42 protein-coding genes and 3 pseudogenes (1 of these 45 running past the window's edge) are annotated in these 57671 nt (G+C 69.2%); 23 read left to right on the top strand and 22 right to left on the bottom strand.

Annotation, left to right across the window (positions count from 1 at the left end; all coding sequences use genetic code 11):
• The 6 genes from allE to H7965_RS17255 form a co-directional block, all read right to left on the bottom strand.
• A protein-coding gene (allE, locus tag H7965_RS17280) for a (S)-ureidoglycine aminohydrolase (protein WP_186771835.1) crosses the window boundary here: on the bottom strand, window positions 1-702 show its 5' portion. 66 nt of this gene lie to the left of the window's left edge; the window shows 702 of its 768 coding nt (coding positions 1-702); the start codon lies at window positions 700-702; the stop codon falls past the left edge of the window.
• 227 nt (window positions 703-929) lie between these two features.
• Complete coding sequence (locus H7965_RS17275) at window positions 930-2126, bottom strand: phosphoglycerate kinase (RefSeq protein ID WP_186771834.1); 1197 nt, start codon at window positions 2124-2126, stop codon at window positions 930-932.
• A gap of 110 nt (window positions 2127-2236) precedes the next feature.
• Window positions 2237-3253 carry a type I glyceraldehyde-3-phosphate dehydrogenase gene (gene gap / locus H7965_RS17270; RefSeq protein ID WP_186771833.1) on the bottom strand — a complete coding sequence of 339 codons (1017 nt, stop codon included), beginning with the start codon at window positions 3251-3253 and terminating at the stop codon, window positions 2237-2239.
• Between the two features lie 31 nt (window positions 3254-3284).
• Window positions 3285-5324 carry a transketolase gene (gene tkt, locus H7965_RS17265; protein WP_261394267.1) on the bottom strand — a complete coding sequence of 680 codons (2040 nt, stop codon included), beginning with the start codon at window positions 5322-5324 and terminating at the stop codon, window positions 3285-3287.
• A gap of 402 nt (window positions 5325-5726) precedes the next feature.
• Window positions 5727-6086, bottom strand: coding sequence for a response regulator (locus H7965_RS17260; protein WP_186771831.1), 360 nt, complete (start codon window positions 6084-6086; stop codon window positions 5727-5729).
• Window positions 6087-6585: 499 nt separating this feature from the next.
• Window positions 6586-7023 carry a PaaI family thioesterase gene (locus H7965_RS17255; protein WP_222440670.1) on the bottom strand — a complete coding sequence of 146 codons (438 nt, stop codon included), beginning with the start codon at window positions 7021-7023 and terminating at the stop codon, window positions 6586-6588.
• A 264-nt stretch (window positions 7024-7287) separates the two neighbouring features.
• Between H7965_RS17255 and H7965_RS17250 the strand changes: the two genes are divergently transcribed.
• From H7965_RS17250 to H7965_RS17230, 5 genes are read left to right on the top strand one after another with little or no spacing between them, the layout of a single operon-like run.
• Complete coding sequence (locus tag H7965_RS17250; RefSeq protein ID WP_186771830.1) at window positions 7288-8589, top strand: glycosyltransferase family 4 protein; 1302 nt, start codon at window positions 7288-7290, stop codon at window positions 8587-8589.
• Window positions 8586-15935, top strand: coding sequence for a type I polyketide synthase (locus H7965_RS17245; RefSeq protein ID WP_186771829.1), 7350 nt, complete (start codon window positions 8586-8588; stop codon window positions 15933-15935). Before H7965_RS17250 ends, H7965_RS17245 begins: the two co-directional genes overlap by 4 nt.
• On the top strand, window positions 15932-17254 hold the full coding sequence (locus tag H7965_RS17240; protein WP_186771828.1) for an aminotransferase class I/II-fold pyridoxal phosphate-dependent enzyme: 1323 nt from the start codon (window positions 15932-15934) through the stop codon (window positions 17252-17254). The genes H7965_RS17245 and H7965_RS17240 overlap by 4 nt, the downstream gene beginning before the upstream one ends.
• Window positions 17255-17258: 4 nt before the next feature.
• Complete coding sequence (locus tag H7965_RS17235) at window positions 17259-18065, top strand: formyltransferase family protein (RefSeq protein ID WP_186771827.1); 807 nt, start codon at window positions 17259-17261, stop codon at window positions 18063-18065.
• Window positions 18062-19363 (top strand): capsular polysaccharide export protein, LipB/KpsS family, encoded by a 1302-nt coding sequence (locus H7965_RS17230; RefSeq protein WP_186771826.1) that lies wholly within the window; start codon window positions 18062-18064, stop codon window positions 19361-19363. Before H7965_RS17235 ends, H7965_RS17230 begins: the two co-directional genes overlap by 4 nt.
• 31 nt (window positions 19364-19394) lie before the next feature.
• Here H7965_RS17230 and metF read toward each other — a convergent pair whose 3' ends face one another.
• Entirely contained in the window at window positions 19395-20345 is a 951-nt protein-coding gene (gene metF / locus H7965_RS17225; RefSeq protein WP_186771825.1) for a methylenetetrahydrofolate reductase [NAD(P)H], read from the bottom strand.
• A gap of 396 nt (window positions 20346-20741) precedes the next feature.
• Here metF and H7965_RS17220 point away from each other — a divergent pair, with 396 nt between their 5' ends.
• Window positions 20742-21542: an MlaA family lipoprotein gene (locus tag H7965_RS17220; RefSeq protein WP_186771824.1), complete on the top strand. Its 801-nt coding sequence runs from the start codon at window positions 20742-20744 to the stop codon at window positions 21540-21542.
• A gap of 60 nt (window positions 21543-21602) precedes the next feature.
• Window positions 21603-22232 carry an MlaC/ttg2D family ABC transporter substrate-binding protein gene (locus tag H7965_RS17215; RefSeq protein ID WP_186771823.1) on the top strand — a complete coding sequence of 210 codons (630 nt, stop codon included), beginning with the start codon at window positions 21603-21605 and terminating at the stop codon, window positions 22230-22232.
• A gap of 639 nt (window positions 22233-22871) precedes the next feature.
• Here the strand turns inward: H7965_RS17215 and H7965_RS17210 are convergent.
• Both H7965_RS17210 and H7965_RS17205 read right to left on the bottom strand, forming a co-directional pair.
• Window positions 22872-24524 carry a PAS domain-containing hybrid sensor histidine kinase/response regulator gene (locus H7965_RS17210; protein WP_186771822.1) on the bottom strand — a complete coding sequence of 551 codons (1653 nt, stop codon included), beginning with the start codon at window positions 24522-24524 and terminating at the stop codon, window positions 22872-22874.
• Between the two features lie 34 nt (window positions 24525-24558).
• The gene (locus tag H7965_RS17205; protein ID WP_229682677.1) at window positions 24559-25437 is read right to left on the bottom strand and encodes an alpha/beta fold hydrolase; all 879 of its coding nucleotides are present in this window, start codon (window positions 25435-25437) and stop codon (window positions 24559-24561) included.
• 874 nt (window positions 25438-26311) lie between these two features.
• Between H7965_RS17205 and H7965_RS17200 the strand changes: the two genes are divergently transcribed.
• The gene (locus tag H7965_RS17200; protein WP_186771821.1) at window positions 26312-26602 is read left to right on the top strand and encodes a hypothetical protein; all 291 of its coding nucleotides are present in this window, start codon (window positions 26312-26314) and stop codon (window positions 26600-26602) included.
• Window positions 26603-27059: 457 nt separating this feature from the next.
• On the opposite strand, the gene H7965_RS17195 is transcribed toward H7965_RS17200, so the two are convergent.
• The gene (locus tag H7965_RS17195; RefSeq protein ID WP_186771820.1) at window positions 27060-28292 is read right to left on the bottom strand and encodes an ABC transporter substrate-binding protein; all 1233 of its coding nucleotides are present in this window, start codon (window positions 28290-28292) and stop codon (window positions 27060-27062) included.
• A 558-nt stretch (window positions 28293-28850) separates the two neighbouring features.
• Between H7965_RS17195 and H7965_RS31020 the strand changes: the two are divergent.
• Window positions 28851-29756: pseudogene (locus tag H7965_RS31020) on the top strand (integrase core domain-containing protein); the annotation flags it as partial.
• Here H7965_RS31020 and H7965_RS17185 read toward each other — a convergent pair.
• The 4 genes from H7965_RS17185 to H7965_RS17170 all read right to left on the bottom strand — a co-directional run bounded on the left by H7965_RS17185 (window position 29742) and on the right by H7965_RS17170 (window position 32470).
• The gene (locus tag H7965_RS17185; protein WP_186771818.1) at window positions 29742-29975 is read right to left on the bottom strand and encodes a septal ring lytic transglycosylase RlpA family protein; all 234 of its coding nucleotides are present in this window, start codon (window positions 29973-29975) and stop codon (window positions 29742-29744) included. The pseudogene H7965_RS31020 and the gene H7965_RS17185 overlap by 15 nt on opposite strands.
• Window positions 29976-30342: 367 nt before the next feature.
• The gene (locus tag H7965_RS17180; RefSeq protein ID WP_186771817.1) at window positions 30343-30768 is read right to left on the bottom strand and encodes a cupin domain-containing protein; all 426 of its coding nucleotides are present in this window, start codon (window positions 30766-30768) and stop codon (window positions 30343-30345) included.
• 943 nt (window positions 30769-31711) lie between these two features.
• Window positions 31712-31888, bottom strand: a complete 177-nt coding sequence (locus H7965_RS17175) for a DUF2934 domain-containing protein (protein ID WP_186771816.1) — start codon at window positions 31886-31888, stop codon at window positions 31712-31714.
• A gap of 375 nt (window positions 31889-32263) precedes the next feature.
• Entirely contained in the window at window positions 32264-32470 is a 207-nt protein-coding gene (locus H7965_RS17170) for a hypothetical protein (protein WP_186771815.1), read from the bottom strand.
• A 91-nt stretch (window positions 32471-32561) separates the two neighbouring features.
• Between H7965_RS17170 and H7965_RS31015 the strand changes: the two genes are divergently transcribed.
• From H7965_RS31015 to H7965_RS17150, 5 genes are all read left to right on the top strand, one after another.
• The gene (locus H7965_RS31015) at window positions 32562-32882 is read left to right on the top strand and encodes a cyclic nucleotide-binding domain-containing protein (RefSeq protein ID WP_229682678.1); all 321 of its coding nucleotides are present in this window, start codon (window positions 32562-32564) and stop codon (window positions 32880-32882) included.
• Entirely contained in the window at window positions 32855-33307 is a 453-nt protein-coding gene (locus H7965_RS31010; RefSeq protein ID WP_229682679.1) for a Crp/Fnr family transcriptional regulator, read from the top strand. The genes H7965_RS31015 and H7965_RS31010 overlap by 28 nt, the downstream gene beginning before the upstream one ends.
• Before the next feature lie 143 nt (window positions 33308-33450).
• Window positions 33451-33858, top strand: coding sequence for a response regulator (locus tag H7965_RS17160; protein ID WP_186771814.1), 408 nt, complete (start codon window positions 33451-33453; stop codon window positions 33856-33858).
• A 589-nt stretch (window positions 33859-34447) separates the two neighbouring features.
• Window positions 34448-34771: a manganese catalase family protein gene (locus H7965_RS31995; RefSeq protein WP_186771813.1), complete on the top strand. Its 324-nt coding sequence runs from the start codon at window positions 34448-34450 to the stop codon at window positions 34769-34771.
• Window positions 34765-38043 (top strand): DEAD/DEAH box helicase, encoded by a 3279-nt coding sequence (locus H7965_RS17150; RefSeq protein WP_186771812.1) that lies wholly within the window; start codon window positions 34765-34767, stop codon window positions 38041-38043. The genes H7965_RS31995 and H7965_RS17150 overlap by 7 nt, the downstream gene beginning before the upstream one ends.
• Window positions 38044-38164: 121 nt before the next feature.
• On the opposite strand, the pseudogene H7965_RS17145 reads toward H7965_RS17150, so the two are convergent.
• Window positions 38165-38242: pseudogene (locus H7965_RS17145) on the bottom strand (transposase); the annotation flags it as partial.
• A complete protein-coding gene (locus tag H7965_RS31770) occupies window positions 38223-38525 on the bottom strand; it encodes a hypothetical protein (protein WP_186771811.1) in 303 nt (100 codons plus the stop codon). The pseudogene H7965_RS17145 and the gene H7965_RS31770, both read right to left, overlap by 20 nt.
• Window positions 38526-38640: 115 nt before the next feature.
• Between H7965_RS31770 and H7965_RS17135 the strand changes: the two genes are divergently transcribed.
• Genes H7965_RS17135 through H7965_RS17125 form a run of 3 tightly spaced genes read left to right on the top strand, consistent with a single transcriptional unit; the run spans window position 38641 to window position 43161 of the window.
• On the top strand, window positions 38641-42369 hold the full coding sequence (locus tag H7965_RS17135; RefSeq protein WP_186771810.1) for a PAS domain S-box protein: 3729 nt from the start codon (window positions 38641-38643) through the stop codon (window positions 42367-42369).
• Complete coding sequence (locus H7965_RS17130) at window positions 42338-42727, top strand: response regulator (RefSeq protein WP_186771809.1); 390 nt, start codon at window positions 42338-42340, stop codon at window positions 42725-42727. Before H7965_RS17135 ends, H7965_RS17130 begins: the two co-directional genes overlap by 32 nt.
• 8 nt (window positions 42728-42735) lie before the next feature.
• Complete coding sequence (locus H7965_RS17125) at window positions 42736-43161, top strand: CBS domain-containing protein (protein ID WP_229682680.1); 426 nt, start codon at window positions 42736-42738, stop codon at window positions 43159-43161.
• Window positions 43162-43170: 9 nt separating this feature from the next.
• Here H7965_RS17125 and H7965_RS17120 read toward each other — a convergent pair whose 3' ends face one another.
• Window positions 43171-43608 carry a DUF533 domain-containing protein gene (locus H7965_RS17120; protein WP_186771808.1) on the bottom strand — a complete coding sequence of 146 codons (438 nt, stop codon included), beginning with the start codon at window positions 43606-43608 and terminating at the stop codon, window positions 43171-43173.
• A 429-nt stretch (window positions 43609-44037) separates the two neighbouring features.
• On the opposite strand from H7965_RS17120, the gene H7965_RS17115 reads away from it, so the two are divergent.
• Window positions 44038-45819 (top strand): SLC13 family permease, encoded by a 1782-nt coding sequence (locus tag H7965_RS17115; protein ID WP_186771807.1) that lies wholly within the window; start codon window positions 44038-44040, stop codon window positions 45817-45819.
• A gap of 423 nt (window positions 45820-46242) precedes the next feature.
• On the opposite strand, the gene H7965_RS17110 is transcribed toward H7965_RS17115, so the two are convergent.
• Window positions 46243-47841, bottom strand: a complete 1599-nt coding sequence (locus tag H7965_RS17110; RefSeq protein WP_229682681.1) for an alpha-amylase family glycosyl hydrolase — start codon at window positions 47839-47841, stop codon at window positions 46243-46245.
• Window positions 47842-47879: 38 nt separating this feature from the next.
• Entirely contained in the window at window positions 47880-48416 is a 537-nt protein-coding gene (locus H7965_RS17105; RefSeq protein WP_186771805.1) for an HAD family hydrolase, read from the bottom strand.
• A gap of 89 nt (window positions 48417-48505) precedes the next feature.
• Between H7965_RS17105 and H7965_RS17100 the strand changes: the two genes are divergently transcribed.
• From H7965_RS17100 to H7965_RS17085, 4 genes are all read left to right on the top strand, one after another.
• Complete coding sequence (locus H7965_RS17100; RefSeq protein WP_186771804.1) at window positions 48506-49474, top strand: TIGR03885 family FMN-dependent LLM class oxidoreductase; 969 nt, start codon at window positions 48506-48508, stop codon at window positions 49472-49474.
• Entirely contained in the window at window positions 49474-50412 is a 939-nt protein-coding gene (locus tag H7965_RS17095; RefSeq protein ID WP_186771803.1) for an SMP-30/gluconolactonase/LRE family protein, read from the top strand. The genes H7965_RS17100 and H7965_RS17095 overlap by 1 nt, the downstream gene beginning before the upstream one ends.
• Window positions 50413-50744: 332 nt before the next feature.
• Window positions 50745-51794, top strand: coding sequence for an SDR family oxidoreductase (locus H7965_RS17090; RefSeq protein WP_186771802.1), 1050 nt, complete (start codon window positions 50745-50747; stop codon window positions 51792-51794).
• A 5-nt stretch (window positions 51795-51799) separates the two neighbouring features.
• On the top strand, window positions 51800-52972 hold the full coding sequence (locus H7965_RS17085; protein WP_186771801.1) for a patatin-like phospholipase family protein: 1173 nt from the start codon (window positions 51800-51802) through the stop codon (window positions 52970-52972).
• Window positions 52973-53069: 97 nt separating this feature from the next.
• Here the strand turns inward: H7965_RS17085 and H7965_RS17080 are convergent, their stop codons facing one another.
• The gene (locus H7965_RS17080; RefSeq protein ID WP_186771800.1) at window positions 53070-53657 is read right to left on the bottom strand and encodes an ankyrin repeat domain-containing protein; all 588 of its coding nucleotides are present in this window, start codon (window positions 53655-53657) and stop codon (window positions 53070-53072) included.
• Window positions 53658-53739: 82 nt separating this feature from the next.
• Window positions 53740-55359: a catalase gene (locus tag H7965_RS17075; protein ID WP_186771799.1), complete on the bottom strand. Its 1620-nt coding sequence runs from the start codon at window positions 55357-55359 to the stop codon at window positions 53740-53742.
• Window positions 55360-56022: 663 nt separating this feature from the next.
• Between H7965_RS17075 and H7965_RS17070 the strand changes: the two genes are divergently transcribed.
• Window positions 56023-57489, top strand: a complete 1467-nt coding sequence (locus H7965_RS17070) for a cation:proton antiporter domain-containing protein (RefSeq protein WP_186771798.1) — start codon at window positions 56023-56025, stop codon at window positions 57487-57489.
• Between the two features lie 70 nt (window positions 57490-57559).
• Here the strand turns inward: H7965_RS17070 and H7965_RS31000 are convergent.
• Window positions 57560-57671: pseudogene (locus H7965_RS31000) on the bottom strand (IS630 family transposase); the annotation flags it as partial.

Genomic DNA, 57671 nt, shown 5'->3' with positions numbered 1-57671 from the left:
GTAGAATTGCTGCGGCACGAAGCTGCCCATCCAGACAAAATCGCCGGTCCAGAGCTCGTGCCAGTCGCGGTTCAGCAGCTGCAGCCCCTGCCCTTCCAGCATGACCAGCCCGTGCTCGAAGACATGGGTCTCGACGCAATGGAAATGCGTGCCCGGCCCGAAGCCCATGATGTTCATCTCGAAATCCATCGAGAGATCGGCAGTGCCGAGCAGGTACTGCCGCCAGCGTCCGCTATCATCGACGCGGCTGACCGGCGTCTCCACCCGGCTGCCGAAGCGGGGCTTCGGCGCGGCGATGCCGGGGGCGACGACGTAGCGGCGCTTCAGCCAGCTCGCCCGCGCAGGGGCGGCGCCGGCGTTGCGGAAGCCATAGGCGGTGCCGCCAGGGATATAGGCGAAGCCGCCGGCCTCCAGCCGCTGGGTGGTGCCACCGGCGGCGACCTCCAGCGTGCCGTCCAGGACGTAGAAGAAGTGCTCCAGCCCGTCGTCCCGCGGCGTGGTGGTGCCGCCACCGGGCGCCACCTCCAACCGGCCTTGCGCGAAGCGGGCGCCCATCAGCGGCGTCGCCTGGAAGAACACCGTGGCATCACGCAGGCCGGGCAGCAGGCTCGGGAACATCCCGTCGGGCGGCAGCACGGCGTAATGCGGGGTGACGATGGTGCGGTTGTGGCCGATGACGCCGGGAGGCACGAAGGCGGGCATGGTCAGGTCGCTCCGGACAGGACACGGGACGACATCTGTTCCACAGCGGCGGCGGCGGCGCAAAGCCATCCCGCCCCGGCTAGCCGGTGAAGCACCCAATCGTCGCCCATGCGCCATCCTCAAGGCTGGAGGCCCTGCAGCGCGATGGCGGCTGCCCGGTCAGTATTGCGGCGAGAGTGGCAGCCGTGCTCCGGCCAAGTCAAACCCCGGCACCGGAGCGGCCGGTTTCAGGCGGTCTCCAGCGCCGCCACGCCGGGCAGGGTCTTGCCTTCCAGCCATTCAAGGAAGGCTCCCCCGGCGGCCGAGACATAGGTCATCCGCTCCGCCACCCCGGCATGCTTCAGCGCCGCGACGGTATCGCCGCCGCCACCGATCGACACCAGCCCGGCGGATTGGGTGAGACCGGCCACCGATGCGGCGATCTCGACCGTCGCCGCATCGAAGGGAGGGGTCTCGAAGGCGCCGACCGGACCGTTCCAGACCAATGTCGCAGCCTGGCGCAGCCGCGCCTCGATCGCCGCCACCGTATCCGGGCCGATGTCGAGCGCCATCATGTCGGACGGCACCGCATCGACCCCGACGGTACGGGTTGGCGCATGCTCGGCGAAGGTGGCGGCGACGACGAGGTCGGACGGCAGCAGGATCTCGCAACGGCCGGACTTCGCCTGCTCCAGGATCTGCCGGGCGGTGTCATGCATCTCGGCTTCCTGCAGCGACTTGCCCATCTTATGGCCCTGCGCCGCAAGGAAGGTATTCGCCATGGCGCCGCCGATGACCAGCACGTCCACCCGCTTCGACAGATTGCCCAGCAGGTCGAGCTTGGTGCTGACCTTGGCGCCGCCGACGATGGCGACCACCGGGCGCTTCGGGCTGCCGAGCGCGGCGTCCAGCGCCTCCAGCTCGGCCTGCATCAGCCGACCGGCATAGCTTGGCAGCAGCCGCGCCACGCCTTCGGTGCTGGCATGGGCGCGATGCGCCGCAGAGAAGGCGTCGTTGACGAAGACATCCGCCAGCTTCGCCAGGCCAGCGGCCAGCGCCGGGTCGTTCTTCTCCTCGCCGGCGTGGAAGCGGGTGTTCTCCAACAGCAGCACCTCGCCATCGGCAAGCTTCGCCACCGCGGCCTCCGCCTCCGGTCCGACGCAGTCGTCGGCGAAGCCGACCGTCCGATCGAGCACGGCGGCGAGCGCCTCGGCCATCGGCCGCAGCGACATCTCCGGCACGCGCTTGCCCTTGGGCCGGTCAAAATGGCTGCAGACGATGACCCGTCCCCCCTTCTCCGCCAGCTCGCGGATGGTGGGGCAAAGCCGCTCGATCCGGGTGCGGTCGGTGATGCGGCCATCCCGCACCGGGACGTTCAGATCGGCGCGCAGCAGCACCCGCTTGCCGCGGGGATCCAGGTCATCGAGCGTGCGGAAACGGGGCATGCGGGCGCGTCCTCCGGCGGTATCATCGTCAGGCCGGGCTAGACCCGGCCAGCTCTCCTGGCGCCGCCATCATGCCAGGCCAAGCCTGGGCATGATGGCGCACGGAGCAATCAGAGCGAGCCGAACAGCGCCGCGGTGTCGCTCATCCGGTTGGAGAAGCCCCACTCATTGTCGTACCAGCTCATCACCCGCGCCATCGCGCCATCAACCACCGCGGTCTGGGTGGCATCGAAGGTGCTGCTGGCCGGGTTGTGGTTGAAGTCGATGCTGACCAGCGGCGCGGTGTTGTAGGCGAGGATGCCCTTCAGCGCGCCCTCGGAGGCCGCCTTCATCGCCGCGTTGATGTCCTCCTTCGTCACGCCTTCCTTCTTCAGGTTCACGTCGAGCGAGACCAGGGAGACATTCGGCGTCGGGATGCGGATGGCGGTGCCGTCCAGCTTGCCCTTCAGCTCCGGCAGCACCAGGCCGACGGCCTTGGCCGCGCCAGTGCTGGTCGGGATGGCGGAGACCGCCGCGGCGCGGGCGCGGTGCAGGTCCTTGTGCAGCGTGTCGACGGTGTTCTGGTCGCCGGTGTAGGCGTGGATGGTGACCATGTAGCCGCGCAGGATGCCGAAATTGTCGTGCAGCACCTTGGCGACCGGCGCCAGGCAGTTGGTGGTGCAGGACGCATTGGAGATGACGGTCATCTCCTTGGTCAGCGTCTGGTGGTTCACGCCATAGACGATGGTCGCATCGGCATTGTCGCCGGGCGCCGAGATGATAACCTTGCGGGCGCCGGCGGTGATCAGCGCCGAGGCCTTTTCCTTGCTGGCGAAGATGCCGGTGCATTCCAGCGCCACGTCGACGCCCTGGAACGGCACCTTGGTCGGGTCACGCTCGGCGCTGACGGTGATCGGCGCATAGGTGCGGCCATTGGCGGTGATGATGATCTTGTTGCCATCGACCGCGACCTCGCCGGGGAAACGGCCATGGACGCTGTCGTAGCGGAAGAGGTGGGCGTTCGCCTCGACGCTGCCGAGGTCGTTGATCGCGATGCATTCCACATCGCTGCGCCCGCTCTCGATCAGGGCCCGCAACACCAGACGCCCGATGCGCCCGAACCCGTTGATGGCGACCTTTACGGCCATGATCGTCGTCCTTTCCCGTATTTCTGTTCGTTTAGCCTAGCCGCTTCTTCACCGCCGCGACCACTGCCTCCGCGGTGATGCCGAAATGCTTGAACAGCGCCTCCGCCGGGGCGCTGGCGCCGAAGCCGGTCATCCCGACGAATACGCCATCCGGCCCCAGCCAGCGTTCCCAGCCGAAGCCGGTCGCCGCCTCGATCCCGACGCGCAATGCACTGCCCAGCACCTGCTCGCGGTAGGAGGCGTCCTGGGCGGCAAAGAGTTCCCAGCACGGCAGGGACACGACCGCAGTGGCGATGCCTTCCGCTTCCAGCGCCGTCCGCGCCGCCAGCGCCAACCCGACCTCGGAGCCGGAGGCGATCAGCGTCGCCTGCCGCGGGCCGGGCGCCTCCTCGACGACGTAGCCGCCGCGGGCGCAGCGGTTCTCGCCCGTGTCGGTGCGGAAAGCGGCGAGGTTCTGCCGCGACAGCGCCAGCACGGTCGGGCCATCGGCGCGCTTCACCGCCAGTTCCCAGCACTCGGCGGTCTCCATCGCATCGCCGGGGCGGAAGACGCAGAGGTTGGGGATGGCGCGCAGCCCGGCCAGCGTCTCCACCGGCTGGTGGGTCGGGCCATCCTCGCCGAGGCCGATGCTGTCATGCGTCAACACATGGATCACCCGCTGGCGCATCAGCGCCGCCAGCCGGATGGCCGGCCGCATGTAGTCGGCGAAGACCAGGAAGGTGCCGGAATAGGGGATGATGCCGCCATGCAGCGCCATGCCGTTCATCGCCGCCGCCATGCCGTGCTCGCGCACGCCGTAGTGGATGTAGCGGCCGGCGAAATTCCCCGGGGTAACGGCGGGGATGCCCTTCACATTGGTATTGTTCGAGCCGGTGAGGTCGGCTGAGCCGCCGACCATCTCCGGCACCGCCGGCACCAGCGCTTCCAGCGCCTTTTGCGAGGCGACACGGGTGGCGAGCTTCGGCTTCTGCTCGGCGGTCTGGATCCGCAACGTGGCCAGCGCCTCATGCCAGGCGTTGGGCAGGCGGCCGGCAATGGCGCGCTCGAATTCCTCGCGCTGCGGATGCCGGGTCAGGCGCTTCAGCCAGGATCGGCGGGTGCCGGCGCTGCGGCGGCCGGCGGCCTCCCACTGGGCGCGGAGGCCATCCGGCACCTCGAAGGGCGGATGGTTCCAACCCAGCGCGCTCTTGGCCGCCGCCGCTTCGGTGGGTCCAAGCGGGCTGCCGTGGCTGCCGGCGGTGCCGGCCTTGGTCGGGGCGGAGAAGCCGATGATGGTCTTGCAGGCCAGCAATGTCGGGCGCCGGCTGCGGCTGGCCCAGAGCATCGCCGCGGCGAGGTCGGCCGGATCATGTCCATCCACCCGCCGCACCGCCCAGCCATAGGCGGCGAAGCGCTTCAGCGTGTCGTCGGTGAAGGAGAGCGCGGTGTCGCCATCGATGGTGATGCTGTTGTCGTCGTAGAGGACGGTCAGCTTCGAGAGTTGCAGATGCCCGGCAAGACTCGCGGCCTCATGGCTGATGCCTTCCTGCAGGCAGCCGTCTCCGGCGATAACCCAGGTGCGGTGATCGACCAGCGACTTGCCGAAGCGCGCCGCCAGCAGCCGCTCGGCCAGCGCCATGCCGACCGCATTGGCGAGCCCCTGGCCAAGGGGGCCGGTGGTGGTCTCGATGCCCGGGTGCTCGCCGTATTCCGGATGACCGGCGGCGGGCGAGTGCAATTGCCGGAACCGCTTGATGTCGTCGATCCCCATGCCCTCCTGCCCGGTCAGGTTGAGCAGCGCGTAGAGCAGCATTGAGCCGTGGCCGGCACTGAGCACGAAGCGGTCGCGGTCGGGCCAGCGCGGATCGGCGGCGTCGAATTTGAGGAATTTGGTGAACAGCGTGGTTGCCGCATCGGCCATGCCCATCGGCATGCCGGGATGGCCGGATTTCGCCTGCTCCACCGCGTCGATCGCCAGCGCCCGGATCGCATCCGCCATCCGCCGCTCTTCCGTCACCGGCCGGGCAAGAAGCGCGGCCTGGGCCGCAAGCGCCGGATTGGGAGCGTCAGGGCTGGGAGCAAGGCTGGCCAAAAGCGGGTCCTCCTGATGGCCCCGCCCTATAAGGCTGGGGGCCACAGGCGGCAACCCGGCGGAAGCCCCCGCAGCCGTGGCCATCATGCGCCTGAGCGGATTGCGTTCAGGTCTGAACGCCCATCCGTCGCAGCCTGCCGTTCGCAGAGCAAACCCATGCTCCGAGATGCTTACGCCCCCATCGCCATCCGCGCTGGAGCGTGATTGCTTGAGGTTGGAACAACCGAAAGCGCAAATCACGCGGCCAATCAACACGACTGAAGTCTGATCGCTTCAGCGGGAAGCAATCAGACCCCAAAGCAATTTCAGGCTGACCGAACCGGTCAGCCTGAGAGTCAAGCTCCAGAATATTTTTATTACGGAACATTTCCCCTGGCTGCTTCCGGTCAGCGTGAAGCCGCTCTAGCGACAGAGGCGCGATATCGCCAAGGTCAGATCGTCCGGGTCATAGGGCTTGGCCAGCACCGGCACGCCGGCATGGCCTGGCGGCAATCCCTCCGCGCCATAGCCGGTAGCGACGACGAAGGGCACACCGCGCGCCAGCAGCGCATCTGCGACCGGAGTCGAAGTCTCGCCAGCCAGATTGAGGTCGAGCACCGCGACATCCGGCAAGTCCTGGTCGATCAGCCCCAGGGCTTCCGCCACGGTCGCAGCCGGACCGATGACCTTGGCCCCGGCATCGAGCAGGGCATCTTCCACAAGCATGGCGACCAGCGCCTCGTCCTCAACCACAAGAATCCGTCTGCCCGTCAGCCGCGTCATGCCGTCGTCCTTCCCTGCGCCGCCCGGTGCCGGCTCGTCGCCGGGCCGTGCCGGCGCAAGGCGAAACCGGACTGCCGGCACTGCGATTCAAAAATCAGTAGCCGGCCATGAGCCGGACCGGGACTTGGCCACGCGCCTCTTGTTCCCGCCTTCCAGTATAATGCCGTGGACCGGCCCTCACGGATCATTAGGTATCACTTCTCCTGGGGCTGATAGAAACATATTCACTTTTTCGTGATGATGCCATAATCCAGCCGATTGTCATGGACTTTTCCGATTGCCCAGGATCATGTCGAAACCACATTGGAATCGGCTGGCCGATGCGCCGCCTACGCATCTCGCTCTGACGACGGGCGCCGCCCCCCACCAGACCAGGTGGCTGACAAGGAAGCGTTAACGTCCATCTGCTAGAAGGTCGGCACGGCTCCGCGCTCCGTGGCGCGCGCCAGGAAGGAGTCCCTGGACCGTGGCCCCCAAGGTCTTGCGCGGATCATGCTGCTCAGCCATCGCGCCGGTCCTGAATGGTTGTCGTCAGCCGCGCCACACAACTCAGTACCCCGTCGGACCGGCAAAGCTCGATCTGCCAGACATGAAGTGTCCGACCGATCCTTATAGGCCTGCACACCGCCTCGACCAGGTCACCGACCTGCACCGCAGCAAGATGGCTGGCATTTATCTCAATCCCCACGCAAGCCTTGCCTGGCTCGACGCACATGAGGCTGCAATACGACCCCAAGGTTTCGGCGAGCACCACGCTGCACCCACCATGCAGAAGCCCGAAAGGCTGGATGTGGCGGGAATCAACGGGCATTGTCGCCCGCGCGAAATCCGGACCGATCTCACTCAGCTGTATACCCAGCAGCCCAGGCAGGGTCTGCGCGTGTTTGGCCGTGAATTCTTCCAGCGATACCTGTTGCTTCCAGATCCTTGCCGCCAAGTCGAACCCCTACCCCGACGCCATTATCCCACTTGCGACAGCATGCCGCCGGCCTCGCCGCTGTCAATGCAACCCGTCCTGGCCATCTCCGGGCAGCTTCGCGCGATGGTTGACCTTGCCGTGAGACACCCGCTAGGGAGAGGGTGACTAATGGCGTCGTGGTCATTCGTCGGACGGGATTCGGCCGGGGTTTCCACCGGCTTCTCCCCACCGCCGTCCCCGGCGCGTATGGCAACGCGTATCGAGGCAGCAGGCACATCGACATTGCGCGTCATCCTCGACGTTTCGCGCCTGCTGTTCAGCGTCAGCCGTGCCACGCCATCCGGCATCGACCGGGTCGAGATGGCCTATGTCCGGCACTGGTCGGCGCAGCCCGAAGCCGAGTGCGGCTTCGCTGCCCAAAGCCTCTGGGGCTGGTTCGCCGCCGTCGACCGCGCCGCGCTCGGGGAGTTGGCTGCCACCCTGTCCGAGGCCTGGACCCTTGGCGGAACCTCCGCCGGCCCTACGGCGGCGCCCGCCCTGCGCCGGGCCCGCGGCCTGGCGGTCGCGATGCAGGCGCGGCTGGCGACAGGCGGCGGCCGGCGCCAACTGGCCGACCGGCTCGGCCACCGGCACCGCCCGATCTTCCTCATCGCCTCCCATCACGCGCTGGATTCCACGCCGCGGCTGGCGGCGCTGCGTCAGGCCGGCGCCCGCCTCGTGCCCTTCGTCCACGACCTGATTCCGCTGACCCACCCTGAATACACCCGCCCGCTGCAGGTCCGCCGGCACATGGCGCGGGTGGCGACGATCGTCGCGCTGGCGGATGGCATCATCGTCAATTCGGCGGCGACGGCGCAGCAGCTGCAACCGTGTTTCGGCCGTGCGCGGCGCGGCATGCCGCCGCTGCAGGTGGCCCCGCTCGGCATCGAGCGGATGGCGCCGCCGTTAGGCGGGCTGCCGACCGAGCCCTATTTCGTCTGCCTCGGCACCATCGAGCCGCGCAAGAACCACCTGCTGCTGCTGCAGCTCTGGCGCGGCCTGGTGGCGCGACTCGGACCGCGCGCACCGCGCCTGCTGCTGATCGGCCGGCGTGGTTGGGAGAATGAGCACATTCTCCGCATGCTGGACCGCTGCACCAGCCTGCGCGGGACGGTGCAGGAGCTTGGCGCCCTGCCGGATGCCCCGGCACGCCGCCTGCTCGCCGGCGCCCGTGCGCTGCTGTTCCCGAGTTTCGCTGAAGGCTACGGCCTGCCGCTGGCCGAGGCGTTGGCGCTCGGCGTGCCGGCCATTGCCGCCGATCTGCCGGCGCTGCGCGAGGTTGGCGGGGCGGTGCCCGACTACCTCGATCCGGCCGATGGCGCCGCCTGGGGCCGGGCCATCCTCGACTACGCCACGCCGGGCAGCGCCGCGCGGGCGGCCCAGCTCCGCCGGCTCGAATCCTGGCAGCCGCCGGGGTGGGAGGCGCATTTCGCCGCGGTGGACCGCCTGCTCGACCGGGTTGCCGGCGCGCCGCTGGGGCAGCCCGGTGTCGCCCCGGCGCCCCGCTCCGCCCGCCCGCGCCAGCCGGCCGCCGCCCCGGCATGACGTCACGCCCCGAGCCGCGACCCCGGCGCCGGGCCGAGAGCCCCATCGCCATTCTCGGCGCGGCCTGCCGGCTCCCCGGCGCGCCGGACCTCGGCGCCTTCTGGCGGCTGCTGGCGGCCGGCCGCGACGCCGTCACCACAGTGCCGGCGGAGCGCTTCAGCCGCGACTTCTTCGCCCATCCGCGGCGCGGCGAGCCGGGCAAGTCCTACACCTTCGCCGCCGGCGTGCTGGACGACATCCGCGGCTTCGACCCCGCCGCCTTCGGCATCTCCCCCCGCGAAGCGGCGGAGATGGACCCGCAGCAGCGGCTGCTGCTGGAAGTGGCGCATGAGGCGCTGGAGGATGCCGGCTGGCTGCCCTCGCGCCTCGCCGGCAGCGGCATCGGCGTGTTCATCGGCGCCTCGCTGACCGACTACGGCGACCTGCGCCAAGCCGATGCCGCCGCCGGCGACCGCTATTTCATGACCGGCAGCGCGCTGTCCATCCTGGCCAACCGCATCGGCAACGTCTTCGACCTGCGGGGGCCGGCGCAGACCATCGACACCGCCTGCTCCTCTTCGCTGGTCGCGCTGCACTGGGCCTGCGAGGCGCTGCGCGCCGGACGGCTGCCGGCGGCGCTGGTCGGCGGCGCCAACCTGCTGCTCTCGCCCTTCCCCTTCATCGGCTTCGCCCGCGCCGGCATGCTCTCCCCGCTCGGCCGCTGTCACGCCTTCGGCGCCCGCGCGGATGGCTATGTCCGGGCGGAAGGCGCCGGCCTCGTCGTGCTGAAGCGGCTGGACGATGCGCTGGCCGATGGTGACCAGATCCGCGCCGTCATCCTCGGCACCGGCGTCAACGCCGCCGGCCGCACCCTCGGCCTCTCGCTGCCCAGCCAGGCGGCGCAGGCGGCGCTGATTGAGCAGGTGATGACGGAGGCCGGCGTCGCCCCCGACCGGATCGGCTATTTCGAGGCGCATGGCACCGGCACGCCGATCGGCGACCCGCTGGAGGCGGCGGCGATCGGCGCCGCCATCGGCCGGCGCCGCCGGCGGGCCGATGGCGCCGAGGCCGTCCCGCTGCCGATCGGCTCGGTGAAGACCAATATCGGCCATACCGAGCCGGCCTCCGGCATCGCAGGGCTGCTGAAGGCGCTGCTGGTGCTGGAGCACGGGCGCATCCCGCCCTCGCTGCACCATGAGGTGCCGAATCCGGAGATCGATTTCGCCGGGCTCGGCCTGCGCGTGCCGACCCGGCTGGAGCCGGTGCCCCGGCGCGGCCGCGCCGTCGTCGGGGTCAACAGCTTCGGCTTCGGCGGCACCAACGCCTGTGTCCTGCTGACGGCCGCCCCTACGGCCCGGCGGCGGGAACCGGTGCACGACCAGATACCGGCCCCACTGCCGCCGCTGCTGATCTCGGCCCGCAGCGCGGCCGGGCTGAAGACGCTTGCCGGGCAATGGCACGACCTGCTGCTGGGCGCGCCCGCGGCCAGGCTCCCGGCGCTGCTGCGTGGCGCCGCCCGCTACCGGGAGTTGCAGCCGCACCGGCTGGCACTGCGCGACACGGATCCCGCCGCCATCGCCGAGCAGCTGGCGCTGTGGCGCGCCGGGGCGCCCGCCCGGGCGACCGCCGGCATCGCCCCGCGCGGCGCGGGGATCGCCTTCGTGTTCAGCGGTAATGGCGCCACCTGGCCCGGCATGGCGGTCGCCAGCCTGGCCGCCAACGCCGCCTTCCGCGCCGGGGTCAAGGAGGCGGATGCGGCGCTGGCGCCGCTGCTCGGCTGGTCGGTCGCGGAACGCCTCGGCGCCGGCACCGGCGAAGCTGCGCTGGCCGCCACCGAGGTTGCCCAACCGCTGCTCTTCGCCGTGCAATGCGGCATCGTCGCGGCGTTGGCGGAGCAGGGCATCCAGCCCGCCCTCTGCCTCGGCCATTCGGTCGGCGAGGTAGCGGCGGCCCACGCCGCCGGGCTGCTCGACCTGCCGACCGCCGCCCGAATCATCCACGCCCGCAGCCGGCACCAGGCGCGCACCCGCGGACACGGCGCCATGGCGGCGCTCGGTCTGGCCGCCGAGCCGGCGCTTGGTGTCCTCGCCGAACTCAGCCCCGGGCTCGAGATCGCCGCCATCAACGCGCCCGATGCGGTCACCGTCGCCGGGCCGGTCAACGCCCTGCGCGCGCTGGCCGAGGTCGCCGCCGCGCGGGGCTGGAGCTTCATCCCGCTCGGCCTGGACTACGCCTTCCACAGCGCCGCCATGGACCCGCTGCACGACGGGCTGCTGGAGGAGCTGGACGGCGTCGGGGCCATCGGGCCGCGGGTGCCCTTCATCTCCACGGTCACCGGCGCGGCGCTGTCGGCCGCTGACTGTGACGCGGCCTATTGGTGGCGCAACCTGCGCCAGCCAGTGCGCTTCCAGACCGCGGTAACGGCGGCGGCCGAGGCCGGCCCGGTGCTGTTCCTCGAGATCGGCCCCAACCCGATCCTGCAGAGCTACATCCGCGACGGGCTGCGCGCCGCCAATGCCACCGCCGGCGTCGCCGGCACCCTCTCCCGCCGGCAGGAGACCGCGGCCAATCCGGGCGACCCCTTCCCGGCCATCGCCGATCGTGCCTTCGTCCAGGGCGCCGACCCGCGCCAGGGCCCCGCCTTCCAGGGTGCGGCGGAACGGCGCGGCTTGCCACGCACCCCCTTTGACCGCCAGCCGCATTGGTACGCCCCCTCCACCGAGGCCACGCTGCTGGCGGCGCCGTTGCCCGAGCACCGGCTGCTCGGCTTCCGCCGTGGCCGGGAGCCAGGGCTCTGGACCATGCATCTGGACACCGCGCTGGAGCCCTGGCTGGGCGACCATCTTTTGGCCGGGGAGGCAGTGCTGCCGGCGGCGGCGATGCTCGACATCGCTCTGGCCGCCGCCGCCGCCTGGCTTCCGGACGGCATGGCGCTGGAGTTGCGCGATGTCGCCCTCCACCACCTCCTGCCGCTGGACGCCGGCCGCGCCCGCGAGTTGCGCGCCACCCTCGATGCCGAGGGCCACTTCACCTTGAGCAGCCGCAGACGGCTGGCGGACGACCCCTGGACCCTGCATGCCGAGGCCCGCGCCGCGGCCCTGCCCCGGCTGCCGGAGCGCCCCGAGGAGGCTCCGGTGGCCGGGCGCCGGCTGGACGGCCGGGCGCTGGTCGGCCTCGCCGCCAGTGCCGGCCTTGGCTACGGGCCGGCCTTCCAATCGGTCGAGCAGCTGGTGGTCGATACCGCAACCGGCGCTGCCCAGGTGTGGCTGCGGCGGCCGGAGGCGGCGCCGCCCGATGCCGGCTTCCTGCTGCATCCGGCCCGGCTCGACGGCGCCTTCCAGGGGCTGATCGGCCTGCTGGCGGAAACCCCGGCGGAGGCCGGGACCGGGCTGGTGCCGGTCCGCTTCGACCGGCTGGTGTTCCACCGCGGCGCCGCGCCCATTGCCACCGCCGCCATCCGCCTGACCTCGCGCGGTGAGCGCAGCGCCGCCGCCGACCTGGTGCTGCGGGATGCCGCCGGCGCCACGGTCGCCATCATCGAGAGCTGCCGGCTCGGCCGCATCCGCCTGCCCGGGCGGGATCGGGCGGTCGATTCAGCCTTCCGCTTCGCCCTGGTGCCAACGCTGCCCGGGCCTGGGTGGGAGGCACCTGAGCGGATCGACATCGGCGCCGCCCTGACCGCGGCGCGGCAGCGCGCCGCGGCGCTCGACCTCGGCGAGGCGGGGCTGCTGCTGGAAGGCTTCTGCGCCGCCGCAGCCCATGCGGCGCTGTCGCTGGCCCCGGCCACGGGCCCTTATGCCCGCGCCCTGCTGGAGGATCTGGCGGAGGATGGGCTGGCGGTCCGCGGGCCGCTTGGCTTGCGTCCGGTGCCGGCACCGGACCTGCCGCCGGCGGTCGAAATCTGGCAGCAGGTCTGGCTGGAACAGCCCGGCCTGGCGCCGGATCTGGCCTGGCTGGCGCTGGCCGCGGAACGGCTGCCGCAGCTGCTCACCCAATGGCCGGTGACGGAGGACAACGGCCAAGCCACCGCACCGCCCGCCGCCGCCGCCGGACTCGGCCGGCTGGCGACGGTGCTGGCCGAGGCAGCGGCGTCCATCGCCGCATCCTGGCCGCGCAGCCGGCCGCTGCGGGTGCTCGAAGTCGGCGCGGCGCCCGGGCCGGCGACGGCACGGCTAGCGGCCGTCCTGGCCGCATCCGGCCGGCGCATTCTCTATTGCGCGGCGGCGCTGCCCGGCCAGCCAGCCCCCGCCGCCCCGCGCGAGGCGGCCGGGCTGGAATACAGCGCCGCAGTCTGGGATCCGCAGGGGCAGGAGCCGCCGCCAATCGTCGCCGACCTGGTCATCGGCCTCTGCGCCGGCGCCCGGCTGCGCGGTGGCGCGCTTCTGCCGGCGGCGCTGCGCCAGGTTGTCGCCCCCGGCGGGGCGCTGCTGCTGGTGGAGCCGCTGCCTGGCCGGCTGTGGAATTTCTGCTGCGGCCAGAACCCCTCCTGGTGGGTCACGCCGGGCGGCGCCTCGCCGCTGCCTGGGGCCGAGGCCTGGGACGCTGCATTGGCAGAGGAGGGCTGGGAGGCCGCGGCGATCGAACGGCTGGACGCGGCGCCCTGGCCGGCGGTGCTGATCGGTGCCCGCGGCCCGACCGGCGCCGAGGTGCTGGCGGCGCCGAAGCTGCGCCGCGTCGCGCTCTTCGCCGATGCCGGCGCTGCCGGGCTGAAACGCGCCGTCACCGCCGCCCTGCAGGCGCGCGGCGCCAGCGTGACCGCGGTCGAGTTGGCCGATGCTGCCGCTGTGCCGCCCAAATCCCTGCAAGGCACGCTGGTCGTCGCCCTGGCGACCGGCGGCGACGCCCCAGCCGAGTTGGCCGGAACACTGGCCGGGCTGGCGTGCCTCGCCGCGGCGGCCGAGGGCAGTGCGGCGGGCTTCGCCATCGTCACCCGCGGCGGCCAGCAGCCGGAGCCGGGCGGTGGGCATGAGCCGCAGGCGGCCGCCAGCTTCGCCCTCGGCCGGGTGCTGGCGAATGAGCATCCAGGGCTGCGGCCGCGGCGGATCGACCTCTGCCCCGCCCTGGCGCCGGAGGCCGCGGCGCGCCGCCTCGCCACCGAGTTGCTGAACGATGGCGACAGCGAGCCGGAGGTGACCCTGACCTCCGCCGGCCGGCTGGTGCCCCGGCTGCGTGCCGGGTTGCCGCCGGCGCCGCCGCAGGGTGGGCCGCTCGGCCTGCAGGTGCCGGTGCCGGGACAACTCGGCAGCCTGCATTGGGCACCGCTGACCCTGCCGGCGCCCGGCCCGGGGGAGGTGCTGCTGCGGGTCGAGGCGGCGGGGTTGAATTTCCGCGACGTAATGTGGGCACTCGGCCTGCTGCCGGAGGAGGCGCTGCTGCCGGGCTTCACCGGCCCCGGCCTCGGCATGGAATGCGCCGGCGTGGTCGAGGCGGTGGGCGAGGCGGTCGCGCTCAGGCCCGGCGACCGGGTCTTCGGCATCGCCCCTGCGGCGCTCGCCACCCATGCGCTGACCCGGGCCGAAGCGCTGGCGCCGCTGCCGGCCGGCATCGAGGCCGCCGCCGCGGCGACCGTCCCCGTCGCCTTCCTCACCGCCGTCCATAGCCTCGAGGAGTTGGCTCGGATCGAGCCCGGGGAGCGGGTGCTGATCCATGGTGGCGCCGGCGCCGTCGGGCTCGCGGCCTTGCAGGTGGCGCTGGCGCATGGCGCCCGCGTCGCCGCCACTGCCGGCACGCCTGCCAAGCGGGCCTTCCTGCGTGCCGCCGGCGCCGAGCTGGTGCTGGACAGCCGGGATCCCGGCTTCGCCGATGCGCTACGGGCGCATTGGCCGGATGGCGTCGATGTGGTGCTGAACTCCCTGGCTGGCGAGGCGATGGAACGTTCGCTTGGCCTGCTCCGCCCCTTCGGCCGGTTCATCGAGCTGGGCAAGCGCGACTTCGCCGAGGGGCGCCGGGTGCCGCTGCGCCCGCTGCGTCGCAACGCCACCTGGTTCGCGGTGGATGTGGACGAGTTGCCGCGCGCCCGTCCGGAGCATGCCGCACGGCTGCTGGCCGGCATCGCCAACCGGCTCTCCACCGGCAGCTTCCGCCCGCTGCCGGCCATCGAACACGCCGCCACCGAGGTGGAGGCCGCCTTCCGTACGCTCCAGGCCAGCAGCCATATCGGTAAGCTGGTGATCCGCGCGCCGGCGGTCTCGGCGCCGCTGTGGCGTGGTGCGCCGATCCAGCAGGCGGCCCGTGGAACGGTGGTGGTGATCGGCGGCACCCAGGGCTTCGGCGCCGCCGCGGCGCGCTGGCTGGCGGCGCAGGGCGTCCATCATCTGGCGCTGCTCTCGCGCCGCGGCCCGGCCGCGCCGGGCGCCGATGCGCTGCTGCGCGACCTCGCCGCCCGTGGCGCGGCCGCCACGCTGCACGCCTGCGACGCTACCGACCCTGACGCGCTCTGCCGCACCCTGCAATCCTTGCGCGCCAGCATGCCGCCGATCCGCGGCGTGGTGCATGCGGCCGCGGTGCTGGCCGATGGCGCCGCCGCGGTGCTTGACCCCGCTCGCGCCGCGCCGGTGCTCGCCGCCAAGCTGTCGATTGCCGAGAATCTTGACCGGGCAACGGCCGAGGACCCGCTGGCGCTGTTCCTGCTGTTCTCCTCGGCGACGGTCGCCATCGGCAACCCTGGCCAAGCCGCCTATGTCGCCGCCAATGCGGCGCTGGAGGCGCTGGCCCGCCGCCGCCGCGCCGCCGGCCGGCCTGCGATGGCCATCGGCTGGGGGCCGATCGCCGATGCCGGGATGCTGGCCGGCGACGCCGCGACGCTTGAGATCCTGCGCCGCCGCCTCGGCACCACGCCAATGACCGCGGAGGCGGCGCTCAGCGCCCTACCGGCGCTGCTCGCCACCGACGCCACCTCGATCGGCCTGGCCCGCATCTCCTGGGCCGAAGCCGGCCAAGCCCTGGCGCTGCTGGCCGAGCCTGCCTTCGAGGCGGTGCGCGCCGCCGCCCCGCCGAGCGCCGATGCCGCCGATCTCCGCGCCCGGCTGCGCACGGCCAGCGAAGCGGAGGCACTGACCCTGTTGCGGGAGACGCTGGTGACGGAGCTCTGCCGCATCCTGCGGCTGCCGCCGCCCGCGGTCACCGCCGATGCGCCGCTGGCCGGGCTCGGCCTCGACAGTTTGGGGGGGATGGAGTTGCGCACCGCGCTCGAGCAGCGGCTCGGCCTGCCGGTGCCGCTCGGCGCGGTGACGGATACGCTGAGCGTCGACGGCCTCGCCCGCCGCATCGCCGAGACGGTACGGGACACGAGGCCAGAGGCCGATGTGGCGGCGATGATCGCGGCACATGAGCCGCCGCCGGCGGATGGGCTGGAGGTCGCGGCATGACCCAGGGCTTCGGCCTTTCCGCCACCGCCCGCACGGCGCTGCTGCACCGGCTGTCGAAGCGCCGCGCCGAGGCGGAGGCTGGCCCGGCCGAAAGCCCGGGCCGCGACCTCGCCACCCTGCCCGGCATCCGCGACCTCGAGATGGTGCGGGAGGCGGGCGAGGCGCTTGGCCTGGAGAGCCCTTATTTCCGCCCGCATGACGGCATCGCCGGCGCGCACAGCAGCATCGGCGGCCGGGATTTCGTGAATTTCGCCTCCTACAACTACCTCGGGCTGAATGGCGATGCCCGCGTCGCGGCGGCGGCCAAGGCAGCAATCGACCGGCATGGCGTCTCCGCCTCCGCCTCCCGCCTCGCTTCCGGCGAGCGGCCGGTGCATGCGGCGCTGGAGACGGCACTCGCCGCGCATTACGGCGCCGAGGCTTGCCTCGCCTTCGTCAGCGGCCATGCCACCAATGTCACCGTGGTCGGACATCTGCTCGGGCCGCGCGATCTGGTGGTGCACGACCAGCTCATCCACAACTCCGTCGCCGAGGGGGCTCGGCTGTCCGGCGCCCGCCGCATCGCCTTCCCGCACAATGACTGGCAGGCGGCGGAACGCGAGCTGATCGCCCATCGCCGCCGCCACGGCCGCGCCCTGCTGGTGATCGAGGGGCATTACAGCATGGATGGCGACCTGCCGGCGCTGGAGCACTTCACCACCCTCGCCCGCCGGCACGACGCGCTGCTGATGGTCGATGAGGCGCATTCGCTCGGCGTGCTGGGCGCCACCGGACGTGGCATCGCCGAGCAATGCAATGTCGCAGCCGACCAGGTCGATATCTGGATGGGCACGCTCTCCAAGACGCTCTCGGCCTGCGGCGGCTATATCGCCGGGCGGCAGCGGCTGATCGACCTGCTGCGGCATTCAGCGCCAGGCTTCGTCTACTCAGTCGGCTTGGCCCCGCCGCTGGCGGCGGCGGCGCTGGAATCGCTGCACATCCTGCATGCCGAGCCCTGGCGGGTGGCGGCGCTGCAGGCCAATGCGCAGCTCTTCCTCAGCCTGGCCCGCGCCGCCGGCTTCGACACCGGCGGCTCGGCCGGGCTCGGGATCGTGCCGGTCATCCTCGGCAGTTCGGTGCTGGCCGCCCGCATGGCGGCGGCGCTGTTCGAGGCGGGGGTGAATGTCCAGCCCATCCTCTTCCCGGTGGTGCCGGAGCGCTCGGCGCGGCTGCGCTTCTTCCTCTCTGCCGAGCACAGCGCCGAGGATATCGGCCAAGCGATCTCGGCCATGGTCGCGGCGCGCGACGGCGCCGCGGCGTTACGGCTCAAGGCGTCCTGAGCGGGTGCGGATCGCGCTGCTGACCCTCGAGAGTGCGTTGAGCGCGGCCGCGGTCGGCGCCTTCCTGCGCGACCACGGCAGCGGCGTGGCGCTGATCGGCCGGTCGGTGCTGTTCCGGCCCGGCGCTGGTGGACCGCTGCGGCAGGCGTGGCGGCACCTGCGGCGCTCCGGTCCACGGCTGCTGCCCTATCTCTGGGTGAATTACGGGCTGCCGGATCTGCTGGGCAGGCTGCGCCGGCGGCTCGGCCAGCCAGGCGACCTCGCCCGCTTCGCCCGGCGGCGCGGCATTCCGCTGGTCGAGGTGGCGGAGGTCAATGCGCCATCCTTTCGCGAGGCGCTGCGCCAAGCCCGCGCCGACATCATCGTCACCTTCCATTTCGACCAGATCCTCAGTGCCGAGACCCTGGCAGCGGTGCCGTTCGGCGGAGTGAACCTGCATCCCTCGCTGCTGCCGCACCATCGCGGGCCGGTGCCGACCATCTGGGCACGGGCGGAGGTGCCGACACGCTTCGGCGTGACGGTGCACCGGCTGGCGCCACGGATCGATGCCGGCGCCATACTGGCGCAGCGAGCGGTGGCGCTGGCGGAGCGCAGTACCGCCTCGGCCGCGGCACGAGCGCTGCACGCCGCCGGGGTGCCGCTGCTGGCTTCCACCCTGCATGCGCTGGCCGGAGGCGCCGCGCCCGCCAGGGAGGTCATCCCCCTGCCCTATTGCCCCTTCCCGTCCCCCGCCGTGCTGCGCGCCGCCGCGGCGCAGGGCGGGCTGGTCGATGCCGCCGACCTGCGGGCCGCGCTTGGCGTGCGGGCATGACCAGCCTCAGCCGGCTGACCGCCGCCGTCAGCTCCGATGCGAAGTTGAGCGCCTGCGCCGCGTCAGGGCAGCCGCCGCGCCGCTTCCTGTTCCTCCAGGGGCCGATCAGCCCCTTCTTTGCCGAAGTCGCCGCCGGGCTCCGGGCGCTCGGCCATGCCACCTTCCGCATCAACCTCTGCCTGGGCGACCGGCTGTTCTGGCGGGGCGGCGAGGTGGCGGAGTTCCATGGCAGGCCGGCGGAGTGGCCGGGCTTCATCGGGGATTTCCTCGACCGCGAGGCGATCACCGATCTGGTGCTGCTCGGCGAGCAGCGGCCGCGCCACCGCGAGGCGATCGCCGCCGCCCGGGCGCGCGGCATTGCCGTGACGGTAACCGATTTCGGCTATCTCCGCCCCGATTGGGTGGTGCTGGAGCGCGACGGCATGGGTCCGGCCAGCCGCTTCCCGCGCTCGCCGGAGGCGATTCGGGCGCTGGCCGCGGCCTGTCCGCCGCCCGACTTCAGCCCGCGCTTCGCCGAGAGCTTCCCCTTGCAGGCGCGCTGGGACATGGCCTTCCACCTGGCTTCGCTGCTGCCCTGGCGCTTCCGCCATTATGAGAGCTGGCTGCTACACTCGCCGATCCCGGCCTATCTCGGCACCGGCCTGCGCCTGCTGCTGCGGCGGCGCGCGACCCGGCAGGACCGCGCCCGGATCGCGGCGCTGGCAGGCCACGGGCCGCTCTATCTCTTCGCCATGCAGATGGAGAATGACTTCTCCATCCGCGCCTATTCCCGCTTCGACGACAATGACAGCGCCATCGCCGAGGTGGTTGGCAGCTTCGCCCGCGGCGCCGCGGCGGATGCGCATCTGCTGGTGAAGGTGCATCCGCTCGACCCCGGGCTGAAGCGCTGGGGCCGCCGCATCCGGCGGATCGCCGCCGCGGCCGGAGTCGCAGGGCGGGTGCATTTCCTCGGGGGGGCGCTGCCGATGGATGAGGCGATCCTCGCCTGCCATGGCGTGCTCACCATCAACAGCACGCTCGGGGTGCGCGCCATCGCCCTTGGGCGGGCGATGCGGGTGCTCGGCCAGGCGCTGTACGACGTGCCGGGGCTGGTCTGGCAAGGCAGCACGGACGCCTTCTGGCAGGAGGCGCCGCCGCCGGATGCCGGGCTGGCCGAGGCATTCCTACGGGCAGTCGCCGGCTGCCTGCATGTCCGCGGCGGCTATTACGCCCGACCGGGGCTGGATGCCGCGGTTTCCGCCACGGTGCGGCGGCTGCACCTCGACGTCATCAACCTGCCGATGCCGGCGGGGGCGTGATCGAGGCGGGCCGCACCACCGACGAATGCTGTCAGGCCTGGCCCGGCGCGGCCGGACGGGCGCCCAGCAGATGGGCGATGGCATAGACCAGGTCGGAGCGGTTCAGCGTGTAGAAGTGGAACTCGTCGACGCCATTGGCCTGCAGCAGCCGCACCTGCTCCGCCGCCACCACCGCGGCAACCAGGCGACGGGTATCGGCATCCTCCTCCAGCCCCTCGAACAGCCGGCCCATCCACTCCGGCACGCCGGCGCCGCACATGGCGGAGAATTTCTTCATCTGGACGAAGTTGGACACCGGCATGATGCCGGGCACGATCGGCACGGTGATGCCGGCCGCGGCACAGCGGTCGAGGAAGCGCAGGTAGGTGTCGGTATCGAAGAAATACTGGGTGATCGCCCGGGTCGCCCCGGCGTCGATCTTGCGCTTCAGGTTGTCGAGGTCATGGCCGGCCGATTGCGCCGTCGGGTGGGTCTCGGGATAGGCCGCGACGCTGATCTCGAAGGGTGCGACGCGGGCCAGGCCGGCGACCAGGTCGGCGGCATAGGCGTAGCCTTCCGGGTGCGGCTCGTAGCGCTCCACCCCGGCGGGGGCATCGCCGCGCAGGGCGACAATATGGCGTACCCCGGCGTCCCAATAGGCTCGGGCGACGTCATCCACCTCGCCGCGCGGGGCGCCGACGCAGGTCAGATGTGCTGCCGGGGTCAGGCTGGTCTCGCGGATGATGCGGGCGACCGTCGCATGGGTGCGCGCCTGGGTGGTGCCACCCGCCCCATAGGTGACCGAGACGAAGCGGGGCTGCAGCGGCTCCAGCCGGCGGATACAGGCCCAGAGCTGGGCCTCCAGCGCTTCAGTGCGCGGCGGGAAGAATTCGAAGGACAGCTTCGGGGCCGGCAATTCGGCCAGATTCGGCAGGCCGCCGACCCGCGGGCCGGTCAGCCAGCGCTGGAGCGTTCCGGTAGCAGGGTGAAGGGTCTGATCCATGGCGGGGAAATGCCGTCTTCTTGTCACGATCGCAAGCGTTGGTTCGGGTTACGTGTTGTGGCGTTACGGAAACGCGGCAAAAAGTGTTAAAGGCCCGCAACCGGTGTCGTCGCGGCACAGCAGGCGGCCAGGGCCGCAGGTTGGAAACGGCAGATTGCGCACCAGATTATGACCTGACCCGCAGCCCTAGGTGGACGTCAGGCGCAGGCAGGCTATCTGGTGGCGTGGATCTGATGGCGGGGCCGTCCGGTGTGCGCCAGCAGGCATGATTTATGATAGGCTGAGCGCGGCGCCCTGGGATCGGTACCGCGACCGGTTCGCTGGGTATCGTTCCTGGTAGGTCGGGAGGCATGTGCCGGCGCTTCCCCCACCCGAGGCATGAGGGCTCCGCCGCAGATGCGTCTTTCGTCGCTGACCATCCCGCTCCTCGCCGTGACCCTCGCCGGGTCGCTGCTGGCTGGCTGCGCCACCCGCCCCGACCCTTCGGACCCGGATGAGGTGGCGGAATTCCGCCAGACCAATGACCCGGCCGAGCCCTTCAACCGAGCCATGTACGACGTCCACCAGGGCATCGACCGGGTCGTGCTACGGCCGGTCGCCGTCGCTTATCGGGATGTTGTGCCGCAGCCGGTGCGCACCGGCGTCCGCAATCTGCTGGGCAATCTGCGCACCCCGGTGATCCTCGCCAACGACATGCTGCAGGGCGAGCCACGCCGTGCCGGTGACACGCTCGGCCGCTTCATCATCAACAGCACCCTCGGCATTGCCGGCATCTTCGACGTGGCGGCCAGCCATTTCGGCGTGCGCGGCCATGCCGAGGATTACGGCCAGACCCTTGCGGTCTGGGGGATGGGCGAAGGGCCGTATCTGTTCATCCCGGTGCTCGGCCCGTCCAATCCGCGCGACCTGGCCGGCTTCGGCATGGGCATTGCCGGTGATCCGCTGACCTGGGTGGGCCAGGGTGTCGCCGTGGATGTGCTGACCGGGACCCGCGCCGGTGTTACGGTGGTGGACACGCGCGAAAGCCTGATCAATACGCTGGACGATGTGGAACGCACCTCGCTAGACCCCTACGCCACGCTGCGCAGCGCCTATCGCCAGCGGCGCAATGCCGAGATCCGCAACAGCAACGACATCATTGCGCCGCCGGCCGCAGGTGGCACCGGCTACAGCGTGGGAACCGGGGTCGAGCCTTAGCGCTGGCCGGAACGTGACAACAGCCTGGCAGCCGGACCGGGCCCGGAGAGATATTTGACCATGACCAGCCTTGTTCGCCGGAGCCTGCTTGGCTCCCTTGCCGTTCTCGCCATTGCCGGCCCGGCTTCAGCGCAGGACACCAACCGCGCCACCGCCTTCATCCAGGCCACCGGGCAGGAGCTTGTGGCGGCGGTGAACGATACCCACTCCGACCTCGCGACCCGCCGGCAGAAGGTAGCGGCAGTGCTGCGCCGCGCGGTCGACATCGAGGGTGTCGGCCGCTTCATTCTCGGCCGCTGGTGGCGTCAGGCCAGCGCGCAGGAGCAGCAGGAATATCTGAAGCTGTTCGAGGAGACGCTGATCCGCAACCTCTCGGCCCGCTTCGGTGAGTACCAGGGAGTACGCTTCTCGCTCGGCCGCAGCCAGCAGCGCACCGAGGATGACGTGCTGGTGAACACCATCATCGAGCGACCGAACTCCGCGCCCTTCGCCCTCGACTGGCGGGTCGCCGAAGTCGGTGGGCAACCCAGGGTGGTGGATGTCATCGCCGAGGGGACGTCCTTGCGGCTTACCCAGCGGAGCGAATACTCCAGCGTGATCCAGCGCAACAACGGCTCGATCGCGGCGCTGCTGCAGGCGATGCGCGGGCAGATCGCGCAGCTGGCGACGCAGGAGCGACAGGCGCGGTAAGCGGCCGGCGCAAGGCTGCACTGCCAAGGTTGGGGGGAGTATCCGCGGCAAGGGGGAAAGGGTCGCTCGGCCTTCGAGGCAGGGCATTGCGCCGGCTGCAGGCATGCTCTGCCAGCCCGATTGGCATCGGCCATTCATTCCGCTCAAGCGAATTCAGTTGAGCGGAGTTTGCTTTGCCGCTCGGCAGGCGGCTTGGTTCCAGCCGGGCGGGCCTGGACGACAAGGGTGAGGATGTCTGGCTCAGCCTCACGCCTTGGCGGGTAGGATGAGCCAGACATCCTCCGCTCCTGAACCCGCCTCAGCTATCGCATGGGCCCTGACGACGGACATCCGCCACCTGCCGGACCAAGTTCCGCCGTACGGCAAGCAGGGTCCGCATCTCTTGGCTTGCTGTGCTCGTCACGTGGGCCACCTTGAACCACCGGATGCGGGCGATTTGCGCAACGCCGTGCGCATCGCGCCGGTCTGCCGTCGGCGTCATGGCGGAAAGCGCCGCCTTTGGGCGAGCGGACATGGCTAGCCCAGAGCCGCTATCGGCAGCTCTGCGCCCTTCTCCGACCTTGGTGCGTCTCATGTCGGGATCCCGACGCGGGCACCGCTGATGCGGGCATTCTGGTCATCAGGGTCGCCAGTATTGTGTCAGCCGCCTGTGATGATGCGCTTGATCCGGCTGGCTAGCGCGTCCATGGCGAAAGGCTTGGTCAGCATGTGCATGCCCGGCTCCAGATGGCCGTGGCTAATGACAGCGTTCTCCGCATAGCCGGTGATGAACAGCACCTTCAGGCCGGGCCGCACCGCCTGTCCCGCTTCTGCGAGCTGACGGCCATTCATACCGCCGGGCAAACCAACATCGGTGATCAGGAGGTCGATCCGTGCATTGGATTGCAGTATTCTCAGCCCTTCCGGCCCGGCGGCGGCCTCGATGGCCCTGTAGCCGAGTTCCTCCAGCACCTCAGTGACGAGCATCCGTACGGTCGGCTCGTCATCGACCACCAGCACGGTCTCGCCCTGTTCGGCGCGGGGTGCCTCGATCCCTCTGGCGGCTTCCGCGGCTTCCGCAGCTTCCGCCTCGCCGAAATGCCGGGGCAGGTAGAGGCACATCGTCGTGCCCCGGCCCAGTTCGGAATAGATGCGGACCTGGCCGCCAGACTGGCGAGCGAAGCCGTAAATCATGGAGAGGCCCAAACCTGTGCCCTTGCCGATGGGCTTGGTGGTGAAGAACGGGTCGAAGGCACGCTCAATCACCTCGGGCGGCATGCCGGTGCCGGTATCACTGACGCAGAGCGAGGCGTATTGGCCGGGAGGCAGGTCGCGGTCCCGTGCAGTCCGCTCGTCGAGCCAGCGATTGCCGGTTTCGATCATCAGCTTTCCACCATCGGGCATGGCGTCCCGGGCATTGATACACAGGTTCAGTAGCGCGTTCTCGAGCTGGTTCGCATCGACCAGAGTGGTCCAGAGCCCACTTGCTGCAACCACTTCCACCACCACTGCCGGGCCCATGGTGCGGCGGATCAGATCCTCCATGCCCGCAACCAGCCCGTTCATGTCCGTGGGCTTGGGATCGAGTGCCTGCCGACGCGAGAAGGCCAGCAACCGGTGCGTCAGCGTCGCAGCCCGCTTTGAGGCGCCCTGGGCCGCGACGATGTAGCGCTCCAGCTCACTGAGTCGCCCCTGCGCCACCCGCCTCCGCAGCAGTTCGAGGCTACCGGTGATTCCTGCCAGCAGGTTGTTGAAGTCATGCGCGATGCCGCCCGTGAGCTGGCCCACGGCCTCCATCTTCTGCGCCTGCCGCAGTGCATCCTCGGCCGTCATCCGCTCCTGGACCGCCTTCTCAATCCTCGCCTCCAGCGTCAGGTTGAGTTCGCGCAGCTCCGCACTGGCCTGTTCAGCGGCCCTGCGTGCCTCCAGTAGCTGCTGCTCGTACCGCCGCCGGTCGGAGGCGTTGAAAATCGTTATCCGAATGAACCGTACCCGTCCGGCGTCGTCGCGACGCTCGACCGCGTTAACAAGCACGGACAGGCGTGATCCGTTGGCACAAAGGAGTTCGAGGGCAACCTCATTGAAGAACCCTTGCATCCGCAGCAGGGGCGCGAAGTGGGTTTCGTAGTAAATCTTCCCCGCGATGCTCAGCAGATCTTGGAAGCGCCGCCCGACGAGTTGGTTTCCCTCATATCCCATCCATGCGGCGAAGGTCTGATTGGCCTTGATAATCCGGCCCGCAGGCTCGACAGAGATATAGCCGCAGGGCGCGTTCTCGAAGAGGTCTTTGAGATCCTCTACGTCCTGCGGCATGGAAATGGGAGTGTCTTGGTCCAAGGTGCGGGACTTAGAGGAAGGCTTTCATGGCTGCGATGGTCTCCTCGGGGGCGCTCAGGTTCGGGCAGTGCCCGGTGGCATTGAGGAGCACGAACTCGCTGCCGGGAATTGCGCGGTGAACGTACTCCCCGACACATGGCGGAGCGATCACGTCTTCCGAGCACTGAAGGATCAATGAGCGGGTCCCTACCTTCGCCAGATCAGTACGGTTGTCGGAGAGAAAGGTGGCCCGGGCGAAGCGCTTCGCAATCTCCGGATCCGTGCGGCAAAAGCTGTTCGTCAGTTCCTCGCCCAGTTCAGGACGTTCCGGATTGCCCATGATGACCGGCGCCATGGCCTGAGACCAACCCATATGGTTGCTGTCCAGGAACTCCAGTAGCTCGTGGATCTGCCCCTCGCTGAAGCCGCCGACATAGTCCTCGTCGTCGATGTATCGGGGAGAGGGGCCGATAAGAACGAGCTCGGCAAAAAGTTCGGGAGCCCTTCTAGCGACCAGCACCCCGATCATAGCGCTCACGGAATGGCCCACGAAAACGCCGTCTCTTATCCCCAGCTCCCGGCAGAGTTCGATCACATCCGCTGTGTATCCATCCAGTGTGGCGTATTTTTCCGGATCATACGCGGAAAGATCGGAACCGCCTGCGCCCACATGGTCGAACAGGACAATCCGGTAGTGGTCCGCGAATGCTGGCACGATGAAGCGCCACATGTTCTGGTCACAGCCGAAGCCGTGCGCGAAAACCATCGCTTGTGAGCCAGAGCCGCTCACGTGCACGTTATGTCGTTGCAAAACACTCAAATGCTGATCCTCCTGCTGAATAGTTTCTGGCTGCCACCTATAGCAAAAAAATTGAGGCAACAGACCCTGGCAGATGGCCATATTGGTCATGTCAACGACCGCGACCTGGGTGGTGAAGTCGGATCAGCCCACCGAAGCGGTCCCTGAACTAGATGCGGCATCCTGCGGCAGACAGCCTCCGGTCACCGTGGGACCCTGTGGGCCCTCAAACGCATTCGGAAAAATAGGGCCGATGCGGGAGAAATGACGAACCGCCGGTTGGCATTAGGCTGAACTGATGCCGGCTGCCAGCGCTCGCCACTTGCAAGGCGCTATTCTGCTTCCGGCCAGACTGGGCCGTGGAGTGAGAGCCCAGGTGATCTTCTTCTATGTCCGCCCGCGGAAGTGGAGCAGACATTCTGGTGTGAGCCCCCTCCGGTCACTTTACACGCCTACAGCGGTCAGCCAGCCGCGACGGGCTCGGGTCATGCGCTCGCCCTGGACCTGGCACGCTGCTCCGCCCAGCCTGTCGGACGCGGCGCCAACCACCGTGACAGGTCATGTCCACGGGTTGGCATCCATCGAGGCATTGCCTGACGATATCCGGCGCCAGGAGCGTCAGCCGCGGCAAGCTGCCCAGGTATCCTTGCTCAAACCGCTCCGCCACCGCCATCTCGCTGATCGAAGCGTAGCGGCCCTAGTCCAGTAGACGCTGGTGCCGGAACGCCCGCGCCAGCACCTTCGCCAGTGCCGCATCAGTGTCACCACTGTCTGGCGCCCCAGCCGGCGGCGGATCTTCAGCGGCGCCCGGACCGTGATGCGGGCCGCCGTGGCTATACTGCGGCACTCGGCATATTCGCACCCCCGCGGATCGTGCAATCAAGGCATCAGGCCTGCCCCAATGAGCAGCCACAGTGGGCGACATACCGCTACGGACAGCCTCTCGGTGCGTTGATGCCGCGTCAATTTGGGCTTGGGGAACGAGATGGCTGAAAACCAAGCGGAAGAGCTGCGCGGCGAGATTGTCGCACTCGAGACCGCGCTCGCGGCCGCCTTTGGGGAGATCGCCGTACTGCGCGCAGCGATCGAAGGTGGCGGCTCCGATGCGGCGCTGAGCGCCATGGAAGGCATGGCCGCCCAGCTCGAGGGCTCCGTTCTGCGCGGCGTCATTGGCGCGGAGACGCTGGGCCGGCCCGCTGCGGCAGCGGGCTTCGAAAGGCGGATGGAGCAGATCGCACACGCGTTGCGCAACGCGATAGCCTTCCGTGACCGCTAGCGATCCCTGGGGATGACGGCAGTCGGCGTGTAGATCGCAAACCTTCGTATATCGGCCAATGGCCGGTCCTGCACCTCCTCATGGAGGTGCTTCGTGCTGGCCTTCATGGACGTGCGCCGCTCGGTCTTATCGCGCCGCGCGCTCGGGCAGGCAACGTAGACTGGACCTCCCTGGTGAAGATGGCCAAGCTCTGCGCGGTAGCGACGTTAGAGCGGCTTCAAGCGTCCACAAGCCAGCAGGCTCTGGGCAAGACCCGGAGACAGCCAGCTAATGTCTCCAGCTGTATCCGTGCATGTGCAACGCGACGACGCAGCAACGTCTTCTTGCCTAGCCCTCTCCCGCTCAGTGGCTGTTTGAGAAAGGCTTGTGGTGGTGTGGCAGAGGGTGCTTCAAGCTCGGGGTGTTGGGCGCCCTACTGCTCCGTCATGTCGCCCACCGCTGATTGTCAAACGGTCGCTTATGACCGCACAAGCGGGCAGCCGCCGTCATTCATGGGGCGGAATGCCTCCTCGGCCGGCGTATCTTGCAGTAGCTTGTAGTAGTCCCAGGGACCTTGGCTCTCTGACGGGGCCTTCACCTCGAAGAGATAGGAAGGGTGGATTTTCCGCCCATCCTGCCGGATCTGGCCTTGGCCGAAGCAGTGGTCGTCGGTAGGCATCGCCTTCATCCGGCTGACCACCTCCGTGCCAGAGCGCTTCGATTCCGCAACGCCCATCTCCGCGATGGCTTTCAGATAGTGAAGGGTGGCGGAGTAGCAGCCGGCGTGAATCTGATTAGGGCGCTGCATGTTCGGCATGCGTGGCAGCACGCGTCTGGTGAAGGAGCGCGTCCCGTCGTTCAGATCCCAGTAGAAGCTCTCGGTGCACACCAAGCCCTGGGCCGCATTCAAACCTATCGAATGCACGTCCCCGATCACCATCAGCAACGCAGCGAGCTTCGTGCCGCGCCGGGTGATTCCAAACTCAGCCGCCTGCTTAACGCAGTTGACGGTGTCCGCGCCCGCGTTGGCGAGGCCGAGCACCTTCGGTCGGGCTGCCTGTGCCTGCAACAGAAAAGCGGAGAAGTCAGATGTTCCGGGAAAGGGTGTGCGCACGCTGCCCAGCACATTCCCCCCAGCGGCGCGCACAAAAAGCGCGGTGTCACGCTCAAGCGCGTGGCCGAAGGCGTAATCGGCAGTGATAAAGAACCACGTGTCGCCGCCTGTCTTCACCATGGCGCCACCGGTGCTGCGCGCCAGCATCCATGTATCGAAGGCCCAGTGGATCATGGTGGGCGCGCACTGCGACCCTGTGAGGTCAGAGGTGGCGGCGCCGACATTGATGCAGGCTTTATTCTTCTCCCGTGCCACCTGATTTACGGCCAGTGCGACAGAGGAGGTGGGCACGTCCAGAATCATATCCACGCCTTGGTCATACCACTGTCGGGCCAGATTCACGCCGACGTCAGGTCGGTTCTGGTGGTCGGCGAAGATCACCTCCACGTCGAAGCCGTGCTGGCCGAATTCAGAGACCGCCAGCTGCGCGCTGGCCACCGAGCCGGGACCGGTGTTGTCCTTGTACAGGCCCGACATGTCATTCATCACACCGATGCGGATGGTGTTCGCGGCCTGCGCGCGCGACAACCGGGGCAATGTGGTAGCAGCGACTGCGGTGGCCCCCGAGGCCAGCAGCGCACGCCGTCCGATATCCATGGCGTATTCCTCCCTTCTGTGTTGAGGCTGGTGCGGCGTGCGCACCTGCCTCACCTCATCTTTGCGCGGTGGCACCCTAACGCAAGTGCGGCGCTTCTCTCCTCCTCCGCAGAGGCTCGCTCCGACTTCGCATGTCCGCCCGCCAGGTCCAGCGGGGCAATGTCGGTAGATTGATGCACAGAGAATCTCCAATTCGTTGCAACCACCAGAGAGCAGGGATAAGCTATAGAACCTCTGCCCAGTCCGCCCAATTTGCGAGATTTGGCGCAGCAGAGCGCGGGCATGGTCCACCGCCGCCGCCGCGGTCTCAGGCAGCGTGGTCATAGCGGATGACACCACCGTCCGCGTCGGCCGCGCATCGCCGATCGGGCTAATGCCAAACCGCCATGTCGCTCTCGTCGCTCCCGGCCAGCCATCGATCTCGTTATCAAAACGCTCAGGTCCGATCTTTGTCGAACCCCAGCGATAAACATGGTCGCGCTTCGCATCGGGTCCTCGGTGTAGACCTCGACGTCCTTGTCAGCACAGATGCTCCGGGTGAAACCACACTTGTCGATCCGGCGCCTGAAATGGCTGCTGGCCGAGGCGATGCTGGACAACTCAGTTCCGCGGGAGCTTCTGGGAAAAGCTGATCGGACCTGCGGCATGGTCTGGGGTGGTGGAGCGCGTGATGCGCGAGCACGGCTACAGCGAACGCGCTGCCTGCTGGCTGATCGGGGTGGACCGCTTGGCGTTCCGGTATTGAACGTGCCGACGGCGGGGACGCGGAGTTGCGGAAGCGGCTGCGCGAGCTTGCTGGTCAGCGCCGTCGGTTCGGTGACCGGCGGCTGGCAATCCTGTTGCGGCGAGAGGGCGCGGTCGTGAACCTGAAGCGCATCTGGCTGCTATATCGCGAGGAGCGACTTTCGGTGCGCCGGCGCGGCGAGCGCAAGTGCGCCCTCAGTACGTGGGCGCCGATGGTGGTACCGCAGGGCGCTGGCCCGCAGTGGAGCTTCGACTTCGTGGCGGACGCGCTGGCCGCGGATGCCGATTCCGGGTGTTGTGTGGTGGACGACTTCACGCGCGAGGCCCCGGCGACGGTGGTGGACACATCGATCAGTGGCGCGAGAGCTGGAGCGTCTGGTGGCCGGGCGGCGCCTGCCCAAGATGGTAGTCAGCGACAACGGCACGAAGTTGCTGCGCTGGGCGGAGGAGCGCGGTATCGAATGGCACTACATCGCGCCCGGCAAGCCGCACCAAAATACGTTTGTGGAGAGTTGCAACGGCCGCCCGCGAGACGAATGCCTGAACAAGCACGTGTTCAGCTTGCCGTCCGATGCGTGTCGGCTGATCGAAGCCTAATGGGACGACTATAACCGGGTTCGGCCACACGGCAGCCTTGGCGGCCGGACGCCGGAGGAGTTCACCAGACACAGCGTCCGCGGGAAGGACCGGGCCGAGGACGCTGCGCTAGGAAAGCGGTGAGCACGCCCGGAACACTCCGCCCTGGCGTATGTCCAGGAACTCCGCGACCTTGGGACTGACATCAAGGATGCGCCCCTCTGTCCCCGGAATGCGGTCGCAGACCCGCACCAGCGTCACTTGGCCGTTCCGGAGGTTGGTCACTCGCGCTGTGGCAGCGAGCGGCAGCGTGCGGCTCGCCACGATGGATGCCTCGGGATCGAAGAGGCCAACGTCGGCCATGCGCCTGCCGGCGAACTTCCGAGCGATGATGGCGGCGCGTCCACGCAGCTCACGCCTGAGCGATCGACAGCCTCTCGCCTGGGCTTGTCCGCAGCCGGCTCGTTCCTGCGAGCAGGCCGGCGAAGTCAAGCCCAAGCCCCATGCAGACGGCCAGCCGTATCGCCATGGCCCTTGATCAGGCATCGCGGTGAAGATGCATGGGCGGGCGCTGCGTTCCTCCGGATCAGCGCCCGGCAGCTGCCGAGCTTGGCGGTGGGAATCCGAGCTTGACCTGTACGGCGGCCGCGACCGACGTTGTCACGGACGGGACATTTCACGATGGTCCGCCATCGGGGCTCAGGAACACCCAGCCGAAGCCGACCTGCGGCTATGCTTCCGGCGGCACCGCGACCGAGCGGTAGTGCGCCTCGTCCACCGGCTCCATCCAGGTAGTGTTGTCTGGACCGTCGGTCTCGACGAAGGAGATGTGCGCGAACAGGTGCCCGGCAACCGCGCCGTGCCAGTGCACGAGCCCCGGCGGCACCTCGGCGACGTCGCCGGCGCGCAGAATGCGGGGCGGCTTGTCCTTCACCTGCACCATGCCGGTGCCCTGCGTGGCAACCAGCACCTGCCGGGTCTTGTGTGTGTGCCAGTTCGTGCGCGCACCCGGCGTGAAGGTCACCAGCGTGGCGCTGGTGCGCGACGGGGCCTGCGGCGTCGCCATTGAGTCCTGCAGGACCGTACCGGTGAAGCTGTCGGAAGATGCCGTCTTCGTCGCCCGGCTCCCAGCCGGTCGGATCGTCACGTCAGCCATGGCGTGTCTCCCTGCGGGGCCTGCGGCCCCTCTTGGTTCCCGGCGGAGAGCCTAGCGAAGTCGCATGGTGATGGAAACTCAGCAGGTCCGTCAGTAGGACCCTATCTCCCGCCGAGCGGATCTTCCCGAGATCGAGCAAAGCCTTCACACTCCAGCCATTCGTTAAACTCAGCGTCCTCTGTGGTCCCAAGGCGAGGTCGTGCCCCTGGTGTGGTGTAGGAGGGCCAGCGCCAGGGGCGCGTAGTGAAGCCCTTGGCTGAGCGGAGCGCCCCAGGCGGGCGGCCACCGCGGTGATCCTTGGTAGGGTTGGGTTGCCGAGACCTTCAGCCTGGACCTGGGGACCACCACGATGACGAAGGATAGGATGGGGTGAATAAGCGCCGAACTGGACCTAACTACCTGCCAATTTGTAGAGAATTCAGCTTGTTGTGGCTGCTTCGAGAGGCGGCTTGGTTCGGCGCTTATTTGCAGGGGTGCGAGTCGGCCGCGTAGCCCCTATGCGCCCCGCGTGATGGGTAACGCTTGCGAAGCCGGTTCCGGCAACACCGCAAGGTGAGCGCTGTGCTGACCGCTGACCGTGAAGGCGGCAACCCCTGTAGCGTCATTTTCGTGCAACGATCGGGCAATCATTCAACATTATATTGCGCGTGCCGCCGAAGGATGGCACACATCGCTCAGCCACGCCTCCTCCTGCGTAGGCAAAAAAAAGCGGCACCATAAGGCGCCGCCGAGTTTAGGGAGGAAACGTCCAAGAAAGGCAGACAACTCGGAAACCCGGGTTGGCTGCCGCTTGCTCTGATAGTCCCTGCAGCGCCGAAGCGCAAGCAGTATGCTGCGCTGCACAAACCTCAAAGGGCGGAGCGTCCGCAAAGGGTTCCGCCCACACTGGTATCAGGCCCCGGCCGATTGCCGGGGCGACCCGCCACCTGTCCAGGCTGCGAATTCAAAGCGGCGGATTGGCCACCATATCAGGGGCCTTCAGGTCATCTTCCGCTTCAATGAAGCGGCGTGCCTGATCCCAATGCTCGGCGGCGCGGCCCTCAGGGCGGCCATCCTCCTCCCACAGCGCATAGGCTCGCTCTCGAATACGGGTTTCCAGATCCTGGTTCGCATCGGACATCAGCTTCCCTCCGTGAGGAGGAACGCGGCACCGAGTGATAAGTGTCGCCGACAATCAGAAGCGGCACCACCCCTGCTTCGGTATAGTCCCTCACTGCCATGTTAGCTGCGCCTTATGCGGTGCTGCTTCTCCCCGTAAACGCGATCACTTCGACCTCCCGGCCCTATCGCTGGCGCTGTAGTGCCGCGACGGTGACATGCCTCCACGCAGATGCCGCAGCGATGCCGCAGCGGAGCCACCGTGGGCAGGCGCCAGTCAGAAAAAGGGCGCCCGGGGGTGACCTATAAGCACGGAAAGTCATGCTTCTATCGAAGCCGAACGCCAACGCCTGCTGACCGGTTCAAACGGCAGAGGCCCCAGGCAAGGATCAGCCCTTCAACAGCGCGCCCCTGCCTGCATGTCCGCTCCGCAGATCGCCAGCGGCAGCGCGGCGCCCCATTGTCCATGCTGCGGATACGGCCATTCCTCATCCATCTCGGGCCGGCGGCAGGCAGCGTAGACCCTACCGGCGACATAGGTGCGAAGCGACCCTATCTGCGCCAGCCGCGCAGTCCCGTAATGGTAGGTGAGGGATTGCGACACCATATGTCCAATACCGCTCGCTGTGACCTTCCGGCGCGGGCGGCCGAGAGAGGAGAGCGCTCCCGCCGACACGCCGTCGCAGGAGCCCTCCATGGCCCTCCCCGATCAGCTTACTCCCGCTTCCCGCAACCGCCTGCTCGCGGCCCTGCCGCCCGACGACCTCGCCCGCCTGTGGCCGCAACTTGAAGCCATCGAACTCCCCTTCCGCCAAGTCCTGTACACACCGGGCAAGCCCATCGAGCCCGTGTACTTCCCCGAAACCGGCTACGCCTCCATGCTTGCCTATATGGAGGACGGCGATGCCGCCGAGGTCGGCCTGGCTGGCCGAGAGGGTTTATCGGGCTGCCTGTACTGCTTGGTGCCGACCACGACGACATCGAGGTCATGGTGCAATCCCCCGGCACCGCCCTGAGGATGGACGCGCAGACATTCCGCGAGGCGCTGGAGCACATCCCCACCCTGCGTACCCTGCTGCTTCGTTATGCGCTGGTGCACCATGGGCAGGTGGCGCGCACGGCGGCCTGCAACGGGCGCCACCATACCGACCAGCGCCTCGCACGCTGGCTGCTGATGGCGCACGACCGGGCCAGTGGCGACGGGTTCCCGATGACCCATGAGTTCCTGTCCATGATGCTCGGCGTGCGCCGCGCCGGGATCACAGTCGCGGCCGGCCAGCTCCAAAAAGCAGGTTTCATCCATTACGAGCGAGGCCGCATCGAGATTACCGATCGGCCCGGTCTCGAGAGCGCCGCCTGCGAGTGCTACGGCGTGGTCCGGCGCGCCCAGGACCAGCTGCTCGGGCTGCCGCCGGGGGCCAGGGCCGTCTACCGCCGCTGACACCCCCTCTGCCACCTGTACGTGCGGAATAGGACAGACGGGGCGCGCCGGAGGGTGCTTGGTGTTGGACGTGCGCCACGATGGAGCCTCGCGATGGCTTCGGCCACTTGGAGCTGCCCCGGCTCCTGGGAGGACGCGATATCATGTACGCCAAGAACTTCCCCTGCCACCGGCGTGATCTCCGTGGGAACCGTGTGCTCGTCGTCGAGGACGAGGCGCTGGTTGCCATGTTGATAGAGGACGGTCTTCTCGATGCAGGAGCGCAGGTCATTGGTCCCGCAGGTTCAGTGCAGGAAGCGTTACAGTTGATCGAGCAGGCAGCGTCTGACGGCGGGTTGGATGCCGCCGTGCTGGATATCAATCTCGGCGGCGATACTGTTTCGCCGGTTGCCGATAGGCTAGCAGCGCTTCAGGTGCCGTTCGTCTTCGCTACGGGCTATGGCAAGTACTGCGGCCGGGGCGTGCATTCTGACGCACAGGTGATGACGAAGCCGTATGATCCAGATGCGCTGGTCGCCGTCATCAAAAATTTGGCCCCCGCCGGAAGGTAGTGCTCCGCTGGGGAGTCGGCCGGACAAGCACGACGACCAACTCCCTCCAGGGGTGTGGGTGTTCCGTGCCTTTCCAGCGTTTCCGCACTCCGCAGATTGGCCTCGGAGGCCGAAAAGCTACCAAACCCCCGCTTGGCAGCCCGTTCTAAGGCGCGCGTGTGCGCGCGAGGCTGGCGCTGGAAATGCCCCGGCGCCGCCCGATGGCGGCCGGTGGCGAGGATGTACATGACCCCGTTCACCACCGCCAACACATCGATCGTCCGCTTGTTGCCGCCGGGCTCGGTTGGGCAGGGTTGAGCGCCAATGGCGGTCAACCGGGGCAATGGTCGCTCATTCCTCGTCGATCAGATCACGCGGGTAGCACAGCACAGCTTGCTGCAGTCATACCGGGCCAGGTTCTCCTGCCTCCACATGACCGAGGTCTTGTTGCCTCAATCGCCGCAGACCAGTCACAGTCGATTCAAAGCACGCGACCTGTTCCCGAACCAAAACTCACGCTCGCGCGAGGTGCCGCTCTCGTTGTCGCCTCGGTCTCGAACCGCGCGCAGCCTCGTCAGTTCGCTCCGCTCCACATGGGCCGGAGCCTCCGTTGTTCTACACCGATGGCAAGCTGCAATATCCCGTTCGCATCGAAGCGCCAAAGCTGATCCTCGTCTGTGCCCTGCAACAAGCGACCGGCGGCGCGGAGGGCGAGATCCACGTCTTGATGCAGTACCTTTTCCGGGGCTGGCGCAGCCGAGGCCCGACAGCGGCGCGCAAGCTGAGCAGATCGCAGCGAAGCCGGGGCAGGTCAGCCCGCCTGCGGCCACCGGCCCAGCCACGGGCGGCACTCCGAACCTTGCCTGGGACCGCGGCAGCACCCTCCCGCTCTGCGCCCCGTATCCGCCGGCGGAGGATGCCCATCGCATGTTGAACGCCGAGCCGGAGGGGCTGCTGGCTGCGCGCCTGGTTGAAGGTGCCGCGGCCGGTGGGCGTATCCTCTTCGTCGCCCGCAGCGAGGCGCGGGCGGCGCGGCTGCACCAAGCGGTCCGCGCCCTTTCTCCGGCCGGGCTGGAGGTACTGTTCCTCCCGGCCTGGGATTGCCTGCCCTATGACCGCGTCTCACCCTCGCGCGCGGTCATGGGTCAGCGCATGGCCGTCGCCGCCGCACTTATCGCCGGCAGCACGGCGCCGCGCTTGCTGATCGGTTCGGTCGCGGCCATGGCGCAGCGCCTGCCGCGACCCGATACCAGCATGTCGCTGCAGCTCGAACGCGGCGCGGCGCTGGACCCGGAGGCGCTGCGCCGGAAGTTGCTCCGCCGCGGCTATGTGCTGGACGACAGGGCGGATGCGCCGGGCGAGGCCGTCCTGCATGGCAGCGTCGTCGATATCATGCTGGCCGGAGCGCCCGGCGGTCCGGCCTGGCGGCTGCGGCATGAGGCGGGCCGCCTTCTCGAGATCCACCGTTTCGACCCGCTGAGCCAACGCAGCCTGGAAGAGGAAACGGCGGCGCTGGTCCTGGGTCCTGCCTCGGAACTCGTCCTGCCGCCCGACCATCCGCTGGCCGAGGTGCGGCCGCCCGGCCTTGAACATGCGCTGCCGGCCTTCTGCGAGGATCTCGTCACCCTGCTGGCGCTATGGCCGGAGGCGACGGTCATCCTCGATGACGGCGCCTCGGCCGCGCTGGAGCGGCGGTGGGCAGAGGTAGGCGAGGCCTTTCGCACCCGCATCGCGCTGCGCCCACCGCGGCCGGAGGAGCCATCCATCCCGCCGCCGGAGGCCCTCCATCTCGACCCCGCCGCTTGGTCGGCCGCGCTGGGCGGACGGGTGCCGCAACAGGTCGCGCCGCCCGGGGAAACACCTCCGGTCCCACCACGCTTCGCCGCGCTACCAGACCCAGAGGCTGAGTTGCTTGGCTACGCCTCGGCGCAGCGTGAGCAGGGCCGGCGGCTGCTCCTGGCCGGCCCGGCGCGGCGCGGTCTGCACCGGCTGGCCCGCCGCCTCGGGGAAGCGCTGGACATCGAAGCGCAGCCAGTGGCGGATTGGCCGGCGCTGCTGCGCTTGCCACCTGGCAGCCTGGCTTGGCTGGAAGCACCGGCCGACCTGCCGGGCTTCGAGGCGGCAGAGGCGGTGCTGCTGCCGCTGGCCGCGCTCCGCCCCGGCGGCACCGCGCGGCAAGCCGGGCACGGCGCCGAAGCGCTGATGGCGGCAACCGCCAGCCTGCAGCCCGGCGATGCAGTGATCCATTTCGACCATGGGCTCGGCGCGTTGCGGGGCGTAATGCCGGTGGAGACCGGGGCGGCGCAGCTCGATTGCCTCCGGCTCGACTACGCCGATGCGGCGCAGATCGTGCCCTTCGACGAGCTCGACCGGCTCTGGCGCTACGGCGCCGAGGCGGCCGGGCTTAGCCTCGATCGGCTCGGTGGCGAGGCCTGGCCGAAGCGCCGGGCCGAGGCCGAGGCGGCGGTCGCCGAAAGCGCCCAAGCGCTGCTGAAGATGGTCCGGGCGCGCGAAGCGGCGCGCGCCCCGGCGCTGCGCCCGCCACAGGAGGTTTTCGCGCGTCTCGCTGCCCGCTTCCCTTATGAATTGACCGAAGACCAGGACACAGCGACGGCAGCGGTGCTTGCCGACCTCGCCGCCGGGCGGCCGATGGACCGACTGGTCTGCGGCGACGTCGGCTTCGGCAAGACCGAAGTGGCGCTGCGGGCCGCCGCCGCCGCCGCGCTCTCCGGCCATCAGGTCGCGCTGCTGGCGCCGACCACGGTGCTGGTGCGGCAGCATCTGGAAAGCTTCCGCCGCCGCTTCGAGGGCCTCGGCATCCGCGTCGAGGCGCTGTCCCGGCTGACGCCGCCTGCCGAGGCCCGCGCCATCCGCGCCGCGATCGCCAAAGGCGAGGTGCAGATCGCCATTGGCACCCAGGCGCTGGCAGCAAAATCCGTGCGCTTCCACAATCTTGCTCTGCTCATCATCGACGAGGAGCAGCGCTTTGGCGTGCAGCAGAAGGCGCAGCTGCAGCGGTTGCGCGCGACGGGTACGCCACATGTGCTGACGCTGACCGCGACGCCCATCCCGCGCACGCTGCAGGCGGCCCTGGTCGGCCTCAGGGACCTCAGCGTCATCGCCACGCCACCGGCGAGGCGCCAGCCGGTGCGGACCTTGCGCGCGCCGCTGGCGGATGCACTGCTGGCCCAGGCGCTGCGGCGGGAAGCGCGGCGCGGCGGCCAGAGCTTCGTGGTTTGCCCGCGCATCGAGGATGTGGCGCCCATGCGCGACCGCATCGCCGGCCAAGTGCCCGAGCTGTCGGTGGTCGAGGCGCATGGCGGGTTGCCACCGGACGAAGTGGATGCGGCGATGCTGCGCTTCGCCGACGGCGAGGCCGATGTGCTGGTCTCGACCAATATCGTCGAAACCGGTCTGGACGTGCCGCGCGCCAATACCATGCTGGTCTGGCGCGCCGACCGCTTTGGTCTGTCGCAGCTGCACCAGCTGCGCGGCCGGGTCGGCCGTGGGCGGGAACGCGGGGCGATCTACCTGCTGACCGACCCCGCAGTGCGGCTTGCAGCCGCTACCGACCGGCGGCTGCGCACGCTGGAAGCGCTGGACCGGGTTGGCGCCGGATTCGCCATCAGCGCCCGCGACCTCGACCTGCGCGGCGCCGGCGACCTGCTGGGGGACGCACAGGCTGGCCACCTGAAGCTGGTGGGTATCGAGCTGTACCGCCATCTGCTGGACCGGGCGCTGGCGGTGGCGCGCGGCGAGGCGCCGCCCGAGGCCTGGAGCCCGGCCGTGGCGCTGGGGGTCGACGCCTATGTGCCGACCGACCATGTGCCGGAGGAAGCGCAGCGGGTGGAGGTGCATGCACGTCTGGCCCGGCTGCTGCGGGATGGCGACATGCCGGGGGTCGAGGCACTGGAGGATGAGCTGGAGGACCGCTTCGGCCCGCCGCCAGAGCCGTTGCGGGGCCTCTTCGCCCTGGCGCGGATCTCGGTCCGCTGTCGCCGCCTTGGCATTGCGCGGATCGAGGTCGGGCCAAGCGCCGCAGCCGCGACACTGCGGCAGCCACCAGCTGAGACGCCACCGGGGCTCGAGCTCCGCAATGGCCGGCTGCTGCAGCGGCGGGAAACCACCGATGCCGCGCAGCGGGTGGCGGCGGCGGAGGCGCTGCTGGCGGCGCTGGCGCCGGCTCGCCGGAGGCACGCGGCGTGACGATGGCGTGCAGCATCCCGGTGCAGCCAATTCCGCTAACGCACACCAGCGACAACGCACACCAGCGACCGCCCAGCGTCAGCGAAACCAGCGCCTGGCAGTTCGCCCGCTTGCCCCGCTACCTACAGTACTGCCGCTCAACGCCGACCGAGAGCGTGCCCTTCTTCGGCAGCGCCGTGTCATCGATCACCAGTGCCGCCAGTGCGGCGATTGACGTTGCGGAGGTTGGTCACGCCCGGATCGGCATTCCTGCCGTCCAGCGCGAAGGCCGGCGACGGCATGCCCCAGCGCGCCATCGTCAATTCGCGCCCGTTGAGCTGGTTCCGGGCGATGGGCGCGGCATAGTTTGGGAAGCCTCCGGGCAGCGGTGGCGGGTTCGACGGCGACCGGCACAGTAAGACGTCGTGGCTACGGGATGCACCAGGGTTCCAATCGGGATCCGCAGTTACCGCAGCACGATCCGCTTCCTGCTCGGGGAACAACCGTTCCTGAAACGCGATCCCCTACGCCACGTTGAGAGAGGCCGCGGCTCCCACCACGCTGCAATCGGGATACGCCTTCATACATCACCTTCAGACAGGCCGGGCTCCTCTCGACATGCCACCGCAGCCTTTCCCGATCGACACGAAGCCGAAGGAAGCGCCGAGCGCCCTCTCCCGCACGTCGACCAGCCCGGTCGCCGGTTCCATGCTCGCCACAGCGGCGCTTGATGGCATGGAACTCGGTGTCTACTGCGTGGACCGGGACGGCGCCTGCACCTTCGTCAACCGGGCGGGCTGCGCGATGCTTGGCTACGACCGGCCCGAGGAACTCCTCGGTCGGAACATGCACGACCTGATCCACCACACCCGCGCCGATGGGACTCCCTATCCGCAGGCGGAATGCCCGCTCCTGCGCACGGCTGCGGAGGGCCATCCGGTGCGGTTGGCCAACGAGGTGCTGTGGCGCAAGGATGGTTCCTTCTTCGTTGCCGAATACTCCTCCGCCCCGCTCCAGGCCGCTGGCGAGGTCATCGGCAGTGTCGTGACCTTCCGTGACCAGGCTGAACGCGCGGATGCGGAGGCGCGCCTCGCCGTGCAATACGCGGTCGGCCGGGTGCTCGCCACCGAGGCCAGGCTGGAGACCGCGCTGCCGCGGATCCTGCAGGCCATCGGCACCGGCTTCGGCTGGAACATCGGTGTCTTCTGGACCGCGGCGCCGGAGGGCGTCCTGCGCCCGGCCGCGAATTGGAGCGGGCCCGGCGTCCGGGCGGCGACGCTCGACCGGCAGACCCCGACGCTGCAGTTCCGGCCCGGGGAGGGTATGCTGGGGCGCGTCTGGGCCTCAGGGACCCCCGAGGCGGTCCCTGACCTGACGCGGGAGGTCACCATTCCGCGGCGCGCAGCGGCGCTGGCGGATGGCCTGCGCGCCGCCATCGGCGTGCCGGTGAAGGCGGGCGCGGAGACGCTCGGCGTGATCGAGTTCCTCGACCGTGAGCCGATCCACCTCGAAGCGGATCTTCGCGACGCGCTCGCCGCCCTCGGCCAGCAGATCGGGCATTTCGTGCGTCAGCGCCAGGCCGAGCAGACATTGCGCGAGCGGGAAGCGCAGTACCGCTTCATGGCGGACTCCATCCCGCAGCTGGTCTGGACCGCGACGCCCGAAGGCGCGCTGGACTACGTCAATGCCCGCTGGGTGGAGTATTGCGGGCTGCCGCCGGAGGAGGCGCTGGGCGCCGGCTGGAACAGCGTGATCCTGCCAGAGGACCTGCCGGGCATGGCCGCGGCCTGGCGGGCGGCGCTCACAAGTGGCGGCACCTATACGGCCGAGGCCCGCATCCGCGGCCGTGACGGAAGCTACCGCTGGTTCCTCAGCCGTGCCGTGCCGCTGCGCGATGCCTCCGGACGCCTGCTGCGCTGGTTCGGCAGCTCGACCGATGTCGAGGACGCCAAGCGGGCGGAGCGCGAACTCCGTCGCAGCGAGGAGCGCTTCCGCTCACTCATCGAGGCGACCTCCGCGATCGTCTGGACCACGCCAGCCTCCGGCGGGCTCGCCGGCGAGCAACCAAGTTGGTCCGCCTTCACCGGGCAGCTGCGGGCGGAGTACGAGGGCGAGGGCTGGCTCCAGGCGGTGCACCCGGAGGACCGCACCCATACCGCCGCGGCCTGGACGGCGGCGCTGCAGCGGGGCGTGCCCTACGAGACCGAGCACCGCTTGCGCCGCCGCGACGGTGAGTGGCGCCACATGGCGGCGCGCGCCGTTCCGATCCTTGCCGCCGACGGCACACTCCGCGAATGGGTCGGGCTGCATATGGACGTCACGGAGACGCGCCGGACGGAACGCGCGCTGCGCGAGAGCCGCGGACGGCTGCGCGCAGCCCTGCTCGCCTCCCGCACCGGCACCTTCCGCTGGGACATCCGCGGCAACATCTTCGAGGTGGACGAAGGCTTCGCCCGCCTGTTCGGACTGCCGCCGGACCAGCCGCCCCGTCCTATAGAGGAGCTGGTCTCCAACCATGTCCATCCCGACGACCGGGACCGGGTCGCGGCCGAGGTGGCACGCATCGTCGCCGAAGGCGGTGAAGTGGATCTGGAATACCGGGTGATCCGTGCCGACGACGGGGCACTGCGATGGATCTCCGGCCGAGGCGAGGCGGCGCGTGGCGCGGATGGGCGGCCGCTGCACATGATTGGTGCCATCGTGGACATCACGGACCGCCGCCGTTTCGAGGAGGAGCTGGTCTCCGCCAAGGAAGCCGCGGAGGAGGCGAATCGCGCGAAGAGCCAATTCCTCGCCAATATGAGCCATGAGCTGCGCACACCTCTTTCCGCGGTGATCGGCTACACTGAGCTGCTCGAGGAGGAGGTCGCCGATCTCGCCGCCGAGCATGCGGAGGAATTGCTCGAGGACATCCGCAAGATCCGCAGCAATGCCCGCCACCTGCTGGAGCTCATCAGTGACGTGCTCGATCTCTCGAAGGTCGAGGCGGGCAAGATGGAGGTCCAGCCGGAGGATCTCGATGCCGATGCCCTGATCTCTGAGGTGGCGGAGACGGTGCAGGCGCTGATCGAGAAGAGGGCGAACAGGCTGGTGCTGGATGTCGCGCCGGACGGGCTCGGCGCCATGCATTCCGATCCGGTGAAGCTTCGCCAGTGCCTGTTCAACCTGCTGAGCAATGCCGCGAAGTTCACGGAAGGCGGGCAGATCACGCTCTCGGCGCGGCGGCTGCCGGCCGCGGCGGACCGTGGGGAGCAGTTGGAGTTCCGCGTCCGCGACACCGGCATCGGCATGTCGCCGGAGCAACTCCGGAAGCTGTTCCAGCGATTCAACCAGGCCGACAGCTCCACGACGCGGCGCTTCGGCGGCACCGGCCTCGGCCTGGCGCTGACCAAGGCGCTCTGCCACCTGCTGGGCGGCGACATCACCGTGGAGAGCGCCTCCGGCGAGGGTTCCACATTCACCATCCGGCTGCCGGCCGATCTGCGGCAGGGGAGCGTCGCGGAGCCGGAACGGGCAGTCGCTATCCTGCCGACCAGCGGCGAGGTAGCCGGGACGGTACTGGTGATCGACGATGATGCGCCGACCCGCGACCTGCTCTCCCGCTTCCTGGCGCGCGAGGGCTTCGAGGTGCGGGCCGCGCCGGATGGCGAAACCGGTCTTCGTCTGGCGCGCGAGTTCAGGCCACGCGCCATCCTGCTCGACGTCATGATGCCGCGCGTTGATGGTTGGGCCGTTCTCTCGGCCCTGAAGGCCGATCCAGAACTGGCGGAGATACCGGTCATCATGGTGAGCGTCGTGCAGGAGAGAGGCCTCGCCTTCTCCCTCGGGGCCGCCGACTACCTGACCAAGCCTGTGGATTGGCCGCGCTTGAAGCGCGTGGTGGAGCCCTTCCGCTCCGCCGAGCCGCTCGGGCGCGTACTGGTGGTCGAGCACGATATGGCGACGCGCAATGAGATGCGGCACCTGCTGGAAGGCCAGGGCTGGTCGGTGACGGAGGCCGGGAGCGGCGAGGAGGCGATCCGGCGCATGGGCGAGGCCGTGCCGCGGGTCGTCCTGCTGGATCTGCAGGCGCCCGAGCCTGGCGGATTGACCTTCCTGCGGGAGATGCGCCGCCATGCCGAGTGGCGCGCCATCCCCGTGGTCGCCGTCACCGACCGGGAGCTGACGCCGGCGGAGCGCGAGCGGCTGCGGGGCCAGGTCCGGCAGATCGTGCAGGCTGAGGACGGTGTCCCGGAGGAGCTGGCGGTGGAGTTGCGGCGCATCGCCGCCGCCCGGCCCGGCGCCTCCGGGCAAGGCAAGGCGCAAGGAGAAGGATATGCCGAAGCTGCTGCTGGTCGAGGACCATGAGGAGATCTGGGACTTCCTGTCACGCCGGTTGCGGCGGCGGGGCTTCGAGGTGGCCCTGGCGCATGACGGCCAGGAAGGGGTGGACAAGACCCGCGCCGAGCGGCCGGACCTCGTGCTGCTCGACATGAACCTGCCGGTGATGGATGGCTGGACCGCTGCGCGTGCACTGAAGGCCGACGCCGCGACGGCGGGCATCCCCATCATCGCGCTTACGGCGCATGCGCTGGCGGGGGACCGCGACAAGGCGCTGGCCGCAGGCTGCGACGACTACCATCCGAAGCCCGTCGACTTCTCGCGCCTCCTCGCGCAGATCGAAACGCGGCTGCAGCCCGCCGCCGGCGCGGCCTCGTCGGCTTGAGCCCCGCCATGAAGGTGTCCGAGGCGATGAGCCGGGATGTCGAGTTCCTCGGCGAGGACGCGCCGGTAAGCGAGGCCGCGGTGATGATGGGCGAGCTCGAGGTGGGAGCGGTGCCGGTGGGGACGGCCGACCGGCTGCTCGGCATCCTCACCGACCGGGATATCCTCTACCGGGTGGTGGCGAAGGGGCTGGACTGCTCCGTGGTCAAGGTTCGGGAGGTGATGACACGCCCGGTGATCGGATGCGGCGAGGACGATGCCGTACCAGCGGTGATGGATATCATGGCGTCCCATCACATCCGGCGCATGCCGGTGCGCGACGCGACGGGGCGGACCGTCGGCTGGATCACGCTGGCCGACCTCTCGCGCCGGCTGCTGCTGGACAGCGGGACCTTGCAGAACGCGCTGCGGGAGATCACCGAGGCGCCGGCCTGAAGGCCCCCTTCAGGTGCGGTAGCGGCGGTTGAGGCTGTTGGTGACCTCCGCCGGCAACCCGAGCCGGGCCGCGAGGTAGTCCAGCCAGGCTTGGTTCACCCGGCTGCGCTGGTCCAGCGCCAGCAGCGATGCGGCATAGGCATGGGCGCCGAGATGCGCCTCCTGCGCCTCGCGCAGCAGTTGGCCGAGGGGCCGCGGCTGCCGCATCGCCTGGGGCAGCAGGCGCCGCTCCGCCTCCCCGGCGCCAGTAGCCGCCAGCGCCCGTTCGATCCGCTCCCGCTCCTTTGCATCCACCCCGCCATCGGCCTCGGCGGCCGTCGCCATCATGTGCACGAGGAGTTCGCGGCCGGACGCATCGAGGCTGCGGAGGTTGAGCGTCAGCGGGAACAGCGTTTGGTGCCGGTTCTGCAGCCAGCCATGCAGGACCTTGACGGCAAGGGCCTCCATCAGGATCCGCTGCGGCTCCGGGCCCCGCGTCTGACGCTGCGCAGGCGGGGCTGGCGGGGCCGTGGTCGGGAGGGCTTCCGCTGGCCGGCCAAGCACGTCCTTTTCAATGACACGCTGCTGTCCGTCACGACCTGGAGCAAGCGTGAAGAGACGGATGACGAGCTGCCACGCGCTGACCATGTCGGGATGCCCTCGTCCTGCGGCGCATCGCGCCTCCTTTGGCGCAACGGCAGATGAGGAGCGGCGTTCCCAGGGCCGCCCGCGAAGGAACCCGGCACGCGCCACCCGGTTGCTGCACCTGTCGATGCCACGGGAGGCCTTCGTCCGGCGGCGGATCGAACGGCCCGTCGCGTCGCCAGAGGAAGCTGCCGTCATGACATTCCACCGCACCCTGTGCTCACCCAGGTGCTCTCCAGATGGACGCCCGCAGTGACCCTTGACCAGGCGCTCGCCTTCGGAATCATCGGTCTCACGGTCCTGTTCTTCATCTGGGGGCGGCTGCCCTACGATCTTGTCGCGCTCGCCGCGCTGTTTGCGGGCGTGGTCGCCGGCATCATCCCGGTCGAGAAGGCCTTCGCGGGCTTCAGCGACGATGTGGTGGTGATCGTTGCCGCGGCATTGCTCGTCAGCGCGGCCGTGTCCCGCTCGGGCGCGGTCGAGACGGCGATGCGTCCTATCCTGCCCTATCTGGGTACGGCCAGCACCCAGGTGCCGGTGCTGGTGGCCTCCGTCATGGTGGCCTCCGTCTTCACCAAGAACATCGGCGCGCTCGCCATCTTCATGCCGGTCGCGCTGCAGCTGGCCCGGCGCACCGGCACATCGCCCTCCAGCCTCCTGATGCCGATGGCCTTCGCCTCACTGATCGGCGGCCTGGTCACCATGATCGGCACCTCGCCGAACATCCTCGTCTCCCGGGTGCGGGAGGAGATCACCGGGCAACCCTTCGGCATGTTCGACTACACGCCGGTCGGCGCCGGGATCTGCCTTGCCGGGATCGGCTTCCTGGCCTTCGGCTGGCGGCTGCTCCCAGCGGGTCGCAAGGGCGGTGCCTCCATGGACGCGGCCTTCACCATGGAGGACTACACCACCGAGGCGCAGCTGCCGGCGGACTCGCCGGTGGTCGGAAAGACGGTTGCGGAGCTGGAAGCGCTCGGGGAAGGCCGGGTTGCCGTCGCCACGATCATCCGCGAGCGGTTCCGTCGCTACGCACCGACGCCGCAATGGGAGTTGAAGGCCGAGGACGTGCTGCTGCTCGAAGGCGAACCGGAGGATTTGGAGCGGATCGTAGCCCGGGCGCGGCTGCGCCTCGCCGGGGAGAAGGGCACGGCCAGCAATGGCTCGGTGGAAGAGGTGAGCGTCATCGAGGGCGTGGTCACCGGCGACAGTGCGCTGATCGGCAGCACGCCGGCCCAGTCGGCGCTGCGCGAGCGCTTCGGGGTGAGCCTGCTCGCAGTCAGCCGCAGGAGCCAGCGGATCACTCAGCGGCTGAACGCGGTACGCTTCCGTCGTGGCGACGTGCTGATCCTGAAGGGAGCTGGCAGCGGGCTGCCTGAAGCGCTCGGCACGCTCGGCGTGCTGCCGCTGACCGAGCGCGACGTCGCATTGGGGCGCCGGCGGCGCAGCTATGTGCCCGTCGCGGTCCTCGGTGTCGCCATGGCTGTGGTGGCGCTGAACTTGGCCCCGGTGGGGATCGCCTTCTTCGGTGCCTCTGTGGTCCTGCTGCTGCTGCGCTCACTCAGCATGCGGGAGGCCTATGATGCCATCGAATGGCCGGTCCTGATCCTGCTAGGCGCGCTGATCCCGGTGAGCGAGGCGATCCAGAGCACGGGCGGATCGGACCTGATCGCTGGTTGGCTGTCGGGCATGGCGCAGGCGCTACCGCCGATGGGAGCGCTGGGGCTGATGATGGTTTTCGCCATGGGGGTGACGCCTTTTCTGAACAACGCGGCGACAGTGCTGATGCTGGGCCCGATCGCAGGCAGTCTCGCACAGCGCCTTGGCCTCAATCCGGACCCCTTCCTGATGGCCGTCGCAATCGGCGCTGCCTGCGACTTCCTCACGCCCATCGGGCACCAGTGCAACACGCTGGTCATGGGACCGGGCGGATACCGCTTCGGCGATTATTGGCGGCTGGGCTTGCCGCTTTCCGTCATCGTGGTCCTGGTCGGCGTGCCGCTTATCGCATTCGTGTGGCCAGTGAGACCCGGCTGAATGGTGCCTCGGTCCCCCGCGCGTGTCCGATGCATTCAGTTCCCGGCGGAGGTCTCCCACCCCGCCACCTGGCTGTACCACCTGTTCAGTCTGCGCCTGCGGGACATCAGGCTAATCCTGGCTGAGCGGGATGTGGTCGTCAGCCACGAGAGCATCCGTCGCCGGTGCCTCCGCTTCGGCGCCGACTGCGCGGCCAAGCGGCGCAGGCGCCAACCGGGGCCAAGCGAGACCTGGCGCCTTGGCGGCGCAGTTCCGTCCAAGGCCCTCCATCATCTCGGCAGCGTGACCTGCGCGCAGCCTTGCCGCAGGGAAGCGCGAGGGCCTGTTCTCCTGACAGCAGTCAGGATCTCGATCCGCCTGTCGAAGCCGACGATGAGACTTACGCGAAGGCTACATCCTACGGAAGTTGCCTGGTGACGCTGCTCAGGCCTCGGTTCGTGTTCCCGACGCGCTGCCGAGTTCTACCACGACGCCTTCATCGGGCCCGAGGCGCATTGCACCGCGGATCGCCTCACCGCTTCGAGTGAGGTGGGTGGATAGCAGGAGCCGTCCAGAGGGTGCGAAACCCACCAGTTCCCGCCGACGGTTGCCCAGGTTCAGGGCGATGCGTAGGCGGCGGCCGGTGACCTCGTCCCGACGTTCATAGGCCAGCACCTCGTCCGCATCAGTTGCAACGGAGGCGTAAGCCCCGACCGACAGCCCGGGCTCGGCGCGACGAAGCGCGAGGAGTGCCCGATAGAGCGACAGCACGGAGGACGCATCCCTTGCCTGTGCCGCGACACTTGCCGGCCGCCCGTCCTCGGACAGCGGCAGCCAGGGCTCGGCGGCGCTGGTGAAGCCGGCACCCGCGCCGGCCTCCCATGGCACCGGTGTCCGCACCGGGTCGCGTCCGAGGCCTAGCCCGGGCACACGACGTTCCCAGGGATCCTGCACGCGCTCCGGGGGGATCGGCACGTCGGTCATGCCGATCTCCTCGCCCTGGTAGATCGTCGGCGTGCCGCGCAAGGTCAGCAGCAGCATGGCGGCCACGCGTGCCTGTGCCGGACCCAGCCGGCTGGCGATGCGCGAGCGATCATGATTGCCAAGCACCCAGTTCGGCCAGGCGCCAGGCGGCAGCGCCGCTTCGTAGCGCTCGATGAGGGCGGCGATCGCGCTTGCCTTCCAGGGTGTCGAGAGCAGGTGGAAGTTGAAGGGCAGTTGGAAGCCCGAGAGTTCAGCGCCGTAATAGGCCATCAGGCGGTCGATCGGCAGATAGGCCTCGCCGATCAGGACACGCTGGTCGGGATAGCTGTCAGCGATGCGGCGCATGGCGGCGACCGCCTCCTGCACCTCCGGCTGGTCCATGGTATGGGTGCGGATCAGGCGGCGTGCCGGCGACAGGCCAGGCCGCCATTCGGGATTGGGCGGATTATCGCGCAGCCGCTCATCCTCGAACAGGTGGTGGATGGCATCGATGCGGAACCCGTCCACGCCACGGTCCAGCCAGAACCGCAGCACATCCAGCATGGCCTCTCGCACCTTGGGGTTGCGCCAGTTCAGGTCCGGCTGTTCCGGCAGATAGGCGTGGTACCAGTACTGCCCGGTCGCCGTGTCGAGCGTCCAGGCAGGACCGCCGAACTCGCTCAGCCAGTTGTTGGGCGGGCCGCCATCCGGCGCGGGATCGCGCCAGATGTACCAGTCGCGCCTGGCGTTGTTGCGGGAGGCGCGGCTTTCCACGAACCAGGGGTGGCGATCCGAGCTGTGGTTCGGCACGTAATCGAGGATAACGCGCAAGCCACGGGCATGCGCCGCCGAGACCAGGCGGTCGAAATCGGCGAGCGTGCCGAAGGCCGGGTCGATGCCGGTGTAGTCCGCCACGTCGTAGCCGAAATCCGCCATGGGAGAGGGATAGACCGGGGAGATCCAGACCGCGTCCACGCCGAGCGTCACGAGGTGGTCAAGCCGCGCCAGGATGCCGGGCAGGTCGCCCACGCCGTCACCGTTCGAATCCTGGAAGGAGCGTGGATAGATTTGGTAGATCACCCCGCTCTGCCACCAGGCGTGGCCCGGGACGGCCATGTTCAACCGGCGGCCATCGGCGAGCGGTCGAGCTGCGCCAGGAGGTCTGCCGGATCGCGGAAGATGGCGACACAGCCGGCCTCCCGTGGCGCCACCTGGGAAACGTCCGGGGCAGGCTTCGAATGCGCCGCATCATCCGATGTGGTGGCGCCGTCGACCAGATCGTCCACGCCGAGGATTTCCCGGTACCGCTTGATTTCCTCGCCCTTGGTGGAGCTGGCCAGGATGATGCACTGGCCGGCGGCGCGCAGCCACTGGAACAGCGGCCGCACGTCGGGGAAGGCGTGGGCACGGCCAAGATAGTCGCGCAGGAACAGCGCGGTGCGGGCGGCGTCGATCTCTGCGCCGCGCTGCTCGACCTGATCGCGCGACAGGCAGACCGGCATCGGCTGGTCGCTGCCCTTGCCAATCTGGCCGCGCACGGCCTCCGGCGCGAGCGCGTGGCCAAAGCGCCGGAACGTCTCGACCCAGGAGGCGGCATGCGGGTCGTTCATGTCGATCAGCGTTCCGTCCACATCGAAGATGACCGCCTCGATCATTGCGCATCCTTTGCCGACGTCTGCTGTCCGGCAACCGGACCGCGCACCGTAAGTTCCCGTCTGGCGGCAGGTACCGCGAGGAGGTGAGCATGGCCCCCGTTCCGCGCATCGGCTTCCACGCCTCGCATGAGCAGTTCCCGCCCTCGGAACTGCTCGCCCTGGTCCGAGAGGCGGAGGCTGCAGGTTTCGACTGTGCCATGTCCTCCGACCATTTCCGTCCCTGGGGCGCGGCGCAGGGGCATTCTGGCTTCGCCTGGTCATGGCTCGGCGCGGCGCTGGCATCAACACGGCTGCCGGTCGGCGTCATCTCGGCGCCGGGCTACCGTTACCATCCCGCCATCATCGCGCAGGGCGCGGCGACATTGACAGAGATGTTCCCCGGGCGCTTCTGGCTGGCCCTCGGCAGCGGCCAGCGGCTGAACGAGGACATCACCGGCCTCGCCTGGCCGGAGAAGGCCGAACGCAATGCCCGCCTTCGCGAATGCGCCGATATCATCCGCGCCTTGCTTGGCGGCGAGACGGTGACGCATCACGGCCGGGTCACCGCGGTGAATGCGAAGCTCTACAGCCGCCCCGCCGAACCGCCGGCGCTGCTCGGCGCCGCGGTGACGGAGGCGACGGCGGAAGCGGTCGGCGCCTGGGCAGACGGGCTGCTGACCGTCTCCGCCGAGCCCGCCCAGATGCGGAAGGTGATCGAGGCCTTCCGGCGCGGCGGCGGCGAGGGCAAGCGGCTGGTGGTCCAGGTCGGGCTGAACTGGGCGCCGACCGAGGCGGAGGCGCTGGCCGGTGCGCATGAGCAATGGCGCACCAATGTGCTGGGCGGCGAGGTGAATTGGGAGCTGCGCACGCCGGAGGACTTCGACACGGCGACGCGCTTCGTGAAGCCCGAGGAGATGCGGGAGTCCGTCTGGATCTCTGACGATCCCGGCTGGCACGCCGCCCGTCTTACCGAGTTGCTTGAGCTCGGCGTCGAGGAGATCCATCTGCACCAGGTCGGCCGTAACCAGAAGGCGTTCATCGAAGTCTTCGGCAAACACGTGCTGCCGGCGCTGCGATGATGAGCGCTGAGCCCCGGCTGCTTTGGGCCGCCGGCGCCAAGCTAGGCGAAGGCGCACTCTGGGACGACCGCATCGGTCGCCTCTGGTGGGTGGACATCAATGGCCGCCGGCTGCACAGCATGGACGAAGCAGGGAAGGAGCGCGCCTCTTGGGAACTGCCGCAGGAGCCCGGCCATGCCGCGCTTACCGGAGACCCGGAGCAACTGATCCTCGGCCTGCGGTCGGGCCATTTCCTCTTCGCGCCGCGGTACGGGCACCTCGAGGCCCTGGCGGTGCCGCAGAGGCATTCGGCACGCCACCGGCTGAATGACGGCAAGGTGGACCATGCCGGGCGGCTCTGGTTCGGCACCATGCACGAGGCGGAGCAAGCCGGCGAAGGCGCGCTGCACCTGCTGGCGCCGGGGCGCCAGGCGGCGCGCATCGCCGGCCCCTTCACCGTCCCGAACGGCCCCGCCTTCACCGCCGATGGCGCCATCATGTACCTGGCCGACAGCCCGGCCCGCCTGGTGCTGGCCTTCGATATGGAAGATGGCCGTCCGGTGCGTCGGCGCGAGCACCTGCGCTTCTCCGAGGATGAGGGCTTTCCCGATGGCATGACCTTGGATGCCGAGGATGGCCTCTGGGTGGCGCATTGGGGCGGTGGCCGGGTCTCCCGCTTCGCCGCGGACGGGAGCCGCGCCGGCAGCATCCGGCTGCCGGTGCGGGATGTGACCAGCTGTGCCTTTGGCGGGGCGGATCTGCGCACGCTGTTCGTCACCACGGCGAGGGGCAACGGACGCCCCGATGAGGGCCCCGCCGGCGGCGTCTTCGCGATCCGCACCGCGGTCGGCGGCCTACGCGCGGGGCGCGTGCTGCTCGGCCAGCCAGCCGCGGGCACGGATCGCCCCGATGCCTGCCATGCGCATCCTCCAAAAGCACCGGCACGCGCCACCGAATAAAAAGCGCTGCGGTGGGTGCAGACCCCGCCGCGCCATGAGTTCAGGAAATGCCCCGCGCGATGTCTGCACGAACGCGCCGGTGCTGCGCCGTACCCGCCCGTCCTGCGTTCCGGCCGGCGGCATGCGAACCGAATGCGGCATCGGCCCCGCCGCCATCGCCATCCGTCCTCCCCTGAGCCCGCAGGCCACAGTACCGGGCCCTGCCAGCTGAGTCGGCGATGCGCACTGCCGAATAGCGGTCGGACCGGAACCGGGCAGCGTGGAAGTCGTTGGAACAGGATATTGCAGCGCAGCATAAGTCGCCCGCCACACCATCATCGGCAGGACATCTCATGACCGCACGAAACGACGCCCGCGTCGTCGTCATCACCGGCGCCTCCAGCGGCATCGGTCGCGCCACCGCGCTTGCCTTCGCCCGGCGTGGCGACAGTGTTGTCCTTGCCGCCCGTCGCCTCGAGATGCTGCACGAGGTCGCGCACGAATGCGACGCGCTCGGCGCCAGCGCCCTTGTGGTGCAGACCGACGTCGCCGACGAAGCGCAGGTCGAGGCGTTGGGCCGCGCCGCGCTGCACCGCTTCGGCCACATCGATGTCTGGTTCAACAATGCCGGCGTCGCCGCCTTCGGGCGACTGGAAGCTATCCCAACCGAGGCGTGGAAGCGGGTGATCGAGATCAACCTGTTTGGCTACCTGCACGGCGCCAGGGTGGCGATGCGGCAGTTCCGCACCCAGGGCCATGGCCTGCTGGTGCAGAATGCCTCGATTGTCGGCCGCACCGCAAAGCCGGACGGCACGCCCTACGCTACCAGCAAATTCGCCATTCGTGGCTTTTCGGAAGCACTCCGGCAGGAGGTGTTGGATCAGCCGGCGATCCGCATCTGCACCGTGCTGCCCTCGGTGATCGACACGCCCTTCTTCCAGCATGCCGCCAATTACAGCGGCCGCCGCGTACAGGCCGCGCCGCCCATCTACACCGCCGAAGAGGTGGCGGAGACCGTGGTCGGCCTGCTCGCGCAGCCGGAGGCCGAGGTGATCGTCGGTGGCTTCGGCAAGATTGCCGCGGCGCAGGAAAGGCTGGCGCCAACGCTCGCCACTTGGTTCACCGGCCGCGCTCTGCACAGCGGCTTCCTGGCGGAGGAGCCGAGCGGCGACAGCCCCGGCGCGCTGTTCGCGCCGGTGGAGGATGGGCGCGGCGTGGAAGGAGGCTGGCGCGCGGCGGCCGGGGCCGGCGGGGCGCCGCTGGCGACCGCCACCAGCCTGGCGGCGCTGCCGCTGGACTTCATGGCGTTGCCGCTGCGCCTGCTGGATCTCAGCCTCACGACGGGGTTCCGCCTTCTGGAGGCGATGGCCCCCGCCGCGCGCCCCGGCCCGGTCTCGAAGTAGCCGCCTTGGACATCCAGCCCCCCGCCGGCATGCGGCCCCGGCGCGCGCTGGTACTTGCCGGCGGCGTGGCGCTGGGGGCGTTCGAGGCCGGCGCCTATGCCGCGCTGGAGGAGGCCGGCGCGCCGCAGCTCGACATCCTGGTCGGCGTCTCGGCGGGCGCGGTGAATGCCGCGATCATCGCCGGCAACCCGCCGGGCGCCCGGGCGGCGGCGCTGCGGCGCTTCTGGAACCGGGCGGGGACCGACCCGACGCCGGCGACGACCTTCCTGCTCGGCCCGCCGCCGCCGGCCGGTGCGTGGCGTGCCGCCTACAACGAGGCGAGCGCACTGCAGACCCTGCTGCTTGGCAACCCACTGATGTTCCGGCCACGCCTCGCCCCCGGTCCCCGCATCGGCCAGGCGCCGGGGCTGTTCGACCTGGAGCCGCTGCTGGCGCAGCTACCGGAGTTTGTCGATTTCGAGCGGCTGAACAACGGCGCGTGCCGCATCGTCATGACCGCCATTGATGTCGAGACCGGCGAGCGGGTGGTCTTCGACACCTCGGCGGGCACGCGCATAGGCCCGCGCCATGTTGTCGCCTCCTGCGCGCTGCTGCCGGTCTTCGCGCCGGTGGAACTCGACGGCCGACTGCTGGGCGATGGGGGGCTGGCGTCCAACGTGCCGCTCGACCTGGCGCTGGAGGCGCCGGCGGACCAGGCGCCGGGGGCACCGCGGAATGCTGCGCTGGATTGTATCTTCATTGAGCTTTTCGCCCCTGCGGGCAGCCGGCCACGCACGCTCGGCGCCTCGATGGCACGGGCTGCCGATCTTGGCTTCGGCAACCAGACGCAGCGTCTACTGGAAGGGCAGGCGCGCGAGCGGCGGCTGCGGGCACTAATGAGGTGCTTGGCGGCACGGCTGCCGGATGATGCCCGCTCCGCGCCGGAGATCGCCGCGGCGCTTGCCGAGGCCAGACACGACCCACCGCTGACGCTGGTGCGGATCGGCTACCGCGCCGGCCGCGACGAGGCCGGGCCGGGCAAGCTGTTCGACTTTTCCACCACCACCCTCACCGACCGCTGGGAAGCCGGCGCCGAGGCGATGCGGCAGGCGCTGCAGCGGTTGCAGGCACCCGCTTCAGCCATCCCCCTGGCGGAGGACATGCTGTTGCACGAGGTCGAGGCGCGGACGATGCCGTAGCCAAAACGGTATGGCCGCATAGACCTGTGTGCTGCATGGGCTTCGGGTCGCGCTGCCTAGTTTGACGGAGCGAAGGCTCCCTGCCACCCCCTCCAGGTTATCGGCCGGGATACGGGCCCGGCGTCGATCCTGCTCCAGCCGCTTCGCCGCCCAGGCGCGCGACAAGCGCGCGAGCTAACAGTCTGGCCGTGTCGGCAGCCCCCATGGCCTCGGCCGCGGCCAGGGCGCTCAGGCCGGCGGCATCGCGCAATTCCGCATCCGCGCCCCGGGTCAAAAGCAATTCGACGATCGCCGTCCGATTGAACATTGCGGCCAGGATCAGCGGTGTGCGCCCACCATCGGCCCGGCCATCCACGGCGGCACCGTTCTCAAGCAACAGGCGCACCACCTGCAGGTCGCCCTTGAAGGCCGCGCCAGCCAGTGGCGTTTGGCCGCGATCATTGGCAAGCCCGGGGTCCGCCCCCCGGTCGAGCAGGATGCGCACGGTCTCCGCCTGCCCGTGATAGCTGGCCAGCATCAGCAGGCTGTCACCTTTTTCATTGCGCAGGTTGGGCGGCAGGCCCATCGCCAGCAGCTCATCAAGTTCCCGCGATTGGCCGCCGCGCGCATATCCGAAGACGCGCGATGCAAATGCAAGCGTCGCGGCATCCAGCTCCTGCGGCGGACCCTCGGTCTCGTCATGCATAAGGCATCTCTTTTCGGCAGCAGCGGGATAGGACCGGTGGAAGCCGCCCTGCAACGACAGGACGGCTCCCGGCGACGGGTGACTACTCCGCGGCCTTGGGCTGCGATTGGCCGGGCTGGGTCCCGGCTGCTTCCTCCGCGCGGCCACTCGTATAGGTCGGGCCCTCGCGGCGTTGTCCGGGGGCAGGCTTGCCCGGAAGCGGCGGCAGCGCCTTCGCGCGCTCGATGTCAATGCCGGCCGCCTGCGCCACCCGCGTGCCGTAATCCGGGTCACAATGCCAGAAATGCCAGACCATGCGGAGGGCGATCTCTTCCGGGCAGGCCTGCATGTCCGCGCCCAGGTTGGCGATCAGGTCATCGCGTTCCCAGTCTTCGAAGGTGCGGTAACGCTCGCCCGCCTGGCGGTAATCATCCTGGGTGCGGGTCGTCTGGTAGCGGCCGAGATGGCCCTCGACCCATTGGTGGTAGTCTCGACCGGTCCGCGGCGCCTCCTGCAGCCCGCCCTGGGAACTGGGCTCGTAGTTGACGTGCTTGTTCGGGCCGGCCTGGTCCACATAATAAGCCATCTGCCCGCCCTGCTGGTTGGTGCGCACCTGGGCACCCTTGGCCGCATTCACCGGAAGCTGCAGGTAGTTTGGCCCGACACGGTACCGCTGGGTGTCCGAATAGGACAAGGTCCGCCCCTGCAGCATCTTGTCATCCGAGAAGTCGATGCCGTCCACCAGCACACCCGTGCCAAAGGCGGATTGCTCGGTCTCCGCATGGACGTTGTCCGGATTCCTGTCCAGCACCATCCGCCCCACCGAGAGGAGGGGGAACTTGTCCTCCGGCCAGCGCTTGGTGTCGTCCAGCGGGTCGAAGTCGAGCTCGGGGTGCTCGCCATCCTCCATCAGTTGCACACAGAACTCCCATTCAGGGAAGTTCCCGCTCTCGATTGCCTCGTAGAGATCCTTGGTCGCATGGCCGACCTCCTTCGCCTGGATCTCGGCGGCTTGTGGGGCAGTCAGGTTCCGCACGCCCTGCTTCGGAACCCAGGAGAACTTGGCGAGATGCGCGACGCCCTCCGGATTGATTAGCTTGTAGGTATTGACCGACGAGCCTTCCATTTGACGGTAACTGGCTGGAATACCCCAAGGGCTTTTCACCCAGGTCACCATGTGCAGCGATTCCGGGTGGTGCTGCACGAAGTCGTAGAAGCGCCAGGGCTCCTGCCGATTGGTTACCGGGTCCGGCTTGAAGGCGTGGATCATGTCCGGGAATTTTATGGCGTCGCGGATGAAGAAGATCCGCAGATTGTTTCCCACGAGATCCCAATTGCCGTCCTCCGTATAGAACTTCACGGCGAAGCCACGGGGGTCGCGCGCCGTCTCCGGACTGTCCTTGCTGCCGATCACCGTGGAGAACCGCACGAAGAGTGGCGTGCGGTGACCGGGCTTGGTCAGCACCTTGGCACGGGTGTACTTTGTCGCTGGCTCGTCGCTGATCTTGCCGGTGGCTTCGAAGTAGCCGTAGGCGCCCGTGCCGCGGGCATGCACGACCCGCTCCGGTATCCGCTCCCGGTCAAAGTGGGTGATCTTCTCGATGAACTGGTAGTTTTCCAGCGTTGCGGGACCGCGTTCGCCGACGCTGCGCAGGCTCTGATTGTCGATGACGGGGTGGCCCTGCCTTGTGGTGAGGATAGGGCTCTTGTCGTGACCGCTCATGTGCTGTCCCTTCAGGAGACGGTGGCGCAACCTTCACGCAAATGGATAGCCACGGATGCCATTCCGGGAGCGCCCTTGATTCGGCACGATTATGCCGGGAAATATCGGTGGGCCTCGCTACTGGCATGTGATGGCGAACGCGGTGGCACCAGCGCCGTTTTTTTCATAAGCGTGTTCTATGCCCGCCTAATCAAGGCAGACCGCGTTTGTCTGCGGCTGCCGATTGCGTCGATGATGGCGCGTCAGACGCCCGTGGGGCCAGACGGAGGCCCGCGCACCACCACAGAGGGCGCTCAGCCCCTTCGCCCTGAAGAGCCTCTTGCAGATCGTGACGGTCGGCGGCCAGCCTCGGCCCATCGACGTACCGACGACATGCCGCTGCTCTGGGCGTTGCGGGACCTCATTGGTTTCAATCGCCCTGATGCTGGGAAGAGTGCGGGGCACGAGTGGATGGACGCAACGGAAGCCCTGGGCGGCGCCCTGGCCTGCTCCCGTGCCTCGCGCCACGAGGAGTGCGGGCCGACGGCAGGTCAGGGCCGCGGAACAATCACCCGGTACACGCGAACGCCGCGAGTGCCGGCGAGTTAGGGGCTGACCGGAGGGACGTGAGCAGGGAAGGCCAAGAATCCGTCTCCGTCCCATCGTCCGCGCAGAGGCTCAGCCATGAGTGCCCTCCATTTCACCGCGCTGCTTCTCGCCCTGCTCGGACCACTGCTCGCTTTGGCGCAACTGCTCCGCCTGCCGGCAACGCTGTTGCTGTTCGCCTCGGGCCTGGTGACGGCCTTCCTTCCGGGCCTGCCGCCGCTGCAGATGGACCCGCAGATGTTGATGCTGCTGTTCCTGCCGCCGATCCTCTATGCCTCGACCGCGCGAGTTACGTGGCATCTGCTCCGCCATACCCTCATGCCTGGCGCGCTCGCCGGGGCGGTCGTCGCGCTGACGACCATGCTGGCCGTCGCCGCCGTGGCGCATTGGCTCCTGCCGAGCCTCGGGTGGCCGTCATCGCTGCTGCTCGGCGTCATCGCCGCGCTGTTCGATACCCGCCTGTTCCACGAGGCAGTTGGCCGCCCCAAGGTGCCGCGGATAATCGCGGACAGGTTGAAGGCGCGCGAGATGGCCGCGCGCGTCGTCGCCCTCGCCGGCTTCGTGCTGGTGCTGCAGACGCTGACCGAGGGCCATGCTCCATCGGCTGCCGACATGGCGTTAGGCTTGGCCTGGTCATTGCTCGGCGGCGCCATCGCGGGGCTTGCTATCGGCCGTGCGGTGGTCTGGCTGCGTGCCTGGGCGGAGCCGCCCCCGGTCGAGATCGCCATCTCGATCGCCACCCCCTATCTCTGCGCCCTGGCCGCTGCTTGGCTTGGCCTCTCTGTCGTCGTGCTCATCATGGCTGCCGCGCTCACCGTCTCGGCGGCACGGGTAGACCGGGAGACGGGTGCGCCGGGCACTTCGCCCGAGGCGCTGATCTCTGCCGTGGCATTCTGGGAAGTGGCGAGCCTGCTGGTTTCCTCGCTCCTCTATTTCCTCGCGGGCCGTGCCCTGCTGGGGGCGCTGAGCGCGCTCGACGACTGGCCGCTCTGGCACACCGCAGGTGCCGCTGCCGCTATCCTCGTCCTGGTGCTCGGCATCGAATTCCTGGCCGGCCTGGCATCGGCGGTGGAGCCGCGTGCGGCTGGGGCGACACGGCGGCGGGTCGTGGCGGCGGCGGTGCTGGCCTGGGCATCCACCCGCTCGGTTATTGGCCTGATAGTTGCCCTTTCGGTACCAGCCGTGCCCGGCATCGCCACGGAGCGCGACCTCGTCCTGGTGGTCGCCACGCTGGTAGTGCTCGGCTCGGTGCTGGTGCAGGGCATGACGCTCGGCCCGGCGGTCGGCGCCGCGGCACTGGGCGACGCCACGGAAGAGCAACAGGAACAGGAACTGGCCGTCCGCGCGGCCAGGGACGCTGCGGCGGAGGCGGGCGAAGGGGGGGATACCTTCGCCGCCGCTCGCCGTGCCTCCATCCGGCTACGCGAGGAGGACCGCATCGGCGACGAGGTGCTACACAAGACCCTGCGCGAGACGGACATCAAGGCTCGGGCGTCCGAGGGACCTGCTGCGGCTCTTCCCGGTGCCGGTCCCCCCAACCCGTGACGCTGCTGGCCAGTCAGTGCAACTGGCTCGGTCCAGAGAATGCTCGATTTTGGACTAGGGCGGAATCCGATCATTCTGGTTCATAGCCTGCGGCGGTGAAGTAGTTTCGGCACTCTTCCGGGGTAAAGCGTGGCAGGGCGTCGCGGATGGCATCCCAGAGCCCGTCGATGGTCCGCGCGGCG

It is taken from the genome of Siccirubricoccus deserti, assembly GCF_014283215.1.
Lineage (GTDB): Bacteria > Pseudomonadota > Alphaproteobacteria > Acetobacterales > Acetobacteraceae > Siccirubricoccus > Siccirubricoccus deserti.
Note: the sequence above shows the minus strand (reverse complement) of the source record. Positions and strands in the feature narration are given on the sequence as shown.

Excerpts from the sequence above, each read along its gene's own strand:
- H7965_RS17205 (WP_229682677.1), bottom strand. The coding sequence starts at position 25,437 with ATGACCAATATGGCCATCTGCCAGGGTCTGTTGCCTCAATTTTTTTGC.
- H7965_RS17105 (WP_186771805.1), bottom strand. The coding sequence starts at position 48,416 with ATGATCGAGGCGGTCATCTTCGATGTGGACGGAACGCTGATCGACATG.
- H7965_RS17260 (WP_186771831.1), bottom strand. The coding sequence starts at position 6,086 with ATGACGCGGCTGACGGGCAGACGGATTCTTGTGGTTGAGGACGAGGCG.
- H7965_RS17080 (WP_186771800.1), bottom strand. The coding sequence starts at position 53,657 with ATGCATGACGAGACCGAGGGTCCGCCGCAGGAGCTGGATGCCGCGACG.
- H7965_RS31010 (WP_229682679.1), top strand. The coding sequence starts at position 32,855 with ATGGTGCAATCCCCCGGCACCGCCCTGAGGATGGACGCGCAGACATTC.
- H7965_RS17125 (WP_229682680.1), top strand. The coding sequence starts at position 42,736 with ATGAAGGTGTCCGAGGCGATGAGCCGGGATGTCGAGTTCCTCGGCGAG.
- H7965_RS17120 (WP_186771808.1), bottom strand. The coding sequence starts at position 43,608 with ATGGAGGCCCTTGCCGTCAAGGTCCTGCATGGCTGGCTGCAGAACCGG.
- H7965_RS17075 (WP_186771799.1), bottom strand. The coding sequence starts at position 55,359 with ATGAGCGGTCACGACAAGAGCCCTATCCTCACCACAAGGCAGGGCCAC.
- H7965_RS17200 (WP_186771821.1), top strand. The coding sequence starts at position 26,312 with ATGGCTGAAAACCAAGCGGAAGAGCTGCGCGGCGAGATTGTCGCACTC.
- H7965_RS17210 (WP_186771822.1), bottom strand. The coding sequence starts at position 24,524 with ATGCCGCAGGACGTAGAGGATCTCAAAGACCTCTTCGAGAACGCGCCC.
- H7965_RS17180 (WP_186771817.1), bottom strand. The coding sequence starts at position 30,768 with ATGGCTGACGTGACGATCCGACCGGCTGGGAGCCGGGCGACGAAGACG.
- H7965_RS17160 (WP_186771814.1), top strand. The coding sequence starts at position 33,451 with ATGTACGCCAAGAACTTCCCCTGCCACCGGCGTGATCTCCGTGGGAAC.
- H7965_RS17130 (WP_186771809.1), top strand. The coding sequence starts at position 42,338 with ATGCCGAAGCTGCTGCTGGTCGAGGACCATGAGGAGATCTGGGACTTC.
- gap (WP_186771833.1), bottom strand. The coding sequence starts at position 3,253 with ATGGCCGTAAAGGTCGCCATCAACGGGTTCGGGCGCATCGGGCGTCTG.
- H7965_RS17245 (WP_186771829.1), top strand. The coding sequence starts at position 8,586 with ATGACGTCACGCCCCGAGCCGCGACCCCGGCGCCGGGCCGAGAGCCCC.
- metF (WP_186771825.1), bottom strand. The coding sequence starts at position 20,345 with ATGGATCAGACCCTTCACCCTGCTACCGGAACGCTCCAGCGCTGGCTG.
- H7965_RS17240 (WP_186771828.1), top strand. The coding sequence starts at position 15,932 with ATGACCCAGGGCTTCGGCCTTTCCGCCACCGCCCGCACGGCGCTGCTG.
- H7965_RS17220 (WP_186771824.1), top strand. The coding sequence starts at position 20,742 with ATGCGTCTTTCGTCGCTGACCATCCCGCTCCTCGCCGTGACCCTCGCC.
- H7965_RS17090 (WP_186771802.1), top strand. The coding sequence starts at position 50,745 with ATGACCGCACGAAACGACGCCCGCGTCGTCGTCATCACCGGCGCCTCC.
- H7965_RS17215 (WP_186771823.1), top strand. The coding sequence starts at position 21,603 with ATGACCAGCCTTGTTCGCCGGAGCCTGCTTGGCTCCCTTGCCGTTCTC.
- H7965_RS31015 (WP_229682678.1), top strand. The coding sequence starts at position 32,562 with ATGGCCCTCCCCGATCAGCTTACTCCCGCTTCCCGCAACCGCCTGCTC.
- H7965_RS17230 (WP_186771826.1), top strand. The coding sequence starts at position 18,062 with ATGACCAGCCTCAGCCGGCTGACCGCCGCCGTCAGCTCCGATGCGAAG.
- H7965_RS17100 (WP_186771804.1), top strand. The coding sequence starts at position 48,506 with ATGGCCCCCGTTCCGCGCATCGGCTTCCACGCCTCGCATGAGCAGTTC.
- H7965_RS17275 (WP_186771834.1), bottom strand. The coding sequence starts at position 2,126 with ATGCCCCGTTTCCGCACGCTCGATGACCTGGATCCCCGCGGCAAGCGG.
- H7965_RS17175 (WP_186771816.1), bottom strand. The coding sequence starts at position 31,888 with ATGTCCGATGCGAACCAGGATCTGGAAACCCGTATTCGAGAGCGAGCC.
- H7965_RS17185 (WP_186771818.1), bottom strand. The coding sequence starts at position 29,975 with ATGGCCGACGTTGGCCTCTTCGATCCCGAGGCATCCATCGTGGCGAGC.
- H7965_RS17135 (WP_186771810.1), top strand. The coding sequence starts at position 38,641 with ATGCCACCGCAGCCTTTCCCGATCGACACGAAGCCGAAGGAAGCGCCG.
- H7965_RS17195 (WP_186771820.1), bottom strand. The coding sequence starts at position 28,292 with ATGGATATCGGACGGCGTGCGCTGCTGGCCTCGGGGGCCACCGCAGTC.
- H7965_RS17070 (WP_186771798.1), top strand. The coding sequence starts at position 56,023 with ATGAGTGCCCTCCATTTCACCGCGCTGCTTCTCGCCCTGCTCGGACCA.
- H7965_RS17095 (WP_186771803.1), top strand. The coding sequence starts at position 49,474 with ATGAGCGCTGAGCCCCGGCTGCTTTGGGCCGCCGGCGCCAAGCTAGGC.
- H7965_RS17150 (WP_186771812.1), top strand. The coding sequence starts at position 34,765 with ATGTTGAACGCCGAGCCGGAGGGGCTGCTGGCTGCGCGCCTGGTTGAA.